58 protein-coding genes (1 of these 58 cut by a window edge) are annotated in these 54,154 nt (G+C 64.7%); 21 read left to right on the top strand and 37 right to left on the bottom strand.

The genetic code is table 11. The annotated features are described in order from the left end of the window. Together ACFDR6_RS19065 and ACFDR6_RS19060 are read left to right on the top strand one after the other, a co-directional pair. Positions 1 to 278, top strand: the 3' end of a protein-coding gene (locus tag ACFDR6_RS19065; RefSeq protein WP_317240666.1) for a fatty-acid--CoA ligase. It extends 1,351 nt beyond the left edge of the window; only the last 278 of its 1,629 coding nucleotides appear in the window; the start codon falls outside the window, past its left edge; it ends in the stop codon at positions 276 to 278. Between the two features lie 241 nt (positions 279 to 519). Continuing rightward, a complete protein-coding gene (locus ACFDR6_RS19060) occupies positions 520 to 1,374 on the top strand; it encodes a DUF1499 domain-containing protein (RefSeq protein WP_375859159.1) in 855 nt (284 codons plus the stop codon). A 117-nt stretch (positions 1,375 to 1,491) separates the two neighbouring features. Here the strand turns inward: ACFDR6_RS19060 and ACFDR6_RS19055 are convergent, their stop codons facing one another. From ACFDR6_RS19055 to ACFDR6_RS19040, 4 genes are all read right to left on the bottom strand, one after another. Further along, positions 1,492 to 2,415, bottom strand: coding sequence for an MBL fold metallo-hydrolase (locus ACFDR6_RS19055; RefSeq protein WP_375859158.1), 924 nt, complete (start codon positions 2,413 to 2,415; stop codon positions 1,492 to 1,494). A gap of 162 nt (positions 2,416 to 2,577) precedes the next feature. After that, positions 2,578 to 3,792, bottom strand: coding sequence for an acyl-CoA dehydrogenase (locus tag ACFDR6_RS19050; RefSeq protein ID WP_063196452.1), 1,215 nt, complete (start codon positions 3,790 to 3,792; stop codon positions 2,578 to 2,580). Positions 3,793 to 3,931: 139 nt separating this feature from the next. Then, positions 3,932 to 5,008 carry a 3,4-dihydroxy-2-butanone-4-phosphate synthase gene (ribB, locus tag ACFDR6_RS19045; RefSeq protein WP_375859157.1) on the bottom strand — a complete coding sequence of 359 codons (1,077 nt, stop codon included), beginning with the start codon at positions 5,006 to 5,008 and terminating at the stop codon, positions 3,932 to 3,934. A 170-nt stretch (positions 5,009 to 5,178) separates the two neighbouring features. After that, entirely contained in the window at positions 5,179 to 6,909 is a 1,731-nt protein-coding gene (locus ACFDR6_RS19040) for a cation:proton antiporter (RefSeq protein WP_212080870.1), read from the bottom strand. A 67-nt stretch (positions 6,910 to 6,976) separates the two neighbouring features. Between ACFDR6_RS19040 and ACFDR6_RS19035 the strand changes: the two genes are divergently transcribed. Together ACFDR6_RS19035 and ACFDR6_RS19030 are read left to right on the top strand one after the other, a co-directional pair. Then, positions 6,977 to 7,504, top strand: a complete 528-nt coding sequence (locus ACFDR6_RS19035) for a DUF3124 domain-containing protein (protein ID WP_375859156.1) — start codon at positions 6,977 to 6,979, stop codon at positions 7,502 to 7,504. 95 nt (positions 7,505 to 7,599) lie between these two features. Beyond that, complete coding sequence (locus ACFDR6_RS19030; RefSeq protein WP_375859155.1) at positions 7,600 to 8,832, top strand: aminotransferase-like domain-containing protein; 1,233 nt, start codon at positions 7,600 to 7,602, stop codon at positions 8,830 to 8,832. A 9-nt stretch (positions 8,833 to 8,841) separates the two neighbouring features. On the opposite strand, the gene hpaD is transcribed toward ACFDR6_RS19030, so the two are convergent. Together hpaD and ACFDR6_RS19020 are read right to left on the bottom strand one after the other, a co-directional pair. Then, positions 8,842 to 9,696, bottom strand: a complete 855-nt coding sequence (gene hpaD, locus ACFDR6_RS19025) for a 3,4-dihydroxyphenylacetate 2,3-dioxygenase (protein ID WP_375859154.1) — start codon at positions 9,694 to 9,696, stop codon at positions 8,842 to 8,844. A gap of 18 nt (positions 9,697 to 9,714) precedes the next feature. Then, positions 9,715 to 9,987: a helix-turn-helix domain-containing protein gene (locus ACFDR6_RS19020; protein WP_026202606.1), complete on the bottom strand. Its 273-nt coding sequence runs from the start codon at positions 9,985 to 9,987 to the stop codon at positions 9,715 to 9,717. A gap of 158 nt (positions 9,988 to 10,145) precedes the next feature. Here ACFDR6_RS19020 and ACFDR6_RS19015 point away from each other — a divergent pair, with 158 nt between their 5' ends. Beyond that, the gene (locus ACFDR6_RS19015; protein WP_375859153.1) at positions 10,146 to 10,598 is read left to right on the top strand and encodes a hypothetical protein; all 453 of its coding nucleotides are present in this window, start codon (positions 10,146 to 10,148) and stop codon (positions 10,596 to 10,598) included. Between the two features lie 96 nt (positions 10,599 to 10,694). Continuing rightward, complete coding sequence (locus ACFDR6_RS19010; protein ID WP_212080866.1) at positions 10,695 to 10,931, top strand: hypothetical protein; 237 nt, start codon at positions 10,695 to 10,697, stop codon at positions 10,929 to 10,931. A 65-nt stretch (positions 10,932 to 10,996) separates the two neighbouring features. Here the strand turns inward: ACFDR6_RS19010 and ACFDR6_RS19005 are convergent, their stop codons facing one another. The 5 genes from ACFDR6_RS19005 to ACFDR6_RS18985 form a co-directional block, all read right to left on the bottom strand. After that, entirely contained in the window at positions 10,997 to 11,815 is an 819-nt protein-coding gene (locus tag ACFDR6_RS19005; RefSeq protein ID WP_212080865.1) for an aldo/keto reductase, read from the bottom strand. 208 nt (positions 11,816 to 12,023) lie between these two features. Then, on the bottom strand, positions 12,024 to 13,598 hold the full coding sequence (locus tag ACFDR6_RS19000; protein WP_375859152.1) for an alkaline phosphatase D family protein: 1,575 nt from the start codon (positions 13,596 to 13,598) through the stop codon (positions 12,024 to 12,026). A 118-nt stretch (positions 13,599 to 13,716) separates the two neighbouring features. Next, positions 13,717 to 14,136, bottom strand: a complete 420-nt coding sequence (locus tag ACFDR6_RS18995; protein WP_375859151.1) for a hypothetical protein — start codon at positions 14,134 to 14,136, stop codon at positions 13,717 to 13,719. A gap of 109 nt (positions 14,137 to 14,245) precedes the next feature. Further along, positions 14,246 to 15,247 carry an NAD(P)H-dependent flavin oxidoreductase gene (locus ACFDR6_RS18990; RefSeq protein ID WP_317240678.1) on the bottom strand — a complete coding sequence of 334 codons (1,002 nt, stop codon included), beginning with the start codon at positions 15,245 to 15,247 and terminating at the stop codon, positions 14,246 to 14,248. Positions 15,248 to 15,687: 440 nt separating this feature from the next. After that, positions 15,688 to 16,062, bottom strand: a complete 375-nt coding sequence (locus tag ACFDR6_RS18985; RefSeq protein ID WP_212080861.1) for a PRC-barrel domain-containing protein — start codon at positions 16,060 to 16,062, stop codon at positions 15,688 to 15,690. Positions 16,063 to 16,202: 140 nt separating this feature from the next. On the opposite strand from ACFDR6_RS18985, the gene ACFDR6_RS18980 reads away from it, so the two are divergent. The 6 genes from ACFDR6_RS18980 to ACFDR6_RS18955 all read left to right on the top strand — a co-directional run bounded on the left by ACFDR6_RS18980 (position 16,203) and on the right by ACFDR6_RS18955 (position 20,503). Further along, positions 16,203 to 18,011 (top strand): thiamine pyrophosphate-requiring protein, encoded by a 1,809-nt coding sequence (locus ACFDR6_RS18980; RefSeq protein WP_375859149.1) that lies wholly within the window; start codon positions 16,203 to 16,205, stop codon positions 18,009 to 18,011. Then, complete coding sequence (locus ACFDR6_RS18975; protein ID WP_212080859.1) at positions 18,008 to 18,235, top strand: hypothetical protein; 228 nt, start codon at positions 18,008 to 18,010, stop codon at positions 18,233 to 18,235. The genes ACFDR6_RS18980 and ACFDR6_RS18975 overlap by 4 nt, the downstream gene beginning before the upstream one ends. Positions 18,236 to 18,321: 86 nt before the next feature. Continuing rightward, positions 18,322 to 18,873: a DUF4142 domain-containing protein gene (locus ACFDR6_RS18970; RefSeq protein WP_375859148.1), complete on the top strand. Its 552-nt coding sequence runs from the start codon at positions 18,322 to 18,324 to the stop codon at positions 18,871 to 18,873. A 216-nt stretch (positions 18,874 to 19,089) separates the two neighbouring features. Further along, positions 19,090 to 19,674 (top strand): phosphatase PAP2 family protein, encoded by a 585-nt coding sequence (locus ACFDR6_RS18965; RefSeq protein ID WP_317240681.1) that lies wholly within the window; start codon positions 19,090 to 19,092, stop codon positions 19,672 to 19,674. Next, positions 19,671 to 20,018 carry a DUF3147 family protein gene (locus tag ACFDR6_RS18960; protein ID WP_212080856.1) on the top strand — a complete coding sequence of 116 codons (348 nt, stop codon included), beginning with the start codon at positions 19,671 to 19,673 and terminating at the stop codon, positions 20,016 to 20,018. The genes ACFDR6_RS18965 and ACFDR6_RS18960 overlap by 4 nt, the downstream gene beginning before the upstream one ends. Further along, positions 20,018 to 20,503 carry a hypothetical protein gene (locus ACFDR6_RS18955; RefSeq protein ID WP_375859147.1) on the top strand — a complete coding sequence of 162 codons (486 nt, stop codon included), beginning with the start codon at positions 20,018 to 20,020 and terminating at the stop codon, positions 20,501 to 20,503. The genes ACFDR6_RS18960 and ACFDR6_RS18955 overlap by 1 nt, the downstream gene beginning before the upstream one ends. On the opposite strand, the gene ACFDR6_RS18950 is transcribed toward ACFDR6_RS18955, so the two are convergent. Then, positions 20,474 to 20,668, bottom strand: coding sequence for a hypothetical protein (locus ACFDR6_RS18950; protein ID WP_317240684.1), 195 nt, complete (start codon positions 20,666 to 20,668; stop codon positions 20,474 to 20,476). The two genes, ACFDR6_RS18955 and ACFDR6_RS18950, sit on opposite strands and share 30 nt — an antisense overlap. After that, entirely contained in the window at positions 20,652 to 20,810 is a 159-nt protein-coding gene (locus ACFDR6_RS18945) for a hypothetical protein (RefSeq protein ID WP_212080853.1), read from the bottom strand. Before ACFDR6_RS18945 ends, ACFDR6_RS18950 begins: the two co-directional genes overlap by 17 nt. Positions 20,811 to 20,983: 173 nt before the next feature. Here ACFDR6_RS18945 and ACFDR6_RS18940 point away from each other — a divergent pair, with 173 nt between their 5' ends. Continuing rightward, positions 20,984 to 21,232 carry a hypothetical protein gene (locus ACFDR6_RS18940; RefSeq protein WP_212080852.1) on the top strand — a complete coding sequence of 83 codons (249 nt, stop codon included), beginning with the start codon at positions 20,984 to 20,986 and terminating at the stop codon, positions 21,230 to 21,232. A gap of 155 nt (positions 21,233 to 21,387) precedes the next feature. Here the strand turns inward: ACFDR6_RS18940 and ACFDR6_RS18935 are convergent, their stop codons facing one another. The 3 genes from ACFDR6_RS18935 to ACFDR6_RS18925 form a co-directional block, all read right to left on the bottom strand. Beyond that, positions 21,388 to 21,606 (bottom strand): hypothetical protein, encoded by a 219-nt coding sequence (locus ACFDR6_RS18935; RefSeq protein WP_212080851.1) that lies wholly within the window; start codon positions 21,604 to 21,606, stop codon positions 21,388 to 21,390. A gap of 70 nt (positions 21,607 to 21,676) precedes the next feature. Next, on the bottom strand, positions 21,677 to 21,808 hold the full coding sequence (locus ACFDR6_RS18930) for a hypothetical protein (RefSeq protein WP_283818714.1): 132 nt from the start codon (positions 21,806 to 21,808) through the stop codon (positions 21,677 to 21,679). Positions 21,809 to 21,914: 106 nt separating this feature from the next. After that, positions 21,915 to 22,109, bottom strand: a complete 195-nt coding sequence (locus ACFDR6_RS18925; protein WP_212080850.1) for a hypothetical protein — start codon at positions 22,107 to 22,109, stop codon at positions 21,915 to 21,917. Positions 22,110 to 22,203: 94 nt separating this feature from the next. Between ACFDR6_RS18925 and ACFDR6_RS18920 the strand changes: the two genes are divergently transcribed. Next, positions 22,204 to 22,716 (top strand): DUF4142 domain-containing protein, encoded by a 513-nt coding sequence (locus tag ACFDR6_RS18920; protein WP_375859146.1) that lies wholly within the window; start codon positions 22,204 to 22,206, stop codon positions 22,714 to 22,716. A 6-nt stretch (positions 22,717 to 22,722) separates the two neighbouring features. Here ACFDR6_RS18920 and ACFDR6_RS18915 read toward each other — a convergent pair whose 3' ends face one another. Continuing rightward, entirely contained in the window at positions 22,723 to 23,028 is a 306-nt protein-coding gene (locus ACFDR6_RS18915) for a hypothetical protein (RefSeq protein ID WP_375859145.1), read from the bottom strand. A 275-nt stretch (positions 23,029 to 23,303) separates the two neighbouring features. Between ACFDR6_RS18915 and ACFDR6_RS18910 the strand changes: the two genes are divergently transcribed. Then, positions 23,304 to 29,600, top strand: a complete 6,297-nt coding sequence (locus ACFDR6_RS18910; protein ID WP_375859144.1) for a HAMP domain-containing protein — start codon at positions 23,304 to 23,306, stop codon at positions 29,598 to 29,600. Positions 29,601 to 29,613: 13 nt separating this feature from the next. Further along, a complete protein-coding gene (locus ACFDR6_RS18905; protein WP_317240691.1) occupies positions 29,614 to 31,104 on the top strand; it encodes an HWE histidine kinase domain-containing protein in 1,491 nt (496 codons plus the stop codon). A 78-nt stretch (positions 31,105 to 31,182) separates the two neighbouring features. Here ACFDR6_RS18905 and ACFDR6_RS18900 read toward each other — a convergent pair whose 3' ends face one another. After that, entirely contained in the window at positions 31,183 to 31,425 is a 243-nt protein-coding gene (locus tag ACFDR6_RS18900; protein ID WP_212080845.1) for a hypothetical protein, read from the bottom strand. Positions 31,426 to 31,566: 141 nt separating this feature from the next. On the opposite strand from ACFDR6_RS18900, the gene ACFDR6_RS18895 reads away from it, so the two are divergent. After that, entirely contained in the window at positions 31,567 to 31,824 is a 258-nt protein-coding gene (locus ACFDR6_RS18895) for a hypothetical protein (protein WP_212080844.1), read from the top strand. A gap of 192 nt (positions 31,825 to 32,016) precedes the next feature. Here the strand turns inward: ACFDR6_RS18895 and ACFDR6_RS18890 are convergent, their stop codons facing one another. Continuing rightward, on the bottom strand, positions 32,017 to 32,217 hold the full coding sequence (locus tag ACFDR6_RS18890) for a hypothetical protein (RefSeq protein WP_212080843.1): 201 nt from the start codon (positions 32,215 to 32,217) through the stop codon (positions 32,017 to 32,019). A 15-nt stretch (positions 32,218 to 32,232) separates the two neighbouring features. Further along, positions 32,233 to 32,454, bottom strand: a complete 222-nt coding sequence (locus tag ACFDR6_RS18885) for a hypothetical protein (protein WP_212080842.1) — start codon at positions 32,452 to 32,454, stop codon at positions 32,233 to 32,235. A 390-nt stretch (positions 32,455 to 32,844) separates the two neighbouring features. On the opposite strand from ACFDR6_RS18885, the gene ACFDR6_RS18880 reads away from it, so the two are divergent. Next, a complete protein-coding gene (locus ACFDR6_RS18880) occupies positions 32,845 to 33,123 on the top strand; it encodes a DUF6496 domain-containing protein (protein WP_375859143.1) in 279 nt (92 codons plus the stop codon). Between the two features lie 12 nt (positions 33,124 to 33,135). Here the strand turns inward: ACFDR6_RS18880 and ACFDR6_RS18875 are convergent, their stop codons facing one another. Together ACFDR6_RS18875 and ACFDR6_RS18870 are read right to left on the bottom strand one after the other, a co-directional pair. Continuing rightward, positions 33,136 to 33,498: a hypothetical protein gene (locus ACFDR6_RS18875; protein ID WP_212081825.1), complete on the bottom strand. Its 363-nt coding sequence runs from the start codon at positions 33,496 to 33,498 to the stop codon at positions 33,136 to 33,138. Positions 33,499 to 33,757: 259 nt separating this feature from the next. After that, positions 33,758 to 35,305: a Do family serine endopeptidase gene (locus tag ACFDR6_RS18870; RefSeq protein WP_317240695.1), complete on the bottom strand. Its 1,548-nt coding sequence runs from the start codon at positions 35,303 to 35,305 to the stop codon at positions 33,758 to 33,760. Between the two features lie 210 nt (positions 35,306 to 35,515). On the opposite strand from ACFDR6_RS18870, the gene ACFDR6_RS18865 reads away from it, so the two are divergent. Then, a complete protein-coding gene (locus ACFDR6_RS18865; RefSeq protein WP_375859142.1) occupies positions 35,516 to 36,352 on the top strand; it encodes a universal stress protein in 837 nt (278 codons plus the stop codon). A 15-nt stretch (positions 36,353 to 36,367) separates the two neighbouring features. Here ACFDR6_RS18865 and ACFDR6_RS18860 read toward each other — a convergent pair whose 3' ends face one another. The 11 genes from ACFDR6_RS18860 to ACFDR6_RS18810 form a co-directional block, all read right to left on the bottom strand. Continuing rightward, on the bottom strand, positions 36,368 to 36,580 hold the full coding sequence (locus tag ACFDR6_RS18860; protein WP_212080837.1) for a hypothetical protein: 213 nt from the start codon (positions 36,578 to 36,580) through the stop codon (positions 36,368 to 36,370). A 188-nt stretch (positions 36,581 to 36,768) separates the two neighbouring features. Further along, on the bottom strand, positions 36,769 to 38,640 hold the full coding sequence (locus ACFDR6_RS18855; protein ID WP_375859557.1) for a putative bifunctional diguanylate cyclase/phosphodiesterase: 1,872 nt from the start codon (positions 38,638 to 38,640) through the stop codon (positions 36,769 to 36,771). 2 nt (positions 38,641 to 38,642) lie between these two features. Continuing rightward, positions 38,643 to 39,794: an FIST signal transduction protein gene (locus tag ACFDR6_RS18850; RefSeq protein ID WP_212080835.1), complete on the bottom strand. Its 1,152-nt coding sequence runs from the start codon at positions 39,792 to 39,794 to the stop codon at positions 38,643 to 38,645. 208 nt (positions 39,795 to 40,002) lie between these two features. Next, positions 40,003 to 40,740 (bottom strand): ribulose-phosphate 3-epimerase, encoded by a 738-nt coding sequence (gene rpe / locus ACFDR6_RS18845; RefSeq protein WP_212080834.1) that lies wholly within the window; start codon positions 40,738 to 40,740, stop codon positions 40,003 to 40,005. Then, a complete protein-coding gene (gene cbbX / locus ACFDR6_RS18840; RefSeq protein ID WP_212080833.1) occupies positions 40,737 to 41,669 on the bottom strand; it encodes a CbbX protein in 933 nt (310 codons plus the stop codon). The genes rpe and cbbX overlap by 4 nt, the downstream gene beginning before the upstream one ends. 98 nt (positions 41,670 to 41,767) lie before the next feature. Beyond that, the gene (locus tag ACFDR6_RS18835; protein WP_212080832.1) at positions 41,768 to 42,175 is read right to left on the bottom strand and encodes a ribulose bisphosphate carboxylase small subunit; all 408 of its coding nucleotides are present in this window, start codon (positions 42,173 to 42,175) and stop codon (positions 41,768 to 41,770) included. Between the two features lie 11 nt (positions 42,176 to 42,186). Beyond that, the gene (locus ACFDR6_RS18830; RefSeq protein WP_212080831.1) at positions 42,187 to 43,647 is read right to left on the bottom strand and encodes a form I ribulose bisphosphate carboxylase large subunit; all 1,461 of its coding nucleotides are present in this window, start codon (positions 43,645 to 43,647) and stop codon (positions 42,187 to 42,189) included. 38 nt (positions 43,648 to 43,685) lie between these two features. Then, positions 43,686 to 44,771, bottom strand: a complete 1,086-nt coding sequence (gene fba, locus ACFDR6_RS18825) for a class II fructose-bisphosphate aldolase (protein ID WP_375859141.1) — start codon at positions 44,769 to 44,771, stop codon at positions 43,686 to 43,688. Positions 44,772 to 44,783: 12 nt separating this feature from the next. Then, the gene (gene tkt / locus ACFDR6_RS18820; RefSeq protein ID WP_375859140.1) at positions 44,784 to 46,802 is read right to left on the bottom strand and encodes a transketolase; all 2,019 of its coding nucleotides are present in this window, start codon (positions 46,800 to 46,802) and stop codon (positions 44,784 to 44,786) included. A 34-nt stretch (positions 46,803 to 46,836) separates the two neighbouring features. Further along, positions 46,837 to 47,712, bottom strand: coding sequence for a phosphoribulokinase (locus ACFDR6_RS18815; RefSeq protein ID WP_317240700.1), 876 nt, complete (start codon positions 47,710 to 47,712; stop codon positions 46,837 to 46,839). A 12-nt stretch (positions 47,713 to 47,724) separates the two neighbouring features. Continuing rightward, a complete protein-coding gene (locus ACFDR6_RS18810; RefSeq protein ID WP_317240701.1) occupies positions 47,725 to 48,762 on the bottom strand; it encodes a class 1 fructose-bisphosphatase in 1,038 nt (345 codons plus the stop codon). Positions 48,763 to 48,883: 121 nt separating this feature from the next. On the opposite strand from ACFDR6_RS18810, the gene ACFDR6_RS18805 reads away from it, so the two are divergent. Next, positions 48,884 to 49,861 (top strand): LysR family transcriptional regulator, encoded by a 978-nt coding sequence (locus tag ACFDR6_RS18805; protein WP_212080826.1) that lies wholly within the window; start codon positions 48,884 to 48,886, stop codon positions 49,859 to 49,861. A gap of 230 nt (positions 49,862 to 50,091) precedes the next feature. Here the strand turns inward: ACFDR6_RS18805 and ACFDR6_RS18800 are convergent, their stop codons facing one another. Then, positions 50,092 to 50,988, bottom strand: coding sequence for an NAD-dependent epimerase/dehydratase family protein (locus ACFDR6_RS18800; RefSeq protein WP_375859139.1), 897 nt, complete (start codon positions 50,986 to 50,988; stop codon positions 50,092 to 50,094). After that, positions 50,985 to 51,509 carry a dTDP-4-dehydrorhamnose 3,5-epimerase gene (gene rfbC / locus ACFDR6_RS18795; RefSeq protein WP_375859138.1) on the bottom strand — a complete coding sequence of 175 codons (525 nt, stop codon included), beginning with the start codon at positions 51,507 to 51,509 and terminating at the stop codon, positions 50,985 to 50,987. The genes ACFDR6_RS18800 and rfbC overlap by 4 nt, the downstream gene beginning before the upstream one ends. A 157-nt stretch (positions 51,510 to 51,666) precedes the next feature. Here rfbC and ACFDR6_RS18790 point away from each other — a divergent pair, with 157 nt between their 5' ends. Beyond that, positions 51,667 to 52,899, top strand: coding sequence for a class I SAM-dependent methyltransferase (locus ACFDR6_RS18790; RefSeq protein ID WP_375859137.1), 1,233 nt, complete (start codon positions 51,667 to 51,669; stop codon positions 52,897 to 52,899). A 14-nt stretch (positions 52,900 to 52,913) separates the two neighbouring features. Here the strand turns inward: ACFDR6_RS18790 and ACFDR6_RS18785 are convergent, their stop codons facing one another. Both ACFDR6_RS18785 and ACFDR6_RS18780 read right to left on the bottom strand, forming a co-directional pair. Further along, complete coding sequence (locus ACFDR6_RS18785; RefSeq protein ID WP_212080822.1) at positions 52,914 to 53,123, bottom strand: hypothetical protein; 210 nt, start codon at positions 53,121 to 53,123, stop codon at positions 52,914 to 52,916. A 138-nt stretch (positions 53,124 to 53,261) separates the two neighbouring features. After that, positions 53,262 to 53,597 (bottom strand): DUF4118 domain-containing protein, encoded by a 336-nt coding sequence (locus tag ACFDR6_RS18780; protein WP_375859136.1) that lies wholly within the window; start codon positions 53,595 to 53,597, stop codon positions 53,262 to 53,264. Positions 53,598 to 54,154: the final 557 nt, after the last annotated feature.

Below are 54,154 nucleotides of genomic sequence, written 5' to 3'. Positions count from 1 at the left end.
TCGCGGTCGGCCATCCGGCCGTGGCGGAAGCTGCCGTGATCGGCGTATTCCACCCCAAATGGGACGAGCGGCCGCTCCTGATCGTGCAGCTCAAGCAGGGCCAGCAGGCCACGCGCGAGGACATCCTGAAATACATGGACGGCAAGATCGCCAAATGGTGGATGCCGGACGACGTCGCCTTCGTCGAGGGTATTCCGCATACCGCCACCGGCAAGATCCTGAAGACGGCGCTGCGCGACCAGTTCAAGGATTACCGCTTCCCGAACGCTGCGGCGTAAGCCACGACCACCGGCATGCCCGGGCTTCGTCCCGGGCATCCACGTTCTGGCGGAAAGAAAGGCGTGGATGGCCGGGGCATAGGCGAGCGGAAGCGACGCCATCCTTGGGACGGCTATCCCCGGCCATGACGATGCAGGGGTCCCCGGAACCCTTGAATTTGCCTCCGCGCCGTGGTCTCAACGGCCCATCGTCGCGCCGGATCGGCCGGCATCGCTCCAAATCCCCGGCAGAGCTCACTCGATGGCCCGCAGGTTTTCCGCTCCCTATCAGTCGGAGCCCGTGTCCAGCCTCGCGAGCTGGGCGCGCAACCTGGCCGTGTTCGCGGTGGTGGCCGTGGTGGTGTCGGTCATCATCGTCCGTTTCGATTTCCTGGAGCCGAAGCCGGCGCTCGCGACCTTCCTCGGCGGTCTCGCGATCGCCGGCCTCTCGATCCTGTTCGGGCTCGCCGGCTTTGCCGCGATCTGGCAGAACGGCTCGCGCGGCATGGCGCGCATCCTGCTCGCCCTTCTGATCGACGGAGCGATCCTCGCCTACCCCGCCTATCTGGCCTTGCAATATCGCAAGCTGCCGGTGATCCACGACATCACCACCGACCCGATTGATCCGCCGCGTTTCGACGCGCTCGCGCGCCTGCGCACCGGCGAGGGCACCAACACCGCGGTCTATGCCGGGCTCTATTCGGCGGAGCAGCAGCGCCACTTCTATCCAGAGATCGAGCCGGTCGAGCTCGAGATTTCCGTCGACCGCGCCTATGCGATCGCGCTGCAGCTCGTCAACAAGCGCAAATGGATCATCATCGACGAGCGCGCGCCGCAGCCGCCTCGCCGCATCGGCCGCATCGAGGCGGTGGCGCGCACGCCGATCATGGGTTTTCGCGAGGACGTTTCGATAAGGTTCGTGGCGGACGGCGATGACTCCCGCGTCGATATCCGTTCGGCCTCGCGCAATTTCGATAGCGATCTCGGCAGCAACGCCGCACGCGTCAAGAAATTCATCGACGATCTCAACACCGCGGCCGACGCCGACGCGCTCAAGCCCGTGAAGAAGACGCCGGTGACGCCGCCGAAGGCACCGGCAAAGACGGTCAAGAAGTAGCCTCGCTGTCATTCCGGGGCGTGCGAAGCACGAACCCGGAATCCATCGGGCGGCGGAGTTCGTCGATGAATAGATTCCGGGCTCTCGCTTCGCGAGCCCCGGAATGACAGCGGAGAGCTACGCGCCAGCCATCCGATAGGTCCCGCCGATCACCGGATCGCCCTCGGTCGCGACCACGCCGCGGGCGACCAGATCTTCCAGGTGCGCCAGCACCGAATAGCCGGCCGCCGTCGTGAGCCTGGGATCGATGCCGATATAGATCGCGCGCACTATGGTCGGGATGTCGGTCTCGCCCTTGGCGAGGCGGTGCAGGATCGAGGCCTCGCGCGCCTTGCGATGCCGGATCAGGAATCGCACGAAGCGCTGGCCGTCGGGGATCTCGGGGCCGTGGCCGGAGAAATAGAGATCCTCTTCGCGTGCGGCGAGCCGGTCGAGCGAATCCATGTAGTCGATCATCGAGCCGTCTGGCGGCGCCACGATCGAGGTGGACCAGCCCATCACGTGATCGCCGACGAAGTTGAACTTTCGCTCCGGCCAGGCGAATGCCAGATGATTGGCGGTGTGCCCCGGCGTCGCCACCGCCTCGAGCCGCCAGCCGTCGCCTTCGACGACGTCGCCATGTGCAAGGTTGATGTCAGGTGCAAAATCGCGGTCGGATCCGGATTCCGGATTGTGCTTCTCGCTCTCGAAACGTGGGCGCGAGGCCCGGTGTGGGCCTTCGGCATAGACCGGCGCCCCTGTCGCCTGCTTGATCCGCGCGGTGTTCGGCGAATGGTCGCGATGGGTGTGGGTGACGAAGATATGGCTCACCGTCTCGCCGCGCACGGCATCGAGCAGCGCAGCCGCATGCGCCGCATCATCAGGACCGGGATCGATGATCGCGACATTGCCCTTGCCGACGATGTAGCTGACCGTGCCGGTGAAGGTGAACGGGCTCGGATTGTTACAGAGCACGCGGCGTACGCCGGGTCGGACTTCTTCGACGATGCCGGCTTTCAGCGGAAAGTTTCGGTTGAACGGGACGTCGTCATTATCGGACATGGGGACTTCCTGCGCACTGCTGCCCCACCCCTCGCCGTCATACCCCGCGAAGGCGGGGTATCCAGTACGCCGAGGCGTTTGCGGCGAAGGCTAGGTCTCTAGAATACTGGATCGTCCGCTTTCGCGGACGATGACAGCGGAGCATATCAACGACGCCCGTTCTCAGAAAAACGCCTGAATGCCAGTGATTGCCCGGCCCAGGATCAGGGCGTGGACGTCGTGGGTGCCCTCGTAGGTGTTGACGGTCTCGAGGTTATGGACGTGGCGCATCACGTGGTACTCGATCGAGATGCCGTTGCCGCCGTGCATGTCGCGGGCGACACGGGCGATGTCGAGGGCCTTGCCGCAATTGTTGCGCTTCATGATCGAGATCATCTCGGGCGCGAACTTGCCCTCGTCCATCAGCCGGCCGACGCGAAGCGAGCCCTGCAGGCCGAGCGCGATTTCGGTCTGCATGTCGGCGAGCTTTTTCTGCACCAGCTGGGTCGCGGCCAGCGGCCTGCCGAACTGCTTGCGGTCGAGCGTGTACTGGCGCGCGCGATGCATGCAATCCTCGGCCGCGCCGAGCACGCCCCAGGAGATGCCGTAGCGGGCGCGGTTGAGGCAGCCGAACGGACCCTTGAGGCCCGAGACGTTGGGCAGCAGCGCGTCTTCCGGAACCACGACGCCGTCCATCACGACCTCGCCGGTGATGGAGGCGCGAAGCGACAGCTTGCCGCCGATCTTCGGCGCGGACAAGCCCTTCATGCCCTTCTCCAGCACGAAGCCGCGGATCTGGTTGTCGTGCGCGGCCGACTTGGCCCAGACCACGAACACGTCGGCGATCGGCGCGTTCGAGATCCACATCTTGCTGCCGGTGAGGCGATAGCCGTCCGCGACCTTCTCGGCACGCGTCTTCATGCCGGCCGGGTCGGAGCCGGCATCGGGCTCGGTCAGGCCGAAGCAGCCGACCCACTCGCCGCTGGCGAGCTTCGGCAGGTACTTCTTGCGCTGGTTCTCGTCGCCATAGGCGTAGATCGGGTACATCACCAGCGAGGACTGCACCGAGTTCATCGAGCGATAGCCGGAATCGACCCGCTCGATCTCGCGCGCGACCAGGCCATAGGCGACGTAGCTCGCATTGGCGCAGCCATATTCCTCCGGCAGCGTGATGCCGATCAGGCCGAGCTCACCCATCTCGTTGAAGATCTCGCGGTCGGTCTTCTCCTCGAGATAGGCCTTGGTGACGCGCGGCAGCAGCTTGTCCTGGGCGTAGGCGCGGGCGGTGTCGCGCACCATGCGCTCGTCTTCGGTCAGCTGCTCGTCGAGCAGGAACGGATCGTCCCACTGGAAAGAAGCCGCAGCCGGCTTGTCCTTGGCCTGAGGGCGCACGCTCATGAAACGTCCTTTCGTCTGGTTCCGTCAAAATTTGCCCGACAAAGTAGAGCGCCGCGGCAACAAGTGCAATTGCGTTGCAGATGGTGGGATCTGCGTGAATCCCCCGGGGACGCGCGTGGCGCGCCCCGGAACGACAGCGCTAGCTTTCAAGCTGCTCGTTGGCGACGATCTCGATGCCGAAGCCCGACAAGCCTTTGTAGTCGTGCACCGAGGAGGTGAGATGCCGGATCGAGGTGACGCCGAGGTCGCGCAAGATCTGCGCGCCGACGCCGACTTCGCGCCACTGGCGGTTGCGGTCGGCTTCCGTCGCCGACTCGTCCGGCAGCGCCGCCACGGGGACGCCGGCCGCGCCGTCGCGCAAGTAAACCAGCACCCCACGGCCGGATTTCTTGAAATGCTCGAGCACGGCCGCCATGCGCTTGTGCCCGGTGAAGATGTCCTTGACGATGTTCGGCTTGTGAAAGCGGGTCAGCACGTTCTTGCCGTCGCCGACGCCGTTATAGACGAAAGCGACGTGGGCGATGGAATCGAACGGCGACCGATAGGCATAGCCTTGCAAGGGGCCAATCGGGCTTTCGGTGACGAAGGTCGAGACCCGCTCGATCAACTTTTCGCGCGCCTGGCGGTAGGCGATCATGTCCGCGATGGTGACATGCTTGAGCTTGTGCTGGGCGGCGAAGCGGGCAACCTGCTCGCCTTTCATCACGCTGCCGTCGTCGTTCATCAGCTCGCTGATGACGCCGACCGGCGGCAGCCCGGAGAGCTTGCAGAGATCGACGGCCGCCTCGGTATGGCCGGAGCGAAGCAGCACGCCGCCGTCCTTGGCGATCAGCGGAAAGATGTGGCCGGGCCGGGCAAAATCGTTGGCGCCGGCATTGGGATTGGAGAGCGCGCGGCAGCAAGAGGCGCGCTCCTCGGCGGAGATGCCGGTGCCGCCATCGGGCTTGTAGTCGATCGACACCGTGAACGCAGTGGTGTGAGCGGAATCGTTATGGGCCACCATCGGATCGAGCCGTAGGCGGCGCGCGTCCTCGGTAGTCACGGGCGCGCAGACGATGCCGGAGGTGTGGCGGATGATGAACGCCATCTTCTCGGCGGTGCAGAGCGAGGCGGCGACGATCAGATCGCCCTCGCCCTCGCGGTCGTCGTCGTCGGTGACGACCACGAGCTCACCCCGGGCAAAGGCCTGCAAGACTTCCTGGACGCTATCGGGCATGTCCCAATCTCTATCGGTTATGCCGGGAGGCTTAGCTGGACTTCGGCCGGGGCGCTAGTGTCCTGGACGCAACCAGATATTCCGGGCGGCGGGCCATCGGAGGCGAGGCTTGCACCGAAGATACCAGGATATAGGCGCAGACAGCCGGAGAGGAAGGCGCCCGGACGCCGTCAGGGCAGCACTTCGCGCCGCTCACCGAGCCGCTGATCGAGCTCGGCGCGCTTGTCGGCCAGAAGACCCGCCTGGGCGGCTTCGATCACCGTGAACAGCTCGTGGGCATCGCTGAGCCGGGTCACGGTGACGTAGCTGGCGCCGGCCTCGTAGAGCGAGGCGACGTCGGCCAAGAGGTCCGCCGTGGCCACGATCAAGGCGGTCGGATTGAGGGCGCGGACGTGGCGGACCAGCTTCTCGTTGGTGGCGCCCTTCAGCAGCGAGTCCGGCACGCTGAGGATGATCATCTCGGACTTGCCGATGCCGGCATGGAGCAAGGTATCGACATTGCTGATGTCGCCATAGATCACGTGCAGGCCGCGCGAAAGCAGGGTCTGGTACACATTGGGGTTGAAGTCGACCACGGTGATCTGCTCGAGCAGCACCGGCGTCTGCCGCTCGACCTCGGCCAGCAGCGCGCTCGCTGCACGGAAAAAGCCGAGGATGACGATGCGGCGGGCCTCGCCATGGCCGGCCTCGTGCCCCTCCTCGGCATGGCCGCTGCCATGGTCGAGGTCGCGCAGGCCGATTCGCTTCAAGGGGCCGATCGCCCAGCGGATGATCTCGTCACTGCGGCTCATCGCGAAGGTCGAGAGCACCGCGAGCACCACGAAGGCGAAGGAAGCCGCGTTCGCCGTCTGCGCCGAGATATGGTGAGCGGCGACGCCGGTCTGGATGACCACCAGCGAGAACTCGGAAATCTGCGCGAGGTTCAGCGCCGGCAACAGGCTGGCGCGAAGGCCCTGCTTCATCAGATAAAGTGGCGTGAAGGTGGTGACGAGGCGGCTCACGACCGTGAAGGCCGCGATCATCAGCGCCAGCCCGATCACGGAGAGGCCGGGGATGGGAATGGTCATGCCGAGCGCGACGAAGAACAGGGTGATGAAGAAGTCCCGGAGCGTGGTGACCTTGGCGGTGACGTCGAGCGCGTAGGGAAAGGTCGAGAGCGAGACGCCGGCGATCAGGGCACCCATCTCGCGCGACAGCGACAGCCGTTCGGCGGTCTCGGAGACGAGGAAACACCAGGCCAGCGCGCCGAGCAGGATCAGCTCCGGCCGCCGGGCGATCTGGTGGAACAGCCGTGGCAGCACGTAGCGGCTGACCAGCAGGGCTGCGGTGACCAGCACCGCGACACGGCCGATCGAGAGCAGGATGACGCTGGCCTGCAGATTGGCGAGGCTCGGCTGCACCGCCAGGAAAAGGATGGCGAAGATGTCCTGCAGCACCAGCACGCCGAGCGTGATTCGTCCCGGCAGCGTGTCGAGCTCGCGCTTCTCGTAGAGCACCTTGACGATGATGACGGTGCTCGACAGTGCGCAGGCAACGCAGAGATAGACCGCATCGAATTGCCCGCCGCCGAGCGACAGGCCGATGCCGACGAAGAACAGGACGCCAAGCAGGCAACCGCCGAGCAGCTGGCCTCCCGCGGCGAACAGGATCACCTTTCCCGCCCGCACGATCTTCTTCAGGTCGATCTCCAGCCCGATCATGAACAGCATGAAGATCAGGCCGAGCTCGGAGATGACGCTGATCGATTCCTGCGAGTGGACCCAGCCGGCGCCGAATGGACCTATGCAGAAGCCGGCGATAAGATAGGCCAGGATCAGCGGCTGCCGGGAGAAATGGGCGAGCAGACCCAGCATCCAGGCAAACAGAATACAGAGAGTAATGTCGCGAATGAGCTCGTGCATGCCAAATTGGTCCGTTTTGCCGCACCCTAGAGGCGGGTTGCGGCGCGGCAAGCGAGCAATTCGTCACATGCGAGAAGGGCTGTTCGTAGCAATGCTGCTATGCTCCCTCGCCTTAGCCGCGCCCGTCGCCGCACAATCCAAGATCAGTATCGAACAGAACTTTGCCGATTCTCTCACCGCAACGCCGAAGGAAGAACTCGTCATCTCCGGCGGGTTCTACGTGCCCGCCTATTCCAGCGTCGCGATGAGCCAGGGCAAGCTGCGTGTCGACTTCTCGGTGACCTTGAGTGTTCACAACGCCTCCGAAACCCAGCCGCTGGTGATCAAACGCATCGCCTATTTCGACACCGCAGGCAAGCAGGTCGAGAGCTACCTGAAGGGTCAGGTGGCCCTGAAGCCGCTGGCCACCGTCTCGATCTTCATTCCGACCGACGACGTGCGCGGCGGCACGGGGGCCAATTTCCTGGTCGACTGGGCCGCGACAGGCGAGATTGCCGAGCCCGTGGTCGAGGCCCTGATGGTTGGCGGCGTCGCCAATGCGCACTACGCTTTCATCAGCCAGGGCCGTCCGACCCGGACGGCGACCAGGAAGTAAGGCCGTCCGACCCGGACGGCTGGCAAGAAACAAGAATAAGGTGGGCTGGCGCAACGCCGGCTGCCTCGACAAGAATAGAAACGAGGAACGCTCCCATGACGTCCAGCTTCGACTTCGCACCCCTGTTTCCGGCAGGGCTGCCGGCCCCTTCTGCGCGCTGGACAGGCCTTGCCAAATACAGCTTTGTGGGTGGCAATAACGATTCAGAGCAATTGCCGCTCGAGGGCCTGATCGAGGCCACCACACTGGCGCTGCAGCGCGAGGGACGGTCGCTTGCCACCTATGGGCTGGCGCACGGTCCGCAGGGCTATTTGCCCCTGCGCGAATTCCTGGTGACGAAGCTGAAGCGCGATGCCGGCATCACCTGCACGGTCGACGACCTCATGATCGTCTCCGGCTCGCTGCAGGCGCTCGACCTCGTCAACGCGACGCTGCTGACGCGCGGCGACACCGTGATTTTCGAGCAGGATAGCTATCAGGGCTCACTGACCCGTCTGGCGCGTCTCGGCGTCAACGTGGTCGGCATTCCGCTCGATGCGGACGGCATGCGGATGGACCTGCTGGCGACGGCGCTGGCCGATCTGAAGAGCCGCGGCATCCGCCCCAAATACATCTACACCATTCCGACGGTGCAAAACCCGACCGGCAGCATCATGCCGGAGAGCCGTCGTGCCGAACTGGTCCGGCTCGCGACCGAGTATGGCGTGCCCATCTTCGAGGACGATTGCTATGCCGACCTCGTCTGGTCAGGGCAGCGGCCGCCGGCGATCTACGCGATGAGCGAGAGCGGCGGCGTGATCCATATCGGCTCGTTCTCCAAATCGATCGCGCCGGCGCTGCGCGTCGGCTTCATCGTGGCGCCCTGGGATGTGATGTCGCGGATGCTGGCGCTGAAGACGGATGCCGGCTCGGGCGCGCTGGAGCAGATGGTGCTCGCCACCTATTGCAAGCCACACTTTTCGACCCACGTGCCGGCTCTGACGAAGGCGCTGCGCACCAAGCTCGACACGCTGATGGAAGCCCTGAACGAGCAGTTCGGGACGGCCGCAGAATTCGAGGAGCCCAAGGGCGGCATCTTCCTCTGGGTAAAGCTGCCCGACCAGGTCGATACGCTGAAGCTGTATCAGGCCGCGCTCGCGGCGGGTGTCTCGATCAATCCGGGGCCGGAATGGTCGACCAACAAGGGCCATTCCAGCTCGCGGCTGCGGCTTTGCTTTGCAAGTCCGACGCATCAGCAGATCCGCGAGGGCGTCGCGGTGCTGGCCGAGGTCTGCCGCAAGGAATTCGGCGTGCCGGCCCGCAGCGCCAATGTTGAGAAGCGGGCCTGAGGCGCTGCCTCACGCCTCGACGTGAAACTCGACGTTGACCTGGCCGGAGCCGGACGAGGGAAAATAGTCGCAGAGCTGCTCGGCAGCGCCGCAATAATCGTACCAGCCGAGGGCAGCGAACAGCATGATCGTGTCAGCCATGCCGCCCTCGCCGTTGCACTTGGTGGCGTAGTCCGGGAGCATGTCGAGAAATTCGCGATAGCGGCGGCTCTGCCACAGCTCGAGCACGCGCAGGTCGACTTGGCGGTTGAACTCGCTCGCGATCGACGTCCACGCCTCGGGGCCGAGCTGCTTGTTCGGCCAGAGCCGATGCGAGAGCGAACCGCTGGCGAGGACGGCGACCCGCTCGCCGGATTGATCGATCGCGCGGCGGGTCGCTTCACCGAGGATCCGGCTTTCCTCGAACGAGGTGAAGAGCGGCGAGGCGACCGAGACGACCTTCGCAAAGCCGTCCGGGTTCAGGTAGTGCATCGGCACGACGGTGCCGTATTCGAGCCCGAGGCTGGCCACCTGATGGGCGATCACGTTCAGGCCCGCGTCCACGGCCCTGTTTGCGATGGCCTCCGCGAGAGCCGTATCGCCCGGCAGGTCGTAGCGCAGATCCTGGATCATCTGCGGCGCCTCATGGCTCGTGAACGAGCCGCAATGCCGCGCATTGGCATTGACGTGGTAGCCGAAATTGGAGAGCCAATGGGTGTCGAACACCACGAAGCTCGTGACGCCGCGCTCTCTCGCCCGCCGGCCGAGCTCGCGCAAGGAGCTGACCGCCGGCTCGCGCGCGTTGCGCAGCGGGCTGCCGGGCGCCTCCGACAGCATCAACGACGGAACATGGGTGACCTTGGCGGCGAGAACGAGCTGCCCCATGGCGGTCACCTCGAAGCGTCAGGCCGCCTGGGGCTGGCTGCCGTGGATCGCGGAGGCCAGCCGCAGCAAAAGGACGATCGAGACGTTGCCCTTGCCGGCCTCGATCTGGGCGATATAGCGCTCGGAAATCCCGGAACGGCGGGCCAGCTCGCGGCGCGACAGGTCGCAGCGCATGCGCGAGGACCGCAGGCGATCGCCCAGCTCGGTCAGAAACGCGGTCTCGGAATACGGCGGCACGGCACAGCTCCCCGGCAGCACTTCGCCCGCAAAATCCATGACTTGATTCAGCATTGCTCTATCCAGGTTCGCCTTCGGGAAGCCCATCCTACCCCCGAAAAGACCGGCCTCATTGACGCGGATCAAATTCGCGAGCGATCGGCCGCTGCCATGGACGGAAGCGGGCGGGATGCTACACTTTGGAATTCTTCGAGGCGGGGTTCTTCTGGGACATGACGCGTTGTTTGAGCCGCTGGATCGCGGCTGCGATGCTGTGGGCGGCGATCACACCTGCGGCGGCTGCCGGGACGCTGGCCGCGACGGTCGAGCAATGGGGCCTGCTCGGCTCGTGGGCGGTCGACTGCGCGGCTCGGCCCGACCGCGACAAGGGCGCGCTGCTGACCTACGAGATCCGGAAGGACGGCCGGGTGATGTACCGGCGCAATTTCGGCGAGGCCAGGGACGAGAACGAGATTGTATCGGCCACGGTCAACGCCGACGGCCTGCTCAATATGATGGTGTACTTCCCCTCGCTGCGTCAGACGCGTGAGTTCGGCTTGCTGCTCGCAAAGGACGGCAGCCTGCGTGCGATCTACAATCGCAGCGAGCGCGGCGAGTACACGATCAGGGACGGCAAGTACATCGCGACAGGCTCGCCGACACCATTGCAGCAACGCTGCGATTAGCCACCTGAACAGCCGTTCAGAATTCTCCTGCGATTCCTCCGGAACGATCGCGTGAATGCGCGGTTTAGATGTGCATTCGAATTGGAGGAGGACGTCATGAAGAAGCTTGGTTATGTAATTGCGGCCCTGGGCGCGCTCGCGATCGCGGCGCCGACCCTCGCAAGTGCCGAGACGGTGGTGATCAAGCGCAGCGGCTATCACCATCATCATCACGGCCCGTACGGTGCTCGCGCCCAATACCGCACGCATCGCGACCACGGCTGGCATCGCGGCCACCATCGCGACAAGGTCGTGGTGATCAAGCGCGGCCATCGTCACCATCACTGGGACTAACGCAGAGTCATATGGAAATGGCCCCTCACGGGGCCATTTCTTTTGCGTATCGAAAGCGCTTGGCGCTAGTCCCACTTCGGCGCAAAACCCGGATTGACGCAACGCCTGTCCTTCGGCAGCGCGGCGATCTTCCGGCGGTCGCCATCGTCGAGCGTGATATTCAGCGCGTCGAGATTGGCTTGCTGGCTCTCACGGCGCGAGGCTTTTGGGATCGCGGCGACGCCGTCCTGGTCGAGCAGCCATTTCAGCGCCACCTGCGCAGCGGTCGCGTTGTGCCTGGCACCGATCTCCGCCAGCACCGGATCCGAGGCAATGCGCCCCTGCGCGAGCGGGCAATAAGCGACGAGCGGGATCGACTTTGCCGCGAGATAAGCCAGCACCTTCGATTGATCGAGCATCGCGTGATATTCGATCTGATTGCAGGCGATCGGCGCCCTGATGTCCTCGACCGCGATCTTGAGCAGCGCCGTGGTGAAATTGGCGACACCGATGGCCCGCGTGCGCCCCTCCTCCTTCAGCTTCATCAGGGTCTCGAACACCGCACCCCAGTCCGCGGCCTTCGACGGCCAATGCACGAGATAGAGATCGACATGGTCGAGCCGAAGCTTCTTCAGGCTGGCATCGAAGGCACGCCGCATCGCGTCGGGGGTGAGGTTCTCGTGCCAGACCTTTGTCGTGACGTGCAGCTCGTTTCGCGGCAGACGGGACGCGGCGATGGCTGATCCGATCGGCTCCTCGTTCGCATACATCTCCGCAGTGTCGATGTGGCGATAGCCGATCGACAGCGCGCTCTCGACCGCGGCGCGGCAGGCATCGCCCTGCATGCGAAAGGTGCCGAGGCCGAGCTTGGGCATGCTGATGCCCTGTGTCTTCAGATTGTCCATGAACAGGCTCCTGACGTATTGCATCCCGCCGGACGCGCCGCGAGGCCGCGGGGACAGACTCTTCGGTGAAGGAAACGAGATGGCGGGAGCGGGCATCCTAGCGCGCCAGCAGCGCGGCGGCCAATCAAGATCGGGTTAGATGCGAGCTAGGCCTCTCATCGTCATGGCCGGCTTGTCCCGGCATGACGACGAGGGCAGCGTATCCCCCTCACGAATGCTGCGCCACCACAGCCGGTCGCGCCTGTGGCTGCGGCGCGATGTCGACGGACCATAGGCTGCGATTGTCGACGTCCTTCAACGTGACGGTCATGACGCCGCTGCGGCCATCGATGTCGACGCGGCCAAAAAACTGCAGTCCGAAACAGGGTGCCAGATTCTCGCCCTGCGCTGCGCTACAGCCGTTCTGGTACATCGCCGTCGGCCCGAAGGTATCGTCGAGTTCGCCCGGGCTCCAGCTCCCGGCGTGCAGCGGGCCGGAGACGAACTCCCAGAACGGCTCGAAATCCCTGAATTGTGCCTTGCCGGGATCGTAATAATGCGCGGCAGTGTAGTGCATGTCCGCGGTGAGCCACACCACGTTGCGGATTCCGGCGCGCTTGATCGAGCTGAGAAGGTCGGCGATCTCGTGCTCGCGCCGGTCAGGCGCCCCATTGCCGAGCGCGACGGCATCGAGACTGACGAGGCCGATCGGCAAATCGGCGGCGATGACCTTCCACGTCGCGCGCGAGGCGGCGAGCTCCCGCTTCAGCCAGGCAAGCTGCTCGGACCCGAGGATCCAGCCGCGACGGTCGCCGCCCTTGTTCCAGCTATCATCGCGATAGCTGCGCATGTCGATCATGAAGACGTCGAGCAGCGGACCGTAGCCGATGCGACGGTAAACCCGGCTCTGCCGCGCGCCGAGATCACGGATCGGCATGAAGTCGAAGAAGGCGCGGCGGGCGCGCGCGACGAGGCGCGGGGTGCCGTCGTCCTCATGGCCGGCCTGATCATAGCTGCCGGTCGGCGACCAGTCGTTGGTGACCTCGTGATCGTCCCACTGCGCGAACATCGGCACCTCCGCATGGAAGGCACGAAAATTCTCGTCGAGATGGTTGTATTTGTAGTTGCCGCGGAACTGAGCCAGCGAGTGCGCGACTTCGGACTTCTCCTCGGTCACGAGGTTACGCCAGGTCTCGCCGTTGGGCAGCTTCTGCTCGGCAGGTATCGTGCAATCGGCGTAGATGTGATCGCCGGAATGGATGAAGAAATCCGGACGGTTGTCGAGCATGGTGCGGTAACTGCGATAGCCGCCGCGCGAGATGTCGATACCCCAGCCCTGCCCCGCGACGTCGCCCGACCACACGAATGAGATCGACTGGCGAGCTGCCGGCGCAGTGCGGAAATGCCCGAGACGGCTTTCGCCACGAAGGCCAGTCGCGATGTCGTCGAAGCGGATGCGATAGAAGACGTCCTGCCCGGGCGGCAGGTCGTCGAGCTGCAGCTTTGCGGTGAAGTCCGCATCGGGCAGCGCATCGCACGAGGCCGACGCCATGATGCTCCTGAAGCTCTCGACGGTCGAGCACTCCACGTGCATCCGTGCGGCCCTGTCCGCGCGCGCCCAGATCACGGCGGAGCCATCGCAGACGTCACCGGACTGGATTCCGCCGGCGATTTGCGGACGATCGGCGGCGCGGCTGAGGTACGGGGTCGCGAGCGTGCCGAGCGAGGCAACCGCCAGGCTTGAAGTCGAACGGACCAGGAATTGCCGCCGGGTCCATGCGCGCGAAGCGCGGAGCGTTGCCATTCAGGAAACCTTCGTCGAATCGCGACGGAAGGTGCCTGCGCTCCTTGACTCCCGGCTTACGGTTTCTTGACTCCGCGCCTACGGTTTTGCGACGCGCGGATGACGGCTTCAGCCTCGCCTAATGCTTCCAGTTGCAGATGCCGCCGGAGCGGCACGGCCAGGTCTGGATGCGGGTATCCATTGCTTGCGCATCCAGCGGGTTGCCGTGACGATGCGCAAGCTTCGCGCGAGCTGCGCCGCGCGGCTGGGCGGCCCTGGCGTGCGCGGCCTTGGGCTCGGCCCCACGGACGCGCTCGGCGGCAACTTTCTTCGGCACGTCGACCAGCTCGGCGCGGGCCTGCGCCTCGTTGCCGCCACGTGCCTCCAAGGCTACCGGTGCAAACTGCGTCTCGGGCCCGAGCCGCTTCGGCGACAGCACCGCCTTGGAGAGATCGAGACCGAGATATTCACCGGGCTTGTAGTCGTCAGCGCGAGCGATACCGCCGCCAGCGAGCATGAGGGCAACGGCAACTGCAAAATGAATGCTCTTCAGGACCACGGACGCCTCCTGAAACTGGATTATTAAAGGGGTAATTTACTCCTATTTAGGAGGCGCCGCGGCCAATTCCAGCGGTCAAGTGCCGCCGTGGTTAAGAAGTTTGGCGGTGTCATGCGACCTTTCGCGTCGCACCCGTCCCGTCCAGGAACCCCATCAGGCGGTTGCGGATGATCTGTTCCGCCTCGCCCATGATCCTGTCAATCAGCTCCTTGCAGGAGGGGATGTCGTGGATCAACCCAGCGACCATGCCGCAGCTCCAGGCGCCGGCGTCCATCTGGCCTTCGAGCATGATCTTGGGATAGACGCCCGCGACCTGGTCGTGGATGTCGTCGATCTTCAGTTTGTCGCCCTTCTCGCGCTCGATCTCGATGAGGCGATCGACATTGGCATTTCTCAGCACGCGCTCGGTGTTGCGCAAGCTGCGCATGATCAGGCGGGTATCGAGCTCGGTGGCCGCGACCAGCGCGTTCTTCACGTTCTGATGCACAGGCGCTTCCTTGGTGGCGATGAAGCGCGTGCCCATGTTCATGCCGGCCGCGCCCAGCGACAACGCCGCGACGAGGCTGCGCCCGTCGGCCATGCCGCCGGAGGCGACGAACGGGATCTTCAACTCCTCCGCCGCGCGCGGCAGCAGGATCATGTTGGGAATGTCGTCCTCGCCGGGATGACCGCCACATTCAAAACCATCGACGCTGACGGCGTCGCAGCCGATGCGCTCGGCCTTCAGCGAGTGGCGGACCGAGGTGCATTTGTGGATGACCTTGATGCCTGCGGCCTTCAGCGCCGGCATGTAGGCCTCCGGGCTGCGGCCCGCAGTCTCCACTGCCTTGATGCCGCCTTCGACGATGGCAGCGATGTATTCGGGGTAAGGCGGCGCCGCGAAGGTCGGCAGGAAGGTCAGGTTCACACCGAACGGCTTGTCGGTCATGTCGCGGCAGCGTGCGATTTCCTTCGCGAGCAATTCCGGCGTCTTCTGGGTGAGGCCGGTGATGATGCCGAGCCCGCCGGCATTGGACACGGCGGCGGCCAGTTCGGCAAAGCCGACGAAATGCATGCCGCCCTGGATGATGGGGTGCTCGATGCCGAACAGCTCGGTGATCGCGGTCTTCACTTAGATACCTCCCGGGATTTTGATCAGGTTGGGTGCAGTCTAGCCGCAGTCTCGTGCCGCGGTCACCATTTCTCTCCGAAGGGTCGAAGGAGGTACGATCCTGGCCGCGTAGGCGCTCGGGAGAGTCCCTCGAAGGATGTACGGCCCGGCCTCGTGAAGAACCCCCGCGGCCATCCGGGAACGCCATAACTCAAGAAAGAAGCGCGGCGTCATCAACGCCGCGCTTCATCTCGTCCCCACGGGAGACACTTGTCATTGCGTCTTCGTCCCGTGCCATTTGCCCAGGTCGGGCTTCACCTTGTCCGATCCTTGTTCCTTCTCCGGACTGCCTTGCCAGGCTTGTCCGTCAAGGCTTGTCCGTCCGTTTGTGCGATCCCCAGTCATTCTGACCCCGGGGATTCGTCGGTCGGCCGTTCCCTGCTCGTCGGATCGTCTTCTCGTTACGCGAAGGGGACGCCGTAATAGGCATTGATGCGGCGCACGGCAGCGTCATCGCTCCAGTTCCACTGGGTCTGCTCGCCATATTTTGGAGCGCCTTCCAGATCGCTGGCCGTGATTGCGGTAATATAACCGCCAAGCTCGGTGTCGTATTTCAGCGACTGCCAAGGCAACGGGTAGTGATCATTGCCGAGGCCAAGAAAGCCGCCGAAGCCGAGCACTGCGTAAGAGACCTTGCCAGTGATCTTGTCGATCATCACCCGCTCGATCGAACCGATCTTGTTTCGATCGGCACCGTAGACAGCGGTTCCCTCGACCTTGTCGCTTCCAATGAGCCGGCCCATCTCGTTCCGGTCCAGTTCGCCCTGATTCAGCATCGTCATTCTCCACTCAGGCATCTGTGAATCAACCGCAAGGGGTGATCGATCGTTCCGGCGTGCGTTTCGCAACAGCTTGGGAACATCGCCCCAAACAACCGGTTCTCCAGCTAACGAGGCCGAACCCAGAGCCGCCCGCTATGTCCCAGACAGTCTCCGACTTCATCATTCAGCGTCTGCATCAATGGGGAGTGCGCCACATCTTTGGCTATCCCGGCGACGGCATCAACGGCGTGTTCGGCGCGATGAACCGGGCCCAGGGAAAGGACCACGAGATCGGCTTCGTGCAGGCGCGGCACGAGGAGATGGCCGCCTTCATGGCAACCGCTTATGCAAAATTCTCAAGGGAGCTCGGTGTCTGCATTGCGACCTCCGGTCCCGGCGCTTCGCATCTCGTCACCGGGCTCTACGACGCGCTCCTGGATCACCAGCCGGTGCTCGCGATCGTCGGCCAGCAGGCGCGGAACGCGCTGGGCGGGAGCTATCAGCAGGAGCTCGATCTCGTCTCGATGTTCAAGGACGTTGCCGGCGCCTACGTCGTGCAGGCGTCCTCGCCTGCGCAAGTGCGGCATCTGATCGATCGCGCGGCGCGGATCGCGCTGGCGCGGCGGACCCCGACCGTGATCATCCTGCCTAATGATCTGCAGGAAGAGCCTTACGAAGACCCGCCCCGCGCCCACGGCACGCTGCATTCCGGCATCGGCTACAGCGCCCCCAGCATCATGCCGCAGGAGGCCGATCTCGATCGCGCTGCGGAGATCCTCAATGCCGGCAACAAGGTCGCGATGCTCGTCGGCGCCGGTGCGCTTGGCGCCACCGACGAGGTGATCGCCGTGGCAGATCGGCTGTCGGCCGGCTGCGCCAAGGCGCTGCTCGGCAAGGCCGCGCTGCCCGACGACCTGCCGTGGGTCACCGGCTCGATCGGCCTGCTCGGCACCGAGCCCAGCTACAACATGATGATGGAATGCGACACGCTGCTGATGGTCGGCTCCGCCTTCCCCTATGCCGAATTCCTTCCCAAGGAAGGCAACGCGCGCGGGGTGCAGATCGACATCGATGCCAGCATGATGTCGATCCGCTTTCCCATGGAGGTCGGCCTCGTGGGCGATGCCGCCGAGACCTTGCGCGCATTGCTGCCGCGACTGAAACGCAAAAGCGATGGCGCCTGGCGCCAGAGCATCGAAGAGGACGTTGCGGCATGGTGGAAGACGCTGGATGACCGCGCGCACCAGCCAGCGGCGCCGGTCAATCCGCAGCTCGTCGCCTGGGAACTGTCCCCGCGGCTGCCCGATCGCGCCATCATCACCAGTGATTCCGGCTCATGTGCCAACTGGTTCGCACGCGACCTGAAGATGCGGCGCGGCATGATCGCCTCGCTCTCCGGCGGCCTCGCCTCGATGGGCGCAGCGGTGCCTTATGCCCTCGCCGCGAAGTACGCCCATCCGGATCGGCCGGTGATCGCCCTCGTCGGCGACGGCGCGATGCAGATGAACAACATGGCCGAGCTGGTCACGGCCGCAAAGTACTGGCGCTCCTGGCGCGACCCGCGCTTCATCGTCTGCGTCTTCAACAACGAGGATCTCAACCAGGTGACCTGGGAGCAGCGCATCATCAACGGCGATCCCAAATTCGAGGCCTCGCAGCGTATTCCCGACGTCTCCTATTCCCGCTTCGCCGAGCTCATCGGCCTGCGCGGCATCTTCGTCGACAGTCCACAGCGGCTCGGTTCGGCCTGGGAGCAGGCGCTGGCGAGCGAGATGCCCGTCGTGCTGGAAGTGAAAACGGATCCCGAAGTGCCGCCGCTGCCGCCGCATATCACGCTTCAACAGGCCAAGAACTTCTCGCTCGCCCTGATGAAGGGCGATCCGAACCAAAGCCGGATGATCAAGGGAGCGGCGCGGCAGGTGCTCGAAACGATCCTGCCCGGAAAGGAACGAGGTGAACCATGAGCGACTTCCGCGATATCCAGCATGGCGTCAACGATCCCGTCGATGGCGTCGACGTGAAATACCACTTCAACGACAACAGGACGCCGCACGAGCGCGCACAACGCCACGCCGATGTGCGTGCCGATGCCACGGCCGTCCCCACTGAACCGTTTCTGCCCGAGCGGCTTCGACGCAAGCCGACCGATCCCATCAATCCGCGCACCGGACGCAATCCAGCGGATTAGTCCTTAGGAACCACGGCTCCCGCGGCCGGTTGGTCGGCGCAACATCGCGCGGCACAAGGCTGCGCGCACAACCGAAGGGACTAGACATGAAACGGACCGTCATCGCCCTTGCCTGCGTGCTTCTCGCAGGCCCCGCCCTCGCCCAGTCGCTGGGCGAGAAGACCGGCATCAATTCGGCACTCGGCGTCGCACCTGCTACTGCGGATTTCGTCAAGGAGGTCGCGATCAGCGACATGTTCGAGATCGAGTCGAGCAAGCTCGCCCAGCAGAAGGGCAACGCTCAGGAGAAGAGCTTCGCACAGCAGATGGTGTCGGACCACACCAAGACCAGCACCGAACTGAAGAGTCTCGTCAGTGACGGCAAGGTGCAGGCGACCCTGCCGACGGCACTCGACAGCTCGCACCAGAGCAAGCTCGACAAGCTCAAGAACGCCACCGGCAAGGATTTCAGCTCGGACTACAACTCCTACCAGGTCAGCGCCCATGAAGATGCGGTGTCGCTGTTCGAACGCTACGCCAAGGGCGGTGACAATTCCGCGCTGAAGGACTGGGCCGGCAAGACGCTGCCGGCGCTCAAGCATCATCTTGTCATGGCCAAGGAGCTCGGCAAGGCGCCGAGTGTCGGCCAGACAAAGTAACGCGTCGGACGAGGAGGCCGCCCCTCGGCGTCCTCCTCGTCCCCGGCAACGATGTCTTCTCTCCGTATGCCCGCAAGCTCACGATGATTCCGCTCGTCCATCCGGAGCAGCCTGCCGCACTCGTTTCGATCGATCCGCAGAGGCCACGAGCGCCGCAGAACGTTCATTGTCATACAGAATTTACAGAACGGTCATCATGGATAACTCGCCAGACCGATGGCACTCGTAAAAGTAAAACCGACCCGGATCGACCAGGCGCTCGCCAACGAAATAGCGCAGGACACAAATTCAGACATCGAGCAAGTCGCCCAGATTTTGACCTGGGCTGCGGACGAGCACGTGCTGCTCGTGCTCGCTGCGGCTGGTTGGCTTTACGCCCGGCTTCGGCAACCCGGCGCGCGTCCTGTCGCAAATCACATGTTGGCGGTCTCCTTGGCGACCGCGGTGCTGCCGCACCTGCTGAAGTCCCTGTTCGACCAGACGAGGCCCGACCGGCTGACAGTGCGCGGTCATGCGAACGGTATTCCCATATCGGGACGATCCCGCGACGCGTTTCCTTCCGGCCATGCTCTGCACATGGGCGCGCTGGCCTCGGCGGCAGGGCTGCTGAAGCCCGTCCCACGCCGGCTGGTGCGCTCGCTTGCCGTGGCTCTGTCGTTGACGCGCGTTGTCGTGCTTGCACACTGGGTCAGCGACGTCGTGGCAGGCTTCATCCTCGGCGTCGGCGTCGAACGACTGTTCAGGCCGCTCACGCTCGGAAAGCCAAGACAGCGGCCCCCTGCCTCGCGGGTGCGGTCATGACGGAATATCTGCTGCGCTTCATCGCCGGCGGGGTCATCGTCTCCGCCTTCGCGATCCTGGGAGACATGCTCAAGCCGAAGAGTTTTGCCGGGCTGCTCGGCGCGGCTCCGTCGGTCGCGCTGGCCACACTCAGCATCGCCGTCGTCCAGCACGGCCCGCAATATGTCGCCGCCGAAAGCTGGACGATGATCTATGGTGCCGTCGCACTTGCCTTCTACAGCCTGGTCGTCTGCCATCTCTTGATGAGGTTTCGTCTCGGCGCATTGCCAGCCACCGTCGCCGCTTTTGCCGTATGGCTCGTCGTCGCCTTCGGTCTGCTCGCGGCCTTCGGAGGTGCTGCCTGATGCTGGTCAAGCTGTCTCCATCGGCGCTGAAGCAGACCCGGTGGTACGAGTACGGTGTTCGCTTCCTCCTTGGCGGACTGGCAACGGCGATCGCGGGAATCGTCGGTGCGCGTTTCGGCGTCTCCGTCGGCGGGCTCTTCCTCGCACTTCCCGCCATCTTCTGCGCCAGCGCAACACTGATCGAAAGTCATGAGCGCCGCGCCAAGGAAAAAGCCGGTCTCAGCGGGCGAAGGCGCGGGCAGCAGGCAGCGGCGCTCGATGCTGCGGGTGCGGGCCTGGGAAGCATCGGTCTTGCGGCGTTCGCCATGATTTTTTACGTCGTGGTTTCGACGACCGTGATCGGCGCATTCGTCACCGCCATTCTGGGATGGGCGGCCGTGTCGGTATCGGCGTGGTGGCTGAGGCGAAAGCTTCGCATCACCTCCCGCGCCGTGCAGACCGAGCGCATCGGGCCATCAGCGAGGCGCCGCGGCCTCTTCCCGTAGCATCAGAAAGCCATACATCTCGGCAGCGGTCTGAAGCTGATCGATGCGCGCGACAACGACGTCGCGCTCGCGTCCATTCGGCAGGCTCGATAGCTCACGCTCGAGCCGCAGCTTCTGCGCCTCGAGGCGTTGCTCAAACGTATGGGGCTCAGATGGTTTTCGCATCTTCCGTCCTCGGTGGCTGCAACGCCGGGCTGTTGGCCCAGCGTTCGACTTGCTCGATGACCCTCTGGTGGCTTGGGCGCACCGGTTTGGGGGCTTCCGGCTCTTCGGAAAGCTTACGGGGCAACCTGACTTCGTCCGTCATGGTCTCTCTCCCTTCCAGGAGGAAATGCGCGACCGCGAAAGTCGTTCAATTATAACTTATTGATTTCGCTATAGTTTTTTACTAACCTTGAGACTTTCCCGTCTCTTGTGGAACTCCAACCAAGTTGGTTCGTTGAGTAATCTACTCAACCTACTCAATTTGTGTGATTGACCATGCAAGACCTTCGTGCCGAGCGGCTTCAGGTCATGCTCTCGCCGGAAGAGTTGGCCGCCGTTGACGATTTCCGGTTCAAGCATCGCATGCCGACGCGGGCGGCGGCAGTCCGCGAGCTCCTCAAGTTCGGACTGGCCGCCGCAGACGTCGATGCAGCCGCCGGCGTGAAGTCGAGCAGCTTCGGCGTGTTCGGCCGCGGAGCCGACGGACACACGCAGAGAGATCCCGAAAGCGGTGCCGAGGACTGAGCAATAGAGGCTTCCACAGGCGAACGGCCCCGGCAGGATGAGTGCCGAGGCCGTCCTTGGAGATTGCTTCCGGCTCACCGGGGGCATGACGACCGGAAGCAACCTGTCGACTCCGCGCACGAGGATTCGTTCCTCGTGCGGGATCACCGCTTCGTCTAGCTGCTCGGCGCGTCGCCGGAATCATCCGGCGTCATGCCGGAGCCCGGCGTCTTGCTCTTGTCATTTAGTCTGGGATCGCGCGTCGCCTCGCGTGACGGCGAGCCGTTCTGAGTTCTCTGTGGATCCGTCTTGTGCGCAGACTGCGCGCGCTGCTTGTCACGGGGCTGCTCCTCTCCCCGCTTATCCCTGACGATGCCGTGGTCGGAATGGGCCATGGTGTGCCTTCGCCTCTTCTGATGTCTCGAAGCGCTTACGCACTGCGGCGCCGAATGTTCCGGCGCCGCTCTAGCTGTGCGTTGCGTGGACGGCGGCCGATGCGTTCTCCAGCTGCACCTGACGAACCGTCGTCACCGTCGCAAACGCGACCGAGACGCCGAAGGCAAAAATGAGTGAAAGAAGGGCCAGACGTGGAGCCATCGCAAACCTCCTTCTGGAATCGTGATTGATTGTTCCCTGATCATCCTTGATTGACCGCTTGCATTCCGTGAGCGGTCTCACACGCGGATTCACGAAAGGCGAGCGCTCAGGCGTCCTGCTTCTGCGCAAAACGGACCGGAACGGGCGCGATCTCGCCGTCGAGCCAATCCTGCTCGTGAGCGAGCGCCGTCCAGGCGTCCGCCATGCGCGAATAGCGCTTGTGGGCGGGTTTTCCCTCGGCGCGCTCGGCGAGCTGGAGACAATTGTCGGCGTTATCTCTGAAGATGTCGGACTGTTTCATGAAGTAAGACGTGGGGATGGAACTCTACAGTCGCAACCCGCTTTCCCGATCGTAATGTTGAGGGAACTTTGCCCCCGATCCGCAATTGATCTCAATGCGAGTTCTCGTCGCGATCATCCTGGCATTCATCAGCACCGCGGCGCTCGCCGACAGCAGCGGCGAACGCAAGCCCGGCGAACGTCCGCCGAGCGCGATCGACGTCATCAGCGGTCTCTACAATTTCAGCCGCTTCCAGCAGGGCCTCCTGGAGAACACGGATTTGAAGGGCAACGCCGAGGTCAAGAACCTCGCAGCCTTGCGCGCAGAAGAGGCCACCAAGCGCGACAAGGCGCTCAAGCAGATACAACAGGCGATCGGCGCGGAGCCACGCGTCGACAAGGCGTCGTCCCTCAGCGCGAGCCTGGTCGAGCCCGAAACTTCGGACGGACCGACTTACGTCCGAAGCTTCTACGCCTCACAGATCCCGGAGTATGAATCCGCCATCAATCTGCTCGAACGCTATCTGAAGGCGCCCGACAACACCGCGCTCGCAGCGTTCGCGCGCGAGCAGCTCCCGATGCTGCGCGCGCAGGTCAGGGACGCCGAGCGCACCATGGCGGACAAGTAGCAGCCTCTATTTGTCGTTCGAATGACGTTGCTGGCTCTGCGGGCGCACGGTGCGGTCGCTCTCCGGCATCTTGTCCCGGCCGGCGTCGCCATTGTCATCCTTGCCGCCCGAAGATGAGGTGCTACTGCCGCTCGGGTTCGAGCGGGTCGCCGCCCCCGTGGTCGGGGTATCCGCCCGCGGGCTGGCGGAGCTCGCGGCGGGATCGCCGGTCACCGCCCCGCGACCGCTGGGCGCACCGTTCTGCGCCAAGGCCGGCCCGGCAAACAGCATGGCGACGATCGCGAGTCCTCCTTTAGCAAGTCCTGCCCTCATGTCCGTTCTCCCTTTGCGGGCTAACCACGAGGCCTGGCGCCCGTTCCGGGACGCTGCCGGAGACGACCGAACGAGGCGTGGGGGCCGCCCACGCCATTTCCGTCCGAATTGACATGGAACCAAATCGCTCCATCGCCGTTATTTGCATCGGGCTGAGCAAGGCAGGTTCCATTCTCGCGCCGCACCTTGGCGCTTGATTTCGAATTGGGCTGACGCTCTATTTCGACGAGATGCGTCACGCCTTGGATTCGGCCGGCGCCTGCGGGGGAATCAGTATGAGCGACCTCGATCCCGGAACTGCATCACGCTCCGGTCGTCGCATCCCAAAACCAAAAGCCAACGGTATGTCGGATCCGGATTCCCGGGCGGAATTGCTGCTCGCCTTGCAGGCGATGCGGAGCGGCGACTTTTCCGTGCGGATGAGTGGCGATTATCTCGGCATCGACGGCAAGATTGCCGACACTTTTAATGAAATCATCGCCGCCAACCAGCGCATGGCGCAGCAGCTCGAACTGGTCGGCGAGGTGGTGGGCCGCGAAGGCAAGACCCGCCAGCGCGTGAAATTCGGCCTCGCCTCCGGCTCCTGGGCCGACATGGAAGGTTCCGTCAACACGCTGATCGACGATTTGTTGTGGCCGACGCGCGAGGTGACGCGCGCCGTCGCGGCGGTCGCACAGGGCGACCTGCTCGAGACCGTCAAGCTCGACGTCGACGGCCGGCCGCTGCGGGGCGAATTCCTGCAATCGGCCAATATCGTCAACACCATGATCAAGCAGCTCGGCGTCTTCACCTCAGAGGTGACGCGCGTGGCGCGCGAGGTCGGCACCGAAGGCAAGCTCGGCGGCCAGGCCCAGGTGCCGGAAGTGACCGGCGTCTGGAAGGACCTCACCGAGAGCGTCAACTCGATGGCGAACAACCTGACCAACCAGGTTCGCAACATCGCCGAGGTGACGATCGCGGTCGCGAACGGCGACCTCTCCAAGAAGATCACCGTCGACGTCCGCGGCGAGATCCTACAGCTCAAGGAAGCCATCAACACGATGGTGGACCAGCTCCGCTCCTTCGCGTCTGAAGTGACGCGCGTGGCGCGCGAGGTCGGCACCGACGGCAAGCTCGGCGGCCAGGCCATCGTCCCCGGCGTCGCCGGCACCTGGAAGGACCTCACCGATTCCGTCAACGCGATGTGCGGCAACCTGACCGCGCAGGTGCGCAACATCGCCAACGTCACCACCGCCGTGGCGCGCGGCGACCTGTCGCGCAAGATCACGGTGGACGTGCGCGGCGAGATTCTGGAGCTGAAGGACACCATCAACACCATGGTGGACCAGCTCAACTCCTTCGCCTCGGAGGTGACGCGCGTCGCGCGTGAGGTCGGCACCGAAGGCAAGCTCGGCGGCCAGGCCCAGGTGCCCGGTGTGGCCGGCACCTGGAAGGACCTCACCGACAACGTCAACTTCATGGCCTCGAACTTGACCGCGCAGGTCCGCAACATCGCCGACGTCGCCACGGCCATCGCGAGCGGCGACCTTTCGAAGAAGATCACGGTGAACGTGTCGGGCGAAATCCTTCAGCTGAAGGAGACGCTCAACACCATGGTGGACCAGCTCAACGCCTTCGCCGGCGAAGTGACGCGCGTGGCGCGCGAGGTCGGCACCGAGGGCCGCCTGGGCGGCCAGGCCAACGTGCTCGGCGTGGCCGGCACCTGGAAGGACCTCACCGAGAGCGTCAACTCGATGGCCTCGAACCTCACCGCACAGGTCCGCAACATCGCGGAGGTGACGACGGCGGTCGCCGGCGGCGACCTGTCGAAGAAGATCACCGTGGACGTGCGCGGCGAGATCTTGGAGCTGAAGGACACCATCAACACCATGGTGGACCAGCTCAACGCCTTCGCCGGCGAAGTGACGCGCGTCGCCCGAGAGGTCGGCACCGAAGGCAAGCTCGGCGGCCAGGCGGTCGTGCGCGGCGTCGGCGGCACCTGGAAGGATCTCACCGACAGCGTCAATTCGATGGCCTCGAACCTGACCGGCCAGGTCCGCAACATCGCCGAGGTCGCGACCGCGGTGGCGAAGGGCGATCTCTCCAAGAAGATCACGGTGAACGTGTCCGGCGAAATCCTTCAGCTGAAGGAAACGCTGAACACCATGGTGGACCAGCTCAACGCCTTCGCCGGCGAAGTCACGCGCGTCGCCCGAGAGGTCGGCACCGACGGCAAGCTCGGCGGCCAGGCCGGCGTGCCCGGCGTTGCCGGCACCTGGAAGGACTTGACCGACAGCGTGAACTCGATGGCGGGCAACCTCACCGCCCAGGTCCGCAACATCGCGGAAGTCGCGACCGCGATCGCGGGCGGCGACCTGTCGCGCAAGATCACCGTGGACGTGCGCGGCGAGATCCTTCAGCTCAAGGACACGCTGAACACGATGGTCGACCAGCTCAACCGCTTCGCGGGCGAGGTGACGCGCGTGGCGCGCGAGGTCGGTACCGAAGGCCGCCTCGGCGGTCAGGCCAACGTGCCCGGTGTCGCCGGCACCTGGAAGGACCTCACCGACAGCGTGAACTCGATGGCGGGCAACCTCACCGCCCAGGTCCGCAACATCGCCGAAGTGACCACCGCCGTGGCGCGCGGCGACTTGTCGCGCAAGATCACCGTCGACGTGAAGGGCGAAATCCTCGAGCTCAAGAACACCATCAATACGATGGTCGATCAGCTCAACGGCTTTGCCGGCGAGGTGACGCGTGTGGCGCGCGAGGTCGGCACCGAGGGCAAGCTCGGCGGCCAGGCCGAAGTGCCCGGCGTCGCCGGCACGTGGAAGGATCTCACCGACAACGTCAACTTCATGGCCTCCAACCTGACCGCGCAGGTCCGCAACATCGCCGAGGTCGCGACCGCGATCGCCGGCGGCGACCTGTCGAAGAAGATCACGGTGGACGTGCGCGGCGAGATCCTGCTGCTCAAGGACACCCTGAACACCATGGTGGAGCAGCTCCGCTCCTTCGCCGCCGAAGTGACGCGCGTCGCGCGCGAAGTCGGCACCGAAGGCCGCCTCGGCGGTCAGGCCGTCGTGCCCGGCGTCGGCGGCACCTGGAAGGACTTGACCGACAACGTCAACCTGCTGGCGGCGAACCTCACCACCCAGGTCCGCAACATCGCCGAAGTGACCACGGCCGTGGCACGCGGCGACCTCTCTCGCAAGATCACCGTCGACGTGAAGGGCGAAATCCTCGAGCTCAAGAACACCATCAACACCATGGTGGACCAGCTCAACGCCTTCGCCGGCGAAGTGACGCGCGTGGCGCGCGAGGTCGGCACCGAGGGCAAGCTCGGCGGCCAGGCCCAGGTGCCCGGCGTCGCCGGCACCTGGAAGGACCTCACCGACACCGTGAACCTGATGGCGGCGAACCTGACCGAGCAGGTGCGCGGCATCGTCAAGGTGGTGACCGCGGTCGCCAACGGCGATCTCAAGCAGAACCTGACGATGAAATCACGCGGCGAGGTCGCCGCTCTCGCCGACACCATCAACAACATGACCGAGACGCTCGCGACCTTCGCCGACCAGGTGACGTCGGTGGCGCGCGAGGTCGGCGTCGAGGGCCGCCTCGGCGGTCAGGCCAACGTGCCCGGCGCCGCCGGCACCTGGAAGGACCTCACGGGCAACGTCAACCTGCTCGCGGCCAACCTCACCTCGCAGGTCCGCGCGATCGCCGAGGTCGCGACTGCCGTGACCAAGGGCGACCTGACGCGATCGATCCAGGTCGACGCCCGTGGCGAGGTCGCCGAGCTGAAAGACAACATCAACACGATGATCACGAATCTCCGTCTCACGACGGACGTGAACACCGAACAGGACTGGCTGAAGACCAACCTCGCCAAATTCACCAACATGCTGCAGGGCCAGCGGGACCTCACCACCGTCGGCCGGCTGCTGCTCACCGAGCTGTCGCCACTGGTGAACGCGCATACCGGCGTGATCTACCAGGTCGAGAGCGAGGACAATCCGCAGCTCCTGCTGCTGGCCTCCTACGCCAGCGACGGCATCTATCCGTATCAGCGCGTATTGCAGTTCGGCGACGGACTGATCGGCCAGTGCGCCCTCGACAGGCGGCCGCGCGTGGTCGCCGACATTCCATCCGACGTGGTGCCGATCAACTCGGCGCTGTTCCGCGTCGCGCCGAAGAACCTCGTCGTGCTGCCGGTGCTGTTCGAGGGCCAGGTCAAGGCCGTGATCGAGCTCGCCTCGCTCGTTTCCTTCACGACCTCGCAGATGACGTTCCTGGAGCAGCTCACGGACTCCATCGGCATCGTGCTCAATTCCATCGAAGCGACGATGCAGACCGAAGGCCTGCTCAAGCAGTCGCAGCAGCTCGCCGGCGAGCTTCAGACCCAGCAACGCGAGTTGCAGCAGACCAACGACCAGCTCGAGCAGAAGGCGCAGCAGCTCGCCGAGCGCAACGTCGAGGTCGAACGCAAGAACCAGGAGATCGAGCAGGCCCGCCGCGCTTTGGAGGAAAAGGCCACCGAGCTCGCCCTGACCTCGAAGTACAAGTCCGAATTCCTCGCCAATATGAGCCACGAGCTGCGCACGCCGCTGAACTCGATCCTGATCCTGGGACAGCAGCTCACCGACAATCCGGACGGCAACCTTTCGGCCAAGCAGGTCGAGTTCGCCCGCACCATCCACGGCGCCGGCACCGACCTGCTCAATCTGATCAGCGACATTCTGGACCTGTCCAAGATCGAATCCGGCACGGTGACGGTCGACGCCGAGGAAATCCTGACCGCGAATCTGCTCGAGACCGTCGGGCGGCCGTTCCGGCACGAGGCAGACAACCGCAATCTGTCGTTCAAGATCGACATCGATCCGAGCCTTCCGCGCAGCCTCGTCACCGACTCCAAGCGCCTGCAGCAGGTTCTGAAAAACCTGCTCTCCAACGCCTTCAAGTTCACCGCCGAGGGCGAGGTCCGCCTGAGGGTCGCCGGCGCGGTCGGCGGTTGGGGGAGCGATCATCCGGTGCTGAATTCGGCCCCGGCCGTGATCGCGTTCGAAGTGTCCGATACCGGCATCGGCATTCCCGTGGAAAAGCAGAAGCTGATCTTCGAGGCGTTCCAGCAGGCGGATGCCGGCACCAGCCGGAAATACGGTGGCACCGGCCTTGGGCTCGCGATCAGCCGCGAGCTGGCAAGCCTGCTCGGCGGCGAGATCCATCTGCGCAGCGCGACGGGCAAGGGCTCGTCTTTCACGCTTTATCTGCCGCTGAAGTACTCCGGCCCAACGCTCGCGCCCCGCGCGGCGCCTGCGCCACAGCAACACAATCAGCCTCCGGCACTGCAACCGGCCGTGCCGGAGCAGCAGCGGGCCATCGAGCAACTTCCCGACGACCGGCTCAACCTCGAGCCCGGCGACAGCATCCTCCTGATCGTCGAGGACGACCCGCATTATGCGCGCGTGCTGGTCGATCTCGCGCGCGACAAGGGATTCAAGGTGCTGGTCGCCGCCCGCGGCGCGGAGGCGCTGGAGCTCGCCAAGCAATACCAGCCGCGAGCAGTCTCGCTCGATGTGTTCCTGCCGGACATGCTCGGCTGGACCGTGCTGAGCCAGCTCAAGCACAATCCGCTGACCCGCCACATCCCCGTGCAGATCATCACGCTCGACGAGGACCGCCAGCACGCACTGGCGCGTGGCGCATTCTCCTTCGTCAACAAGCCGACGACGACCGAAGGCGTCTCGGCCGCGCTGACCCAGATCAAGGAATATGCGCGGCCACGGCGCAAGCGGCTCCTGATCGTCGAGGACAACGAGGCCGAGCAGCTCTCGATCCGCGAGCTGCTGCACCATGACGACATCGAGATCGTAACGACCGACACCGGCGCAGGCGCGCTCTCGACGCTGCGCGATGTGCCCTGCGACTGCGTGGTGCTCGACCTCAGGCTGCCCGACATGAGCGGCTTCGAGGTACTGGACCAGATCCGCAACGACGAGGCGCTGTCGAACATTCCCGTCGTGGTGTTCACCGGCCGCGAGCTGTCGGCGGAAGAGGATGCGGAACTCCACACCATGGCGCGCAGCATCGTGGTCAAGGGCGTGGAATCGCCCGAACGTCTGCTCGACGAAACCGCGCTGTTCCTGCACCGTGTCATCACGGAACTTCCGGTCGAGAAGCAGCGCATGCTGGAGAAGCTGAACAGTTCCGACGAGGATTTGATCGGCAAGACCGCACTGCTCGTCGACGACGACGCCCGCAACATCTTCGCGCTGTCGAGCGTGCTGGAACGGCGCGGCATGAAAGTGCTGACGGCGACGACCGGCAACGAAGCGGTGACCCTGGTCCAATCCAACCCGGAGATCGCCATCGTGCTGATGGACATCATGATGCCGCAGATGGATGGCTATCAGACCATCGGCGTCATTCGCGAAAATCCGGCCTTCGCCCGCCTTCCGATCATCGCGCTGACCGCCAAGGCGATGAAGGGCGACCGGGAGAAATGCCTCGAAGCCGGCGCGTCCGACTACCTCGCCAAACCCGTCAACACCGATCAATTGCTGCTTGCGATCCGCATGTGGCTGCACCGCTGAGTTGGATCCGAGAATGGACCACGAAAAGGTCAACATCCTCCTCGTCGACGACCAGCCGGCAAAGCTGCTCGCCTATGAGGTGATCCTGAAGGATCTCGGCGAGAACCTCGTGATCGCCTCGTCCGGACGCGAGGCGCTGGAGCTGCTGCTCAAGACCGAGATCGCGGTGATCCTGGTCGATGTCTGCATGCCCGAGCTGGACGGCTTCGAGCTTGCCGCAATGATCCGCGAGCATCCGCGCTTCCAGAAGACCGCGATGATCTTCATCTCCGCCATCCAGGTCAGCGACATCGACCGGTTGCGCGGCTACGAGATGGGCGCGGTCGACTACGTGCCGGTACCGGTCGTGCCGGAGGTGCTGCGTGCCAAGATCAAGGTGTTTGCCGAACTCTACCGCAAGACCCGCGAGCTCGAACGGCTGAACCAGGAGCTCGAGGATCGCGTCCGCGCACGCACGGCGGAGCTGGAAAACTCCACCGCGAAGCTGCGCGAGAGCGAGCAGCGGCGCAGCATGGCTATCGCCGCCGGCAAGATGGGCTCCTGGGATTGGGACTGGATCAGCGGCGACTGGATGTGGGACGAGGGGCAGTATCGCATCTTCGGCGTCAGCCCCGAGAGCTTCGAGGTCAACCCGGCCAACGTCCAGGCGCTGTTGCATCCCGATGACGTCGATCAGTTGCGCAAGGCGATTGCCGAGTTCAACAAGGGCGCGCGGGCCTACGAGACCGAGTTCCGCATCATGCGGCCCGACGGAGAGGTGCGGTGGTGCGTTGGCACGGCGGCAGCAACGGTGGACGATAGCAGTCGCGTCGTGCGCGTGAGCGGCGTCACCGTGGACATCACCGAACGCAAGCGCGCCGAGGAGCGTCAGAATCTCTTGGCGCGGGAAGTCGATCATCGCGCCAAGAATGCGCTGGCTCTGGCGCAGTCGATCGTTCGCCTCACCCGTGCCGACGAGGTCAAGGCCTATGTCAGCGCCGTCGAGGGACGCATCAACGCGCTGGCGCGCGTGCACACCATCCTGTCGCTGTCGAGCTGGCAGGGTGCCGAGCTCTCCAGGCTGATCGACGAGGAGCTTGCGCCCTATTCGCTTGGCGGCCAGATCATGTTGGCGGGTCCGGAAGTCCAGTTGCTGCCGGCGACGGCCCAGACGCTGGCGCTCGCATTGCACGAGCTCTTCACCAACTCAGCCAAGTACGGCGCCCTCTCGACGAGGTCGGGACGGCTCACGATCGGCTGGCAGGTCGAAGATCAAGTGCTCACGCTGAACTGGGAGGAATCCGGCGGTCCGCTGGTCATGACTCCGAAATCTCGCGGCTTCGGCACCCGGAGCCTGCTCGCGAGCGTCGAGTCCCAGCTCGGCGGACAGGCGCGGTTCGATTGGCGAGCCGAGGGCCTGTTGTGCCGTCTGGAGGTGCCGCTGACACGCAAGACGGCGGCGACGGCTGTATCGGGTAAATTCGAGGAAGCCGGCTCTGCCGAATTGCAGCGCGCGTCCGGTTAGAGAGCATTTGCAGCGAAGTGGAGATCGTTTCGCGTTGAGAAGCGCGTCAAGACGAGAATCGAGAGCTTCCGTTTCGATTCAGCCGGAATGGGAGAAGCTCCGGCCGGACGCCGCGCTCGTCATACGTTGCACCATCTGCGGTTCGCGCGCGACCCGGCCTTCGAGCCAGGCTTCCGTTCGGGCGAGATCGCGGAGCGCCTTGGCATAGCGGCGGGCCGCGCTTCGCTCCGCGCCTCGCGGCAGCTTGCGCGCCTTGCGCAACATGTCCGCGGCGGCGTTGCGATAGGCCAGTGAGCGGTAAAGAAAGACTACCTTGCCCATATCGAATGTCCCGTTTTGATAGCGCCCATCCTCGCAAGGCCGGCATGAACGTCGGATGAAGCCGGTGATGACAATTCCTTCATTTATTTGGAACCAGCAACTATTGCCCGCGTTTGCATGCCAGATCGGGATGCTGTTCCCATGCGCGCAAAAAAGTCGTCGGACCTGATCTCCGCTGCCGGCCTCATCAAGCTGATGACGCATACGATGATGGGCGCGGCCCTCGGCCTCGCCTTCAGTCTCGCGCTGATCCTGTGCAATCCCGCCGTCGCCCGCCTGCTCGATCACGGTGGAAGCCAGGCCGCGATCGTTTTTGCCCTCACATTGGTGACGACGTTCGCGATCGGCGCGACCCTCACCGGCGTGGTGTTCATCATCACAGAGGACAAGCAATCTTGAAGCGAGGTGAAGCCGGGCAGATGCTTCGTCGGGAACTCCTGTAGCAAAGGCGATTGACTGCCTGCGTCAATTTAACTCAGGGAATTTCCGCATGCAGGCTCAGGCGCCCTCTCAAAAACCCGCGCCGGCGCGGGCTTTTTCGTCTCGATGATCGATCGGGAATCGCGGGTATCGGCGAGCGCCCGCATCAGCTCATTGCAGCCGGCGCTTGGAGCCGAGGCTCACGGAATTCATCTTCACGAGATGCTCGAGCTGCGCCCGCTTGCGTCCGATCAGAAGTTGGGCCGCTGCATCATCGAGACCCGCGCGCTGCAATTGCCGGATGGCAGAGCCCAGTTCGAGAATCTCGGCGCGCAACCTCAAGATCCGGTAAGTGTCCGGCTCTTCCTCCATGGCGCCCCCAAGCTTTCAGCGCCGTGTGCTCGCGCGCTTGGGATCGCCGACCGACTTCACGGAACGAAGCCGCATCCGGCCGCGGACGTCAGGCAGGACATCGCCGCCGCCGGCAGCCTTCCATTCGCCGACCAACAGATTGATCTTCAGCCGCAAATCCATCTGCGCCAAGGCTTGCTCGGTGCAATCGCGATCGCCGTTGATGCGATCGCGCACGGCGGCCTCGACGTCGGCCATTTCTAGCCTCAAGGCGCTGATTTTACGTCGAATTTCATTAATTCTATTGTCCATGACTTGTTAGAACAAAATAAGAACATATAGTCAAGTCACGATTTCAGGACGGAGAAGCCAGATGCAGGTTCAAGGCAAATACGACGCCAGGGTCTTCCTCACCGAGCAGATGACCCGGGCGCAGTCACTGAGGCTGAAACGGCTGAGCGAAGAGGCGTATCAGCCCGCACAATATGCGCGCGATCTGTCCTTCACCGAGGCGGCACGGCGTATCCAGGTACTGGATCGAGCTGGCAAATTCCTTCTAGGCTGCGGCCCGCGCCCGGAATGTCGCGCGCGCAGCTTTCGGAACCATGCCCCGGGTCGAACGGTTTTCTCGGCCAAGGGAGAACATGCATGGCACGCAAGGCAAAGAAACGTCGCTACTCGCGCAGCTCCGGCAGCGATGTCGAAAGCGAGATGCGCCGCTACAAGAAAGGCACGGCAAAAAGCGGTCGCAAAGGCCGTGGCGGACGCGTGAAGAGTCGCAAGCAGGCGATTGCGATCGGACTGTCGAAGGCGCGCAAGAAGGGCAAGAAGGTCCCGAAGAAGGCTACGAAGAAGAAAGCGTCCAAGAAGAGGACCACCAAGAAGACAACCAGGAAATCGTCGAAGCGCAAATCCAGCAAGCGTTGACGCTGACCTGGCTCAGATCATGCTGCCCGGCATGAAGCAGCGGATCGAGATCCCGAACGCGGTCTTCACCGGCCAAACCATGGTGCGGCCGGCGCGGTTCGGCTCGGTGATGACGGCTTCGTCCGGCACATCGATCCACTCCCCGTCGAGACGAACACGATAATGCCCGTCCCGCGACTCCCAGTCGGGATCGGCGACGGCAAAACCATCGGCGTCAGAGCAGCACGGACCGAGATGGCTGCGCAGGTTGTCGAACCACGGTTTGAGGGGTGAGTCCGCGTAGCGGCCGTCGTCACGACCGAGCGCGCTTCCAGCCCAGAGCACGAACGGCGCCGCGAGCAGCGCCCCCCTCAGCGAGAGCTTCAATCGATCCATGTCGGCACCGATCAAATGTGAACCACCGGCCAGTTCCACAAAGTGGCCCCGCGGTTCGAAGTTCCACGCTTGCAACCTCTCGCCAGCACCGTTGCTGACGAGCATTGGAACTGTGACGGTCGAACACGGCTTTTTCATATGAACCGGGTCACCATCCCTGCCGTTGACGAGAATGTTATCGGCGCCCGCCGAAGCCTGAAGGCTGACGGAAAAAGGCGGCCCGAGGGCCGCCTTTCGTATTCGAGCGATCGGTATCGTCTCAGGCGAGCGGCACCGCTACGAACCTCGTCGCCTCCGCGCTTTTGACCTGCAACAGCACGCTGCGCTTGCCGGACGATTTGGCCTGCGCCAGCTCCGACCTGACGTCGCCGACATTGGCGACGGCCTTGCCGCCGACGTTGAGGATGACGTCGCCGGTCTGGATGCCGCGCTGTGCCGCCGGTCCTTGCGGATCGACTTCGGTGACGACAACGCCCTTCTGGCCAGCGCCCTGGACGTCGCCGGCCGGAGCCAGGCCGAGCCCGAGGCGCGGTGTGCCGGTGTTCGGCTGCCCCTTGCCCTCGTCAGCGCCGCCGTTTCCTTTGGCCTGCCGCTCGTTCGGCAGCTCGCCGAGCGCGAGTGTCAGCGTCTTGGTCGCGCCCTTGTGGAAGACGTCGAGCTTCACCGAGCTGCCCGGGGCCAGGGTGGCGATGGTGCGGGCAAGGTCGCGGGAGTCCTTGATCGCGGTGCCGTTGACGGCGGTGATGACGTCACCTGCCTCGATGCCGGCCTTGGCCGCCGGGCTGCCGTCCTGCGGATTGTCGACGATGGCGCCGCGCCCCTCCTTCAGGCCGAGGCTGTCGGCGATCTCGGCGGTGACCGGCTGCACCTGCACCCCGAGCCAGCCGCGGGTCACCGCGCCCTTGTCCTTCAGCTGCGCGACGACGAGTTTCGCGGTCGAGGCCGGAATGTCGAAGCCGATGCCGACCGAGCCGCCGGAGGGCGAGAAGATCGCCGTGTTCACGCCGATCACGTTGCCATTCATGTCGAAGGCCGGGCCGCCGGAATTGCCCTTGTTGATGGGCGCGTCGATCTGGATGAAGTCGTCATAGGGACCATTGCCGATGTCGCGGCCGCTGGCCGAGACGATGCCGGCGGTCACAGTGCCGCCGAGGCCGAACGGATTGCCGACCGCGACCACCCAGTCGCCGACGCGCGGCTTCTGGTCGGCGAATGTGACGAACGGAAAGTCCTTCTTGCCATCGACCTTGATCAGCGCGAGATCGGTCTTGGGATCGGTGCCGACGACCTTCGCGGTATAGCTCGTGCCGTCGTCCATCGTCACCTGGACCGAGGTGGCCTGGTCGACGACGTGGTTGTTGGTCACGGCATAGCCGTCGGCGGAGATGAAGAAGCCGGAGCCTTCGCCCGTGACCATCTGATGGCGCTGGCGCGGCATGCCGTTCATGCCGCCTGGGCCACGGAAGCCGAACTGCCGCGAGAACTGATCGAACGGAGAATCCTCGTCCTGGTCCATCCGGTTCTGCTGCAGCATGGCGCTCTTGTCGTTGTCGCGGTCGATCTTGACCCTGACCGAGATGACGGCAGGCTTGACCTTGCTGACGAGGTCGCCGAAGCCCGGCGGCGTCGTGGCGGTTTCCGCCGCCTGTGCCGGCGCAATGAATGAGTTCAGCGCGAACGGCGAAGAGCCGGGAGAAGCCGCCAGCACGGCCACGCCGAGCGCGGCCACGGTGCCGAGCAACGCGAGCCGGCGCGGCCTCAAGATCTTGCGGGACGTCGTGGTGTCGGAATTGACGCGGTCGTTCATGTCGAAATGTCCATGTTGGAAGCTGTCGCCTTGCAGCCAACATGGACATCGGCACCTTACGGCGTCCCGTCCGTCCGATTAAATCTTGGCAAAGAACGTGGGAGCGTGCCGCCGCGGCAAAGTCGTCTTGCGCATTTGATGCAGCTCAACGCATGTGCTTCCGGCCGTGAAAAACTGCAGCCACCGGATGAAGTTCATCGGAGGCGCCCCATGTACAAAGACATTCTCGTTCACATTCCCACCGAACGTCCCATGCGTCCCGCGATCGAGGGCTCGATTTCGCTCGCGGCACGGTTCAACGCTCATCTCGACGCGGTCGCGGTCGGCTATGTCGCAACAAGTGCGGCATACGTGATGGAGGGCGGTGCGGCGGTGGCGGCCGTGTTCGAACTGGAACGCGAGCGCGCCGTAGAGCGGGCCGAGGCCGCGCTCGCGGTGTTCGGAATCGAAGCCGCGAACGCCGGCATCTCCTATACCTGCCGCGCGCTCGGCGCGATTCCGGCGGATGCTGCCGGCGCGCTCGGCGAGATGGCGCGGCTGCACGACCTCAGCGTCGTGCTCCAGCCCGATCCAGTGCAAGGCTCGTTCGACAACGACGTGCCGCGCGAAATCCTGTTCCAGGCTGGCGGCCCGGTGCTGTTGCTGCCCTACACCTTCCATGGAGCTTTCGAGGCGAAGCGGATCGGCATCTGCTGGGACGGCAGCCGCCTCGCTGCCCGCGCCGTACACGATGCAGCACCGTTCCTGGCGCGCGCCGATGAGATCGTGATCATCACCATCAACGAGGCCAGCGCGGTTCCCGACGAAGCTTCAGCGAACAGTCTGGCCATACATCTCGGCCGGCGCGGACTGTCGACCCGCACCGTCGGCCTGTCGGCGACGCGCGCCGACATTCAGCCGACCATCCTGTCGCTGGCGGCCGACGAGAGCCTAGATCTCCTGGTGATGGGCGGCTACGGCCATTCGCGATTGCAGGAGCGCGTTCTCGGCGGCGTCACCCGCGCCATGCTGGAAGCCATGACGGTCCCAACGCTGATGTCGCATTGAGCGTGTCTGGCGCCGTCACGCCGCGACCGGCGTCTCCCATGCCGCGGGCGTTGCGGCGCCCTCGTCATGTTGCCCATTGCACGCGTCGTAATGCGCCTTGAGTTCGACCTCGGCTAGATACTCGAAATGTTCGGCCTGGCCGAGGAGTTCCCAGTTCTGAAGCGGCCGGTAGGCCGCCTGCTGACGACAGAGGGACGCCAGCGCCCGGTAGCGACGTACGTTCTCCACGAGACCCTCCCTCGCATTCACAAGGCTTATTGCCCCAATTTGCGTCAGGCCGATGGCGATTGTGCAAAGATTTTCCGCGCCCACAACGCGCCTGATCTCGGCTCCATCATTAGGAAATATATGTCCGAGCCAAGGTTCCAAACGGGTGTCGACCAAGGCTCGGAATCCCCGTCGTCGGGGTCCGGGAGCTAGGCGTAGGCCCGGCGCTCCACGGTCACGCCGACCAGGTCGAGATAGCGCTCGATCAGGTCGGGCCGGCCGACCAGATAACCCTGCATCTCCTCGCAGGCCTCGCGCGCCAGGAAGGCACGCTGGGCTTCCGTCTCCACCCCTTCGGCAATGACCGGGATATTCAGGGCGTGCGCGAGGCTCAGGACCGCGCGCACAATCTCGGCCGATTGCGGCGTCGCCTCGAGGTTGGAGATGAAACCCCGGTCGATCTTGATCTTGTCGAACGGAAACGACTGCAGATAGGACAGCGAGGAGTAACCGGTGCCGAAATCGTCCATCGCGATGCGGATACCGAGCGCCTTCAGCCGCCGCAGCAGATTGAGCGCGCGGGTGAAATCGCCGATCAGCACACCCTCGGTGATCTCGACCTCGAGCCGCGTCGGGCTGAGCCCCGTCTCCAGCAGAATTTGGTGGATCGAACGTTCGAGATCGCCGGCCTGGAACTGGACCGGCGACAGATTGACGGCGACCTGCAGCGGCCGTGGCCATGACGCCGCCTCGCGGCACGCTTCGCGCAACACCCATTCGCCGATCTGGACGATCAGCCCGTTCTCCTCGGCAAGCGGAATGAACTGGTCCGGCGGCACGAAACCCCGCGTCGGGTGGTTCCAGCGCAACAGCGCCTCGAAGCCGAAGACTTCGCCCTCCATCCGCGCCTGCGGCTGGAAGTAGACGAGGAACTCGTTCTGCTCCAGCGCCCGTCGCAGATCGTGCTGCAACAGCCTGCGGTCGCGCAGCTCCTGGTCCATCTCGGATTCGAAGATTCGGACCCTGCCCCTGCCCTCGCGCTTGGCGCGATAGAGCGCGGAATCGGCATTGGCGAGCAGCGTGACGGCGTTCACGCCGTCGTCAGGATAAAACGCAATGCCGATGCTGAGGCCGACATGGGGGAGATAGTCGTCGACCTCGAGCTCCTTGCCGATCGTCTCGACCAGGCGTTCGGCAAGCGCCAGAACGTCCTCACGCCTGATTTCGTCGGGCATCAGGATCATGAACTCGTCGCCGCCGATACGAGCGACGAAGGCGCCGTCGGCTTCCGCGGCAAGCCGGTCCGCCGCCGTCCGCATCAGCATGTCGCCGACGGGATGGCCGAACACGTCGTTGACCTCCTTGAAGCGGTCGAGATCGAGGCTGAGCACGGCAAAACTGGTCGCCGCCTCCTGCGCCCGCTCCAGCCGCTCGCCGAGCGCGGCGTTGAAGGCGCTGCGGTTCGGCAGGTCCGTCAACGCGTCATGATGCGCGAGATGGCTGATCCGCGCCTCGTTCCTGATCCTCTCGGTGACGTCCTCGATCACGCCAACCAGATATTGCGGCGCGCCAGCACCATCCCTGATCAGCAGCTTGCGTGAATTGACCAGCCGATCGCGGCCCTTGACGCCGACTTCGAGCGGATGCCCCTCCAGGAACATCGGGGTACCGCTGTCGACGACGCGGCGATCCTGCTCGTTGACGACGCGGGCGATATTGTCCGGAAAGATCTGCTCAGGAGTCTTGCCCAGCATCTCCTCGCGCGGCATTCCGTAATACTCTTCGCCGGCGCGGTTGAGCAGGACGTAGCGGGAGTCCTTCGCATCCTTGACGAACACTGCGATCGGGATGTTCTCGATGATGCTGTCGAGGAACTCGCGCGCCCGCAGCAAATCCCGTTCGGCGCGCTTGTGCGTCTGTTCGAGCTCCTCGATCATCAGCTTGATCGCACGATCGGTGCGGCGGCGATCCCGATCGCTCTCTTCATAGGCGGCACTGACGAGCTCGCCGAGCCTGGTCAGGTCGACCTGCCCGGCTTCGTCGGTCGCTTGGCGCAGCTGTCGTGCCAACAGGCGATGCATGGTCAATCAGCCGCCTCTGCGATCATGGTGACGGTCATGGTCTGGTTGTGCAGTTCGCAGCGGCCGGACGCGGCCGGCGGCGCGATCTCGCCATAAGAATAGAAGCCGATGCGCGCGACGTCGTCACCGAGCTCGGCAGCGACGGCATCCAGTTCATCCTGGATGCGCTGCCCCATGACCCGGCGCCGTCCGACGCAGCTCACCAGGATCGCGAGCTTGTCGCCGGCGAGACCGGTTGCGAGCGCATTGCGTGCGCGCCGGCCCGCCTCACCCGCGCCGGCGGCGAGACTGTCGAAATTGGCCCGCATCAGCTGCGCCGTGCATCCCTCGGGAATGTCCGCGGCGAATGTCAGTGTGCCGGCCTCGCGATCGACCGCGAAGACCGAGCGGACGATCTGCCGATCCGGCTCGGCCTCGTCGTGAATGCGCAACGGGAAGGCAAGGCCCGAGCCGGGCATGGCTGCAACCTCCTCCTCGCCGAGATATCGCGTGTAGAGATCCAGCGGCGGCTCCCCGTCGAGCTGCATCACCACGGGTCCCTGCGACTTCGTCACCTTGCGTTGCGGCCCGAACACGTCCCATCCACCGGCGCATCCATGGGCGATGCGGATGGACGGGCCGTAGAAACCAATCGCAGCGACGCGATGGGACGACGGTTCAGCGTCGGCCCCGACCAGCGTCTGCTCGAATCGCGTGTCGTCGCCGGCAAGACCGCCGGTGACCGGCACGTCCGGCCCCAGAACATCGGTGATGCCGGCCACGAGCTCGCTGCCGTTCACGATCAAGCCGTCGGACAGAATGAAGACGCCCGCGAGATCGGGTGCCGCGATCTCGCGCGCGAGATTCGCGCCGCAGCTCCGCGAGTCTTCGCGAGACGCAGCGATCTCGCTTGCCACCCGCACCGGCGTCCGATCGAAGCGCAACGCAACGGCAACGACCTCGTCATCGCTGATGTCGTCACCATGAATCTGTCCGCTGGTGCTACCGCCGACGATGTGACTCCCGGGATGAAGGCCGCGCAGCTCGCGATAACGCTCACCGCTTGCGATGCCCTCACGGCTGCCGAAATAGAGCACGAGCTGGGGAGGCTCGCGCAGAGCATCCGCTCCGCGCCAGCCATGGGCCTCATTCCAGTGAAGATATTGAATGTGCATCCCACGCTCTCTGCAGCTCTTGAACCACAGATTGTGAAGCGGCGCATTGCGTCGCCGTTAATCGCGTGCCTACTTCGACACCGTTGGTTACCCCGTCATGAAAGCGTCGCCGACTCGTGCCGGATTCTCCGTAAGACTCCGGAAAAAAAGTCGGCTCTTCCAAGCGAGCGATACTTCGGCGCAATCGCTTGCTGAGGGCGCCCGTAATCTACCGGGTGCGCGCGCCTTCGCCGAGACGGATCGGTTGCACGGCATTATCTTGCCGCTTCGGAACCCAGCCCGTCTCGGCGGCGGTGCGAATGGCCTCGATATTCGCGGCATAGTCGGCGACGCCCTTGCCGCGGAACACCGCGGAACCGGCCACCAGCGTATCGGCGCCCGCCGCCGCCACCGCAGCGGCATTGTCGCGGGTGACACCGCCGTCAACCTCGAGCCGGATCGGCCTGTCGCCGATCATGGCTCGGATGCGCTTGATCTTCTCCAGTTGGGAGTGGAGAAAGGACTGGCCGCCGAAGCCGGGATTGACTGTCATCACCAGCACGAGGTCGAGACGATCGAGCACATATTCGATGGCGCTCTCCGGCGTCGCGGGACACAAGCTGACGCCGGCCTCCTTGCCGAGTCCACGGATCGCCTGGAGCGAGCGGTCGAGATGCGGCCCGGCCTCAGCATGCACGGTGATGATATCGGCCCCGGCCTTCGCAAACGCCTCGAGGTAGGCATCGGCCGGCGCGATCATGAGATGCACATCGAAGACCTTCTTCGTCATCGGCCGGATCGCCTTGATGACATCGGCACCAAAGCTGATGTTCGGCACGAAGTGCCCGTCCATGACGTCGCAATGGATCCAGTCGGCGCCGGCCGTGTCGATTGCCGCGATCTCCTCGCCGAGGCGGGCGAAATCCGCAGCGAGGATCGAGGGGGCGATCATGATCTCTCTGGTCATGGCTTTGCACTCCGCGCATCGGCGCCGCCGCTGAAGACGCGACTCGCCAGAACGTCCATGGGATCGATGGTTTCGAGGTCGGCGACATCGAGCATGCGGTCGAGATCCGACACCAGGCGGTCGGCCTGCCGCAGTCGGATACGGTCGACGGCGTTGCGGATCGAGCGCGCATTGGAGAAGAACGGCTGCGTCCGGCGCAGCGCAATGTATCTTTCGAAGGCCTCGCGCGCCGCCGCCGACAAACGATAGCCGCGCTCCTTCAGCATCAACTCGGCGATGACGAGCAACTCGGCTTCGGCATAGTCCGGAAAATCGATGTGATGGGCGATGCGCGAACGGAAGCCGGGGTTGGAGGCGAAGAAGCTCGTCATCCGCTCGCCATAGCCGGCGAGGATCACGACCAGGTCTTCGCGCTGATTCTCCATCACCTGGAGCAGGATCTCGATCGCCTCCTGTCCGTAGTCGCGCTCGTTGTCGGGGCGATGGAGATAATAGGCCTCGTCGATGAACAAGACGCCGCCCATCGCCTTCTTCAGGATCTCCTTCGTCTTCGGCGCGGTGTGGCCGATATATTGGCCGACGAGATCGTCGCGCGTGACCGAGATCACCTGCCCCCGCCGCACGAAGCCGAGACCGTGCAGGATCCTGGCCATGCGCAGCGCCACCGTGGTCTTGCCGGTGCCGGGGTTGCCGGTGAACGACATGTGCAGCGTCGGCGGCGCGGAGGCCAGGCCCGCACGCTGCCGGATGCGCTCGATCAGCAGCAGCGAGGCGATCTGGCGCACGCGGTTCTTCACCGGTTTCAATCCGATCAGCTCCTGCTCGAGCTGCTGCAGCGTGCCGGTGATTCCGGCCGCCTCGGCTTCCTTGCGGAGATCGAAATGAGTCTCGCTGGGCTCAGTCGTGGTTGAGTGGGGAACATCGAGCATCGCTACCCTCGAAGAAAAGAGCTTCGCCGCGGGGGAGCGGCGAAGCAGTGGTCCGCCAAGGATACGGAGCAGGGAGAGCTCCGCGCGGAGGAGAACGGTTATTGAGCGGCGTGGGCAGCCGGCTTTCGCATTGTGGTGTAACGGATCGCACGGCCGCCGACTTCCTGCCGCACCAGCTCGAACTCCGCCTCCTGCGGCGGCCGGTTGACGAGGAAGGAGATCCGCACCGATTCCCAGCCATGGCCGGAATCGAAGCCGCTGATGCGAATGTAGCGATCGCCGTAAACCCTGCGGCACTCCGCGAGCTCCATCATGACGCCGGCAGCGTCCTGAAGGTCGAACATCGGCAGGCCCCACATCTCCCAATAGGTGTTGCGGGGATGCGGATCGTCGGTGAACTCGATATTCACCGCCCAGCCCTGGGTCAGGCAATATTGCACCTGCTTGGTGATCTGATCGTCGGTGAGCTCGGGCAGGAACGAGAAGCAGCCTTGAGTCAGCTTCATGTCAAATCTCCTCAAACGGTTTCGAGTGCGGTCGGCACGAAGTCCGGCGTGTCGGTGGATTGATAATTGAAGGTCACGTCCTTCCAGACCTCGAGCGCCGCCTTCAGCGGCGTACAGGTCTCAGCCGCCCTGGCCAGGATCTCCGGGCCCTCGTGGACGTAATCCCGGCCCTCGTTGCGAGCGAGGATCATCGCTTCCAGCGCGACGCGGTTGGCGATCGCACCAGCCGCAATGCCCATGGGGTGGCCGATGGTGCCGCCGCCGAACTGCAGCACGACGTCTTCGCCCAGGAGGTCGAGCAGCTGGTGCATTTGGCCGGCATGGATGCCGCCCGAGGCGACCGGCATCATCTTGTTCAGGCTCGCCCAGGACTGGTCGAAGAACAGACCGTGCTCGAGCTTGGTCGGGTTGAAGTCCTCACGGCAGACGTCGTAATAGCCACGAGTGGTGTTGGGGTCGCCCTCCAGCTTGCCGACCACCGTGCCTGCGTGGATGTGGTCGACGCCGGCAAGCCGCATCCACTTCGCAATGACGCGGAACGACACGCCATGGCTCTTCTGCCGCGTATAGGTCGAGTGGCCCGCGCGATGCAGATGCAGGATCATGTCGTTGCGCCGCGCCCATTTGGCCATCGACTGGATCGCGGTGTAGCCGATCACGAGGTCGATCATGACGATGCACGACCCGAGCTCCTTGGCGAACTCCGCGCGCTCGTACATGTCCTCCATCGTGCCCGCGGTGACGTTCAGGTACGTGCCCTTCACCTCGCCGGAGGCGGCCTGCGCGCGGTTCACGGCTTCCATGCAGTACAGGAACCGATCGCGCCAGTGCATGAAGGGCTGCGAGTTGATGTTCTCGTCGTCCTTGGTGAAATCGAGCCCGCCCTTCAGCGCCTCGTAGACGACGCGGCCATAGTTGCGGCCCGAAAGCCCGAGCTTCGGCTTCACCGTCGCACCCAGCAGCGGCCGGCCGAACTTGTCCAGCCGCTCGCGCTCGACCACGATGCCGGTCGCCGGTCCCTGGAACGTCTTCACATAGGCGACCGGGAAACGCATGTCCTCGAGCCGCAGTGCCTTGAGCGGCTTGAAGCCGAACACGTTGCCGATGATCGAAGCCGAGAGGTTGGCGATGGAGCCCGGCTCGAACAGGTCGAGGTCGTAGGCGATGTAGGCGAAATACGAGCCCGGCGTGCCCGGCACCGGATCGACGCGATAGCATTTTGCGCGATATTTCTCCGCCGCAGTCAGGCGGTCGGTCCACACCACGGTCCAGGTCGCGGTCGAGGACTCGCCGGCGACGGCAGCCGACGCCTCGATCGGATCGACGCCTTCCTGCGGGGTGACGCGGAACAGCGCGATGACGTCGGTGTCCTTCGGCATGTACTCGGGCTCCCAATAGCCCATGCGCGCGTATTCCATCGTGCCTGATCGATAGCGCTCTTTGCCGCGGACGGTTCCTGCATGTGCATTCATGGCTCTCTCCTGCTCTTTTCTCTGCTCTTTCTGATTGACTAGGCCGCCACGGATTCGCGGGCGTCGATGCGCGGATCCAATTCGCCGTTGCGATAGCGTCGTGCCATCTCGGCCATGGGAACGACCTTGATCCTGCTTGCATGGCCCGCGGTTCCGAACTGCTCGAAACGTTCGCGGCAAAGCTCACGCATCGCGTCCATCGCGGGCTTGAGGAACTTGCGTGGGTCGAACTCGGAGCGCGTTTGCGCCGCGACCTTGCGGAACACTGCCGTCATCGCGAGGCGACAATCGGTGTCGATGTTGACCTTCCGCACGCCGCTCTTGATGCCGCGAACGATCTCCTCGACGGGCACGCCCCAGGTCTGGGGCATCTCGCCGCCGAACTGGTTGAACATGTCCTGGAGCGGCTGCGGTACCGATGAGGAACCATGCATCACCAGATGCGTGTTCGGCAGGCGGCGATGGATCTCCTCGACCACGCGCATCGCCAGGATGTCACCGTCGGGCTTCCGGCTGAACTTGTAGGCGCCGTGCGAGGTCCCCATCGCGATGGCAAGCGCATCGACCTTGGTGGCGCGGACGAAGTCGACCGCCTGGTCGGGATCAGTCAGGAGCTGGTCATGGCCGACCTTGCCCTCGACGCCATGCCCGTCTTCCTGTTCGCCGCCACCGTGTTCGAGGGAGCCGAGCACGCCGAGCTCGCCTTCGACGGATGCGCCGACCCAGTGCGCGAGATCGACGACGCGCCGGGTGATCGCGACGTTGTAGTCATAATCGGCCGCCGTCTTGGCATCGGCCTTGAGCGAGCCGTCCATCATGACGGAGGTAAAGCCGTGCGCGATCGCGGACGCGCAGGTCGCTTCGTCGTTGCCGTGATCCTGGTGCATGCAGAGCGGAATGTCCGGATAGGTCCGCTCCAGCGCGTCGATCATGTGCGAGAGCATGATGTCGCCGGCATAACTGCGCGCGCCGCGCGAGGCCTGCATGATCACGGGCGCATCGACCTCGGCGGCCGCCTGCATGATCGCGATGCCCTGCTCCATGTTGTTGATGTTGAATGCCGGCACCGCATAGCCATGGCTGGCGGCGTGATCGAGCAGTTGGCGAAGGGTGATACGGGCCACGAGGAGTCCTCCTTATTGTCTCTTGCGGGCGATCGCCCGGCGGGCTGCTTCCGCAATGCTCTGCTGCGTGATGCCGAATTCGCGGTACAGCACTGGCGCCGGCGCCGAGGCGCCGAAGCCGCGCATGCCGACGAATTCACCCTCAGCGCCGATCCACCGCGCCCAGTCGCCGGGCACGGCCGCCTCGACACCAACGCGCGGCGCGGTGCCGAGCACGGTGGCGCGGTAATCGTCCGGCTGTTCCTCGAAGAGGGCAAGGCAAGGCGCGGACACCACGGCCGCACGGATGTGCTCGGCCGCAAGCAGGCGAGCGGCTTCCAGTGCAATCGAGACTTCCGAGCCGGTTGCGATGAGCGTCACGTCACGGCCGCCGTCCGGCGAGACGACGAGATAGGCGCCACGCGCGACACGGTTCTTGCCGCGTGCATCGCTGCGGAAGGTCGGCAGCGCCTGACGCGACAGGCACAGCACGGACGGACGGTCTTCGGAATTGAGCGCGCAGTCCCAGGCTTCGAGCGTCTCCACCGCGTCGGCGGGGCGGAACACCAAAAGGTTCGGAATGACGCGCAGCGAAGCGAGATGCTCCACCGGCTGATGCGTCGGACCATCCTCGCCAAGGCCGATCGAATCGTGGGTCATCACATGGATGACGCGCAACCGCATCAGGGCCGCAAGACGGATCGCCGGCCGGCTGTAATCGGAGAAGGCCAGGAAGGTGCCGCCATAGGGGATGAAGCCGCCATGGAGCGCCAGGCCGTTCATCGCGGCAGCCATGCCGTGCTCGCGAATGCCGTAGTGGATGTAGTCGCCGGAGAACGCCCCGCGCGCGACGGGGACTTGCGCCTTGGCGTGCGTGAGATTCGAATGCGTCAGGTCCGCGGAGCCGCCGACGAGGCCCGCAATCGTTCCGGCGATGCCATCGAGCACCTGTTGCGAAGCCTGCCGGGTCGCGAGCTTTGGACGGTGGGATGCGAAGCGTTCGCGCAGCTTCGCGGCCGCCAGCGCATAGGCAGCCGGCAGGGCGACCGCCTTGCCTTCGACGAACATGTCGCGCTGCTCGGGGGTCGCGCCTTCGTAGCGATCGAGCCAGGCAAGCCGATCCACCTGCCCGCGCTGTCCGATCATCCGCCACGCCTTCAGGATCGGCATCGGCACCACGAAGGGCTGATAATCCCAACCGAGCGTACGGCGCGCCGCCGCGGCCTGCTCGGTCCCGAGGGGCGCACCATGGGCTTTCTCCGTGCCCTGTCGATCGGGCGCGCCGTAGCCGATGATGGTTCGGCAGGCGATCAGCGACGGTTTTGCGGCCTCCCGCTCTTCCGCGATCGCCTGCGCGATCGCTTCGGGATCGTGTCCATCGATGCTGCGCACCGACCAGCCGGAAGCGGCGAAGCGCGCGAGCTGGTCATCGGACGTTGCCAGCGAAGTCGGCCCGTCGATGGAGATCCCGTTGTCGTCGAACAGCACGATCAGACGACCGAGCTGCAGATGGCCTGCGAGCGAGATCGCTTCCTGGCTGAGGCCCTCCATCAGGCAGCCATCGCCCGCGATGACATAGGTGAAGTGATCGACGAGGCCGTCGCCATGTCGCGCATTGGCCATCCGCTCCGCAAGCGCCATGCCGACGGCCGTGGCAATCCCCTGCCCGAGCGGACCGGTCGTGGTCTCCACGCCCGGCGTATGGCCGTATTCCGGATGCCCCGGCGTCTTAGAGCCCCATTGCCGGAAGGCCTTGATGTCGTCGAGGCTGACGTCGCCGCCGGTCAGATGCAGCAGCGCATAGAGCAGCATCGAGCCATGGCCCGCCGACAGCACGAACCGATCGCGGTCCGGCCAGTTCGGGTGCGCCGAGTCGAATTTCAGGAAACGCGAGAACAGCACGGTCGCGACATCGGCCATCCCCATCGGCAGGCCGGGATGGCCCGACTGCGAGGTCTCGATGGCATCGACCGCGAGGAAGCGGACGGCGTTGGCGAGATCATTATGCGCGACCGCGTTGAGGTCGGCTTCGGCATGAACCGAGATGTTCATCGGATCCTCCCATTGGTGTCGTTGTTGCAGATCATCACTTCATGCTCCGCTTGCGCTCGATGAGCTGCATGATCAGCGGCGTCAGGATCAGCTGCATCGCGAGATCGAGTTTCGCGCCGGGGCAGACGATCGAATTCGCGCGCGACATCCAGCTTTGCGGCAGCATCGAGAGCAGATAGGGGAAATCGATGCCGCGCGGGTTCTTGAAGCGGATCACCACCATCGATTCGTCCGGCGTCGGGATCCAGCGCGCGACGAACGGATTGGAGGTGTCCACCGTCGGCACGCGCTGGAAATTGATGTCGGTCTCGGTGAATTGCGGGCAGATGTAGTGGATGTAGTCGGGCATCCGCCGCAGGATGGTGTCGGTGACCGCCTCGGTCGAATAGCCGCGCGCGCTGCGATCGCGGTGCAGCTTCTGGATCCATTCCAGATTGATGACAGGAACGACGCCGATCTTCAGGTCGGCATAGCGCGCGACATTGACCTTGTCGGTGACGACGGCGCCGTGCAGGCCTTCGTAGAACAGCAGGTCGGAGTTCTCCGGCAGCTTCTCCCAATCGGTGAAGGTTCCGGGCGCCGCGCCATGCAATGCGGCTTCCTCGGCATCATGCACGTAGTGCCGCGTGGTCGCCGTGCCGGTCTCGCCATAATCGCGGAAGGCGCGCTCCAGTTCCTCGAACAGATTGGTCTCGGGGCTGAAATGGCTGAAAAGCTTGTTGCCGCGATCGGCCTCCTTCGCCATCTGCGCGCGCATCTCGGCGCGGTCGTAGCGATGGAAGGCGTCACCTTCGATGTACGCGGCGTTGACCTTCTCGCGGAAAAATATCTGCTCGAACGTCTTCTTCACCGAGGTGGTGCCGGCGCCGGAGGAGCCGGTGATGGAGATGATCGGATGCTTCCTGGACATGGGACGCCTCGCTCAGAGCCGGAAGAATCCGCGCCGCGCGAACAGCGGCGCGGAGACGCTGGCGACCAGCAGCGGATCGCAATGCAGCTCCTCGACGCGGCGCACCTCGTTGCTCGAGCCCATGATCAGCGGCACGCGCTGATGCAGGCTCTGCGCCGAAAGGTCGAGGATGCGCTCGCGTCCCGTGGTGGCGGAGCCGCCGGCCTGCTCGATGATCATGGCCATCGGGTGCGCCTCGTAAGTCAGGCGCAGGCGGCCGTCGCCGTAACCGGGGCGCGCGTCCGCGGGATAGAGGAAGACGCCACCGCGGGTGAGGATGCGGTAGGCCTCGGCGACCAGCGAGCCGACCCAGCGCATGTTGAAATCGTGGTTGGCGGGCCCTTCGACGCCGGCGAGGCACTCGTCGACGAAGGCGCGCACCGGCGAATCCCAGTGCCGGCGGTTCGACGCGTTGATCGCGAACTCCTCGCTGGCCTCGGCGATCTGCACGCCGGCGCGCGCGAGGCGGAAGCAGCCCGCCTTGCGGTCGAGCGTGAAGATATCGACGCCCTCGCCGAGCGTCAGCACCAGCGAGGTCTGCGGGCCGTAGGTGACGAAGCCCGCCGCAAGCTGCGCCGAGCCGCGCTGATGGAAGGCGAGCGCGAGGTCGTCCGGGGCGGGCAGGATCGAGAAGATCGTGCCGACCGTCATGTTGATGTCGATGTTGGAAGAGCCGTCGAGCGGATCGACCGCGATGCAGATCTTTGCCCCGGGATCGCCGATCTGGGCCTCGCGCATCTCTTCCGAGGCGAGCGCCGCGACCGGCACCTTGCCGAGGCAGCGGCGCAGGATCGCATCGGCCTGGACGTCGAGGTCGCGCTGGAGGTCGCCGTCGCTGTTGCGCCCCGTCGTCAGGCCGGAGGCGTCCGCGAGATCTCCGGTGGCGATGAGGTCGGCGATCTCGATGGCTGCCGCCGCAATGGCATCGACGACGGCGGCCACTGCGAGCGCGTGAGGAGCGGTCTCTGAATACCGTTGAAGGTGGTCGTCCAGCCTGAGTTGCCCGGTCATCTGCGTCCATCCCCTTTGCCGGCGCCGCAGCCTTTTCCTCCCCTCTGGAGGCAGGTCGCGATCGGTCTCGGCATTCAGGAGATTGACAGGGGCATCTTAATAAGGAAAATTTCTATTCATAATGAGCCTCAAAGAATTTTCTTATAATGGTCCCAGCCATGCGGCGACCCAGCTCCGGCATCTGACGATCCGGCAGTTGCGCTCGCTTGCGGCGCTCTCGGCCAAAGGCAGCGTGACGGCGGCGTCCGGCCATCTCGGGCTGACCCAGCCGGCCGTGACCCAGCAGCTCCGCCAGCTCCAGGACCTCGCCGGCCTGCCGCTGGTGCAGCGGACCGGCGACGGCATGCTGCTGACGGAGGCGGGCAAGGAGGTGCTGACGCTGGCCGAGCGGGTCGAGGCTGCGATCATGGACTGCCAGGGCGCGCTCGACCTGCTGGCGGGGCGGACCGGCGGCAGCGTGCATCTCGGCGCGGTCTCGACCGCGAAATATTTCGTGCCGCATGCGATCGCAGCGTTCTCCAAGCGCTACCCCAAGATCGAGATCAAGCTGACCATCGGCAACCGCGAGGAGATTCGCGAGGCCATGCACGGCTACGACCTCGATTTCGCGGTGATGGGTCGGCCACCGGCCGACGTCACGGTCGACGTCCGCCAGCTCGGGCGCAATCCGCACATCATCGTCGCGCGCAAGGGGCACTGGCTGGCGAAGGATTCCGGCCTCAACCTGACCGATCTCGTGCACGAGACCTTCCTCACCCGCGAGCCCGGCTCCGGGACGCGAACGCTGATGGAGGGCATGTTCCAGAGGTCCGATCTCGAGCCGATCATCGGCATGGAGATGAGCAGCAACGAGACCATCAAGCAGGCCGTCATCGCCGGGCTCGGCATCGCCTTCATCTCGGCCCACACGGTGGCGCATGAGCTCACCGAGGGCCGGCTCGTCGTGCTCGACGTCGCGGGCCTGCCGATCGTGCGGCAATGGTACGTGATCCGCCGCAGCGACAAGGTGCTGCTGCCGCCGGCGCAGGCAATGTTCGATTTTCTGGGCTCGGAGGGGTCGAACTATCTGCCCGAGCTGCCCGAACTCGGCGGACGATGATCCGCCGGCGCTCAGCTCATCAGCTTCATGGCGATGGTCGCCGCCAGAATCAGAATGATCTGGAGCAGACGCTCGGTCGTGAAGATGCGGTTGAACGTGGTCATCGCTTGCCCCGGCCGGCGTGAAGGAGATTTCGATCGGCCCGTTGCTAGCACAGGCGGGCCGCGAGACAACTCCGTAATTGCCACGGGGCCTGCCCGCCGCCGGCGCTCTGCGAGGGCACCGCAACGTCATTCCCGCCCCGACAGACGATCCATCCACCACGCAAGGCCGCGTGCGGCGCCCTCCTCGAATCCCTCGAGCGGCAGGCCCGCGGTCACCTCACGGAGGCGGCGGACGTCAGCGGCAAGGATCGGCTCGGCGTCGACCCCCGTGGCGGCGACCGCGCCGAACCTGATCAGATGGCGTGCTTTCAGCAGAGCTGCGACATGCTCGATCACACTGCGCAGGCTGCGCACTTCGCCGCTGGCGAGATTGACGAAACCGGTGAGGTCGCTGTCGAGCACGGCGGCAATCATCTGCGCGAGGTCATCGACATAGACGAAGTCGCGCAGCTGCCCGCCATGTGAACAGCCGAAGTTCTGTCCCGCGCGCAGGCTCCGGATCAGCGAGGGGATGAGGCGCGCCGCCGGCTCGTGCGGGCCGAACGGCACGAACACGCGGCCCCAGGCGGCCCCCGCCGCGACATAGGCTTCAGCCGTAGCGAGCTTGGCTTGTCCGTACAGCGTGGTGGGACGGCATGGGCTGGCGCGTTCCTCACACGGGCCGCTCTGCGGTCCGTATTCGAGGCAGCTTCCGATGCCGAGGATGCGGCAGGCGCCGCCGGCCCTCGCACGCGCGAGCAGGTCGATGCTGGCCTCCGCCCAGAGCCGGTTGACGGGATCCTCGCGATAGCGGCCCGGCCGGGCTTCCCAGGCGAGATGAACCAGGTGGGTCGGGCGGGCTGCGGAGAGCACGTGCCTGCGGCCGGCTTCGGTGAGGAGATCGGCCGCGTGCCACGTCACGCCTGACGTCGCCGATCGAGCCGAGCGCGCGATGCCATGGACCTCGAAGCCGCGAGCAATGAGCGCCGGCAACAGCGCACGGCCGAGGAAGCCGGAGGCGCCCGTGACCAGGACCCGTTTCATGCGAGATAAGGCAGCGCGCGGTCGCGCGCGGACAGGATCGGATCGGGCAGCGGCCAGGCAATCGCGAGCGAGGGATCATCCCAGCGAATGCCGGAAGCGCCTTGCGCGTCATAGGGCACGTCGATGCAATACATCAGCTCGGTGCCACCCTCGAGCGTCTGGAAGCCGTGCGCGCATCCGGCGGGAATGAACACGGCATTGTGCCTGTTGGCGGCGAGCTCGACCGAGCACCATTGTCCATAGGTCGGCAGCGACCGGCGCAAATCGACGATCACGTCGAAGGCGCGGCCGGCAACGCAGCGCACCAGCTTGGCCTCCGGCCGGCTGGCCTGGTGGTGCAGGCCCCGCAGGGTACCGGCGCGTTCGTTGCGGGACAGGCTGAGTTGCGCAAAATGCGTCGGCAGTCCGTGCGCTGCGAACGCCTCGGCGTCGAACAGCCGGGCGAAGAATCCGCGCGCGTCGATCTCTGGCTCGATCCCGATCTCGACGACGCCTGGCAGAGCCAAGGGAGTGAATTTCATCTCAGGCCCCCGCGATCAACGCGCACACCCGCCGTTGCGAACATCCGTTCACCAAGCGCCTTTTGGGTTGCATGATGCGCAGCGTTGTCGGAATTTCCGTGGCTTGTGAGAATTCACTAACAGCCGCGGCACGACGGCACAACCGGACGATCCATTCATGGACAGGCATCGATGCCGCTTTTGCGCACGGGAGCTCGACGAGACCTTCGTCGATCTCGGCCTGTCGCCTCTGGCGAATTCCTATCTGCCGCCGGAGCGGGCGGGCGCGATCGAGCCGGCCTATCCGCTGCATGCCCGGGCGTGCGGAGCCTGCGGGCTGGTCCAGCTTCCGCAATTCGAGCCTGCGGCGAACATCTTCGGCCAGTATCTCTACTACTCGTCCTATTCCGAGAGCTGGCTCCGGCATGCGGAGAGTTATGCCGCCGGGATGATCGCCCGCGCGCGGCTCGATGCCGCATCCGAGGTGATCGAGATCGCGAGCAATGATGGATATCTGCTGCAGTATTTTCAGCGCGCCGGCATCCGCGCGCTCGGCATCGAGCCGGCCGGCGGCCCGGCGGCGGCTGCCATCGCCAAGGGCATCCCGACCCGGACGAGCTATTTCGGCCGCGACGCCGCCACAGGGCTGCTCGCCGAAGGCCACCGCCCCGCGCTGATCGTCGCCAACAACGTGCTGCCGCACGTTCCCGATATCAACGATTTCGTCGCGGGCCTGCGCATTCTCCTGCCCGAGACCGGGCGCGCCACGCTGGAGCTTCCGCATCTGCTGCACCTGATCGAGCAGATTCAGTTCGACACGATCTATCACGAGCATCTGTCGTACTTCTCGCTCGCGACGCTCGAGACGGTCTTTCGCGCACATGCCTTGCGCGTCTTCGACGTCGAGGAATTGCCGACGCATGGCGGCTCGCTGCGCCTGCACGTCAGCGCCGAAGCCGCGGCTCATGTCCCCACGCCGGCGCTCGAGCGATTGCGTCGGCGCGAGGCCGTCGCAGGGCTCGATCGGCCCGCGACTTACGGTGATTTTCAGGCGAAGGTGGCGGCGAAGCGCGAGACGATCCGCGATTTTCTCGTCGCGGCGCATCGCGCCGGCAAGACGGTGCTGGCCTATGGCGCGCCCGCGAAGGGCAACACACTGCTCAATTATTGCGGCATCACGCGCGAGCTGATGGCCTTCACCGTGGACCGGAATCCGCACAAGCAGGGCCTGCTGCTTCCGGGAACGCATCTGCCGATCCGCGATCCCGCCGCCCTGATCGCTTGCAGACCCGATTACGTCTTCATCCTGCCCTGGAATCTGAAGGACGAGATCATTGCCCAGTTGGCGGAGGTTCGCGCCTGGGGCGGACAATTCGTGGTGCCCGCGCCCGACCTCACGATCATACCGTGAGCGATGGTTAACGATCAGGCTGCGAGCGGAGCCGCGTAGTCGGCACGCAACGCGAAATAGGCTTCCAGCTCCGACAGCGCCCGCGCCTCCCAGTCCCTCGCCTGCTCCAGCAGCGACCAGCTCTGACCCGGGCGGAATGCAGCCGTTTGGCGATAGAGCGATGCGATTCCGCGATAGCGGCGCACGTTCTCCAGGATGGCGTGACCGTTGATCTGGCCGTTCATGTCCGAAAACTCCCTCGTCATTCCCGCGGGAGAAACTGCGGCCAAATCTTTTTCGAAAAGTTAGCGGCGCGTGGCAAGCATGCGGATGGTTGCCGGACTGTTGCGCGCACGCAACGCGCGGGGCCGTGCGAGGGAGATCTATTGCGGATTCGTTGCCGCGCTCTCGCCCGGACGTTTCAGCTCGCCGCGGCCGACGATCCTCATGGTCTCGCGGCAGAGATCGGCAAGGCCGATCAGCAGCACGGCGAGCAGGCAGAACAGATTGATGGAATCGGTATTCGCGCTGGAGAGCGCGTTGAACTCGAAGAAGGGCGGAATGAACGCCCACCACACCAGTGGAATGGTAAACAGCGCGGCAAACCCCGCCGCCGGCGTACCGGCAACGATGCCGAGCACGAAGAGACCGGGCAGGAACGCTGCGAAATAAAGTTTTGAGCCGAGCGCAACGCAGATGCCCTGAAGCACAGCCGACACTGCGACAACGACGCATCCGAGCCAAAACGCCTGCCACGACCATGGCCGTACCCGCGGTACGCCAAACAGCCCCGCACGCCTCATCAGCGTCCCCCTGCCGCCCGTTGACCGGGCCCCTTGAGACGAAAGTACTACACCCGCAAGCAAATCGCGAGATGGAAATTGCACCCGGGCGGGATTGGTAAACGACGCGTATCGTCCAATGCGAGAGCCCCGGACGCCGACTGGGATGCGCGTGTCCCGGACAAGCTGCCGCGCCTCTTGGCGTCGCGGCGCAGAGCACCGCACCGCACCGCACGATGCTTCGCATCGCCGGGGGCGCTGGGCTGCGTCCGGGGCACGAGAGCGGAGTGGGGACCCGCGCTCTGCACGTCATTGCGAGGAGCCCTTGCGACGAAGCAATCCAGACAGCCTCCGCGGATGGATTTCTGGATTGCTTCGCTGCGCTCGCAATGACGGAGTGTGACGCAACGGCATCGCGCTTCCCGCACCATCTCGCTTGCAGACACGCCTTCGCGTCCTCGCGGCTGAATTCGCCCGAGCTTTGCTTCATGTCT

The sequence above is a fragment of the Bradyrhizobium tunisiense genome (assembly GCF_042263385.1).
In the GTDB taxonomy this organism is placed as follows: Bacteria; Pseudomonadota; Alphaproteobacteria; order Rhizobiales; family Xanthobacteraceae; genus Bradyrhizobium; species Bradyrhizobium tunisiense.
This window is presented reverse-complemented; position numbering and strand designations above follow the sequence as displayed.

Excerpts from the sequence above, each read along its gene's own strand:
- ACFDR6_RS19060 (WP_375859159.1), top strand. The coding sequence starts at position 520 with ATGGCCCGCAGGTTTTCCGCTCCCTATCAGTCGGAGCCCGTGTCCAGC.
- ACFDR6_RS19055 (WP_375859158.1), bottom strand. The coding sequence starts at position 2,415 with ATGTCCGATAATGACGACGTCCCGTTCAACCGAAACTTTCCGCTGAAA.
- ACFDR6_RS19050 (WP_063196452.1), bottom strand. The coding sequence starts at position 3,792 with ATGAGCGTGCGCCCTCAGGCCAAGGACAAGCCGGCTGCGGCTTCTTTC.
- ribB (WP_375859157.1), bottom strand. The coding sequence starts at position 5,008 with ATGCCCGATAGCGTCCAGGAAGTCTTGCAGGCCTTTGCCCGGGGTGAG.
- ACFDR6_RS19040 (WP_212080870.1), bottom strand. The coding sequence starts at position 6,909 with ATGCACGAGCTCATTCGCGACATTACTCTCTGTATTCTGTTTGCCTGG.
- ACFDR6_RS19035 (WP_375859156.1), top strand. The coding sequence starts at position 6,977 with ATGCGAGAAGGGCTGTTCGTAGCAATGCTGCTATGCTCCCTCGCCTTA.
- ACFDR6_RS19030 (WP_375859155.1), top strand. The coding sequence starts at position 7,600 with ATGACGTCCAGCTTCGACTTCGCACCCCTGTTTCCGGCAGGGCTGCCG.
- hpaD (WP_375859154.1), bottom strand. The coding sequence starts at position 9,696 with ATGGGGCAGCTCGTTCTCGCCGCCAAGGTCACCCATGTTCCGTCGTTG.
- ACFDR6_RS19020 (WP_026202606.1), bottom strand. The coding sequence starts at position 9,987 with ATGCTGAATCAAGTCATGGATTTTGCGGGCGAAGTGCTGCCGGGGAGC.
- ACFDR6_RS19015 (WP_375859153.1), top strand. The coding sequence starts at position 10,146 with ATGACGCGTTGTTTGAGCCGCTGGATCGCGGCTGCGATGCTGTGGGCG.
- ACFDR6_RS19010 (WP_212080866.1), top strand. The coding sequence starts at position 10,695 with ATGAAGAAGCTTGGTTATGTAATTGCGGCCCTGGGCGCGCTCGCGATC.
- ACFDR6_RS19005 (WP_212080865.1), bottom strand. The coding sequence starts at position 11,815 with ATGGACAATCTGAAGACACAGGGCATCAGCATGCCCAAGCTCGGCCTC.
- ACFDR6_RS19000 (WP_375859152.1), bottom strand. The coding sequence starts at position 13,598 with ATGGCAACGCTCCGCGCTTCGCGCGCATGGACCCGGCGGCAATTCCTG.
- ACFDR6_RS18985 (WP_212080861.1), bottom strand. The coding sequence starts at position 16,062 with ATGCTGAATCAGGGCGAACTGGACCGGAACGAGATGGGCCGGCTCATT.
- ACFDR6_RS18980 (WP_375859149.1), top strand. The coding sequence starts at position 16,203 with ATGTCCCAGACAGTCTCCGACTTCATCATTCAGCGTCTGCATCAATGG.
- ACFDR6_RS18975 (WP_212080859.1), top strand. The coding sequence starts at position 18,008 with ATGAGCGACTTCCGCGATATCCAGCATGGCGTCAACGATCCCGTCGAT.
- ACFDR6_RS18970 (WP_375859148.1), top strand. The coding sequence starts at position 18,322 with ATGAAACGGACCGTCATCGCCCTTGCCTGCGTGCTTCTCGCAGGCCCC.
- ACFDR6_RS18965 (WP_317240681.1), top strand. The coding sequence starts at position 19,090 with ATGGCACTCGTAAAAGTAAAACCGACCCGGATCGACCAGGCGCTCGCC.
- ACFDR6_RS18960 (WP_212080856.1), top strand. The coding sequence starts at position 19,671 with ATGACGGAATATCTGCTGCGCTTCATCGCCGGCGGGGTCATCGTCTCC.
- ACFDR6_RS18955 (WP_375859147.1), top strand. The coding sequence starts at position 20,018 with ATGCTGGTCAAGCTGTCTCCATCGGCGCTGAAGCAGACCCGGTGGTAC.
- ACFDR6_RS18950 (WP_317240684.1), bottom strand. The coding sequence starts at position 20,668 with ATGCGAAAACCATCTGAGCCCCATACGTTTGAGCAACGCCTCGAGGCG.
- ACFDR6_RS18945 (WP_212080853.1), bottom strand. The coding sequence starts at position 20,810 with ATGACGGACGAAGTCAGGTTGCCCCGTAAGCTTTCCGAAGAGCCGGAA.
- ACFDR6_RS18940 (WP_212080852.1), top strand. The coding sequence starts at position 20,984 with ATGCAAGACCTTCGTGCCGAGCGGCTTCAGGTCATGCTCTCGCCGGAA.
- ACFDR6_RS18935 (WP_212080851.1), bottom strand. The coding sequence starts at position 21,606 with ATGGCCCATTCCGACCACGGCATCGTCAGGGATAAGCGGGGAGAGGAG.
- ACFDR6_RS18930 (WP_283818714.1), bottom strand. The coding sequence starts at position 21,808 with ATGGCTCCACGTCTGGCCCTTCTTTCACTCATTTTTGCCTTCGGCGTC.
- ACFDR6_RS18925 (WP_212080850.1), bottom strand. The coding sequence starts at position 22,109 with ATGAAACAGTCCGACATCTTCAGAGATAACGCCGACAATTGTCTCCAG.
- ACFDR6_RS18920 (WP_375859146.1), top strand. The coding sequence starts at position 22,204 with ATGCGAGTTCTCGTCGCGATCATCCTGGCATTCATCAGCACCGCGGCG.
- ACFDR6_RS18915 (WP_375859145.1), bottom strand. The coding sequence starts at position 23,028 with ATGAGGGCAGGACTTGCTAAAGGAGGACTCGCGATCGTCGCCATGCTG.
- ACFDR6_RS18910 (WP_375859144.1), top strand. The coding sequence starts at position 23,304 with ATGAGCGACCTCGATCCCGGAACTGCATCACGCTCCGGTCGTCGCATC.
- ACFDR6_RS18905 (WP_317240691.1), top strand. The coding sequence starts at position 29,614 with ATGGACCACGAAAAGGTCAACATCCTCCTCGTCGACGACCAGCCGGCA.
- ACFDR6_RS18900 (WP_212080845.1), bottom strand. The coding sequence starts at position 31,425 with ATGGGCAAGGTAGTCTTTCTTTACCGCTCACTGGCCTATCGCAACGCC.
- ACFDR6_RS18895 (WP_212080844.1), top strand. The coding sequence starts at position 31,567 with ATGCGCGCAAAAAAGTCGTCGGACCTGATCTCCGCTGCCGGCCTCATC.
- ACFDR6_RS18890 (WP_212080843.1), bottom strand. The coding sequence starts at position 32,217 with ATGGAGGAAGAGCCGGACACTTACCGGATCTTGAGGTTGCGCGCCGAG.
- ACFDR6_RS18885 (WP_212080842.1), bottom strand. The coding sequence starts at position 32,454 with ATGGCCGACGTCGAGGCCGCCGTGCGCGATCGCATCAACGGCGATCGC.
- ACFDR6_RS18880 (WP_375859143.1), top strand. The coding sequence starts at position 32,845 with ATGGCACGCAAGGCAAAGAAACGTCGCTACTCGCGCAGCTCCGGCAGC.
- ACFDR6_RS18875 (WP_212081825.1), bottom strand. The coding sequence starts at position 33,498 with ATGGATCGATTGAAGCTCTCGCTGAGGGGGGCGCTGCTCGCGGCGCCG.
- ACFDR6_RS18870 (WP_317240695.1), bottom strand. The coding sequence starts at position 35,305 with ATGAACGACCGCGTCAATTCCGACACCACGACGTCCCGCAAGATCTTG.
- ACFDR6_RS18865 (WP_375859142.1), top strand. The coding sequence starts at position 35,516 with ATGTACAAAGACATTCTCGTTCACATTCCCACCGAACGTCCCATGCGT.
- ACFDR6_RS18855 (WP_375859557.1), bottom strand. The coding sequence starts at position 38,640 with ATGCATCGCCTGTTGGCACGACAGCTGCGCCAAGCGACCGACGAAGCC.
- ACFDR6_RS18850 (WP_212080835.1), bottom strand. The coding sequence starts at position 39,794 with ATGCACATTCAATATCTTCACTGGAATGAGGCCCATGGCTGGCGCGGA.
- rpe (WP_212080834.1), bottom strand. The coding sequence starts at position 40,740 with ATGACCAGAGAGATCATGATCGCCCCCTCGATCCTCGCTGCGGATTTC.
- cbbX (WP_212080833.1), bottom strand. The coding sequence starts at position 41,669 with ATGCTCGATGTTCCCCACTCAACCACGACTGAGCCCAGCGAGACTCAT.
- ACFDR6_RS18835 (WP_212080832.1), bottom strand. The coding sequence starts at position 42,175 with ATGAAGCTGACTCAAGGCTGCTTCTCGTTCCTGCCCGAGCTCACCGAC.
- ACFDR6_RS18830 (WP_212080831.1), bottom strand. The coding sequence starts at position 43,647 with ATGAATGCACATGCAGGAACCGTCCGCGGCAAAGAGCGCTATCGATCA.
- tkt (WP_375859140.1), bottom strand. The coding sequence starts at position 46,802 with ATGAACATCTCGGTTCATGCCGAAGCCGACCTCAACGCGGTCGCGCAT.
- ACFDR6_RS18815 (WP_317240700.1), bottom strand. The coding sequence starts at position 47,712 with ATGTCCAGGAAGCATCCGATCATCTCCATCACCGGCTCCTCCGGCGCC.
- ACFDR6_RS18810 (WP_317240701.1), bottom strand. The coding sequence starts at position 48,762 with ATGACCGGGCAACTCAGGCTGGACGACCACCTTCAACGGTATTCAGAG.
- ACFDR6_RS18805 (WP_212080826.1), top strand. The coding sequence starts at position 48,884 with ATGAGCCTCAAAGAATTTTCTTATAATGGTCCCAGCCATGCGGCGACC.
- ACFDR6_RS18800 (WP_375859139.1), bottom strand. The coding sequence starts at position 50,988 with ATGAAACGGGTCCTGGTCACGGGCGCCTCCGGCTTCCTCGGCCGTGCG.
- rfbC (WP_375859138.1), bottom strand. The coding sequence starts at position 51,509 with ATGAAATTCACTCCCTTGGCTCTGCCAGGCGTCGTCGAGATCGGGATC.
- ACFDR6_RS18790 (WP_375859137.1), top strand. The coding sequence starts at position 51,667 with ATGGACAGGCATCGATGCCGCTTTTGCGCACGGGAGCTCGACGAGACC.
- ACFDR6_RS18785 (WP_212080822.1), bottom strand. The coding sequence starts at position 53,123 with ATGAACGGCCAGATCAACGGTCACGCCATCCTGGAGAACGTGCGCCGC.